The sequence below is a fragment of the Mesorhizobium humile genome (genome assembly GCF_033977215.1).
GTDB lineage: Bacteria > Pseudomonadota > Alphaproteobacteria > Rhizobiales > Rhizobiaceae > Mesorhizobium > Mesorhizobium humile.
This window is the reverse complement of sequence record NZ_JAVIIV010000002.1, coordinates 455,693-511,346: the sequence shown is the minus strand read 5'-3', so window position 1 is coordinate 511,346 and position 55,654 is coordinate 455,693. Positions and strand designations below refer to the sequence as shown.

General features: G+C 63.2%; 54 protein-coding genes, 3 tRNA genes and 1 pseudogene (2 of these 58 cut by a window edge). 20 read left to right on the top strand and 38 right to left on the bottom strand.

Going from position 1 to position 55,654, the window contains the following annotated elements:
- The 5 genes from ctaD to RFM52_RS05315 all read left to right on the top strand — a co-directional run.
- A protein-coding gene (gene ctaD, locus RFM52_RS05335) for a cytochrome c oxidase subunit I (RefSeq protein WP_320295469.1) crosses the window boundary here: on the top strand, positions 1–163 show its end. 1,607 nt of this gene lie to the left of the window's left edge; the window shows 163 of its 1,770 coding nt (coding positions 1,608–1,770); its start codon lies off the left edge, out of view; it ends in the stop codon at positions 161–163.
- Positions 160–864 carry a cytochrome c oxidase subunit 3 gene (locus tag RFM52_RS05330; protein WP_320295468.1) on the top strand — a complete coding sequence of 235 codons (705 nt, stop codon included), beginning with the start codon at positions 160–162 and terminating at the stop codon, positions 862–864. Before ctaD ends, RFM52_RS05330 begins: the two co-directional genes overlap by 4 nt.
- Positions 865–874: 10 nt before the next feature.
- Complete coding sequence (locus tag RFM52_RS05325) at positions 875–1,594, top strand: heme-copper oxidase subunit III family protein (RefSeq protein ID WP_320295467.1); 720 nt, start codon at positions 875–877, stop codon at positions 1,592–1,594.
- 9 nt (positions 1,595–1,603) lie between these two features.
- Entirely contained in the window at positions 1,604–2,005 is a 402-nt protein-coding gene (locus tag RFM52_RS05320; RefSeq protein ID WP_320295466.1) for a cytochrome C oxidase subunit IV family protein, read from the top strand.
- 166 nt (positions 2,006–2,171) lie between these two features.
- The gene (locus tag RFM52_RS05315) at positions 2,172–2,645 is read left to right on the top strand and encodes an aminoacyl-tRNA deacylase (protein ID WP_320295465.1); all 474 of its coding nucleotides are present in this window, start codon (positions 2,172–2,174) and stop codon (positions 2,643–2,645) included.
- Positions 2,646–2,688: 43 nt separating this feature from the next.
- On the opposite strand, the gene RFM52_RS05310 is transcribed toward RFM52_RS05315, so the two are convergent.
- From RFM52_RS05310 to tig, 5 genes are all read right to left on the bottom strand, one after another.
- Positions 2,689–3,507 carry a DUF2189 domain-containing protein gene (locus RFM52_RS05310; RefSeq protein ID WP_320295464.1) on the bottom strand — a complete coding sequence of 273 codons (819 nt, stop codon included), beginning with the start codon at positions 3,505–3,507 and terminating at the stop codon, positions 2,689–2,691.
- Between the two features lie 391 nt (positions 3,508–3,898).
- On the bottom strand, positions 3,899–4,828 hold the full coding sequence (locus tag RFM52_RS05305) for a heme o synthase (RefSeq protein WP_320295463.1): 930 nt from the start codon (positions 4,826–4,828) through the stop codon (positions 3,899–3,901).
- Positions 4,829–4,863: 35 nt separating this feature from the next.
- Positions 4,864–5,244: a c-type cytochrome gene (locus RFM52_RS05300; RefSeq protein ID WP_320295568.1), complete on the bottom strand. Its 381-nt coding sequence runs from the start codon at positions 5,242–5,244 to the stop codon at positions 4,864–4,866.
- A 175-nt stretch (positions 5,245–5,419) separates the two neighbouring features.
- The gene (locus tag RFM52_RS05295) at positions 5,420–5,947 is read right to left on the bottom strand and encodes a hypothetical protein (RefSeq protein ID WP_320295462.1); all 528 of its coding nucleotides are present in this window, start codon (positions 5,945–5,947) and stop codon (positions 5,420–5,422) included.
- Positions 5,948–6,124: 177 nt separating this feature from the next.
- Positions 6,125–7,624: a trigger factor gene (gene tig / locus RFM52_RS05290; RefSeq protein WP_320295461.1), complete on the bottom strand. Its 1,500-nt coding sequence runs from the start codon at positions 7,622–7,624 to the stop codon at positions 6,125–6,127.
- A 446-nt stretch (positions 7,625–8,070) separates the two neighbouring features.
- Between tig and RFM52_RS05285 the strand changes: the two genes are divergently transcribed.
- A tRNA-Leu gene (locus tag RFM52_RS05285) sits at positions 8,071–8,155 on the top strand.
- A gap of 67 nt (positions 8,156–8,222) precedes the next feature.
- Here the strand turns inward: RFM52_RS05285 and RFM52_RS05280 are convergent.
- Positions 8,223–8,804, bottom strand: coding sequence for a GDYXXLXY domain-containing protein (locus tag RFM52_RS05280; RefSeq protein WP_320295460.1), 582 nt, complete (start codon positions 8,802–8,804; stop codon positions 8,223–8,225).
- A complete protein-coding gene (locus RFM52_RS05275; protein ID WP_320295567.1) occupies positions 8,801–9,919 on the bottom strand; it encodes a DUF2157 domain-containing protein in 1,119 nt (372 codons plus the stop codon). Before RFM52_RS05275 ends, RFM52_RS05280 begins: the two co-directional genes overlap by 4 nt.
- Before the next feature lie 235 nt (positions 9,920–10,154).
- On the opposite strand from RFM52_RS05275, the gene RFM52_RS05270 reads away from it, so the two are divergent.
- From RFM52_RS05270 to RFM52_RS05250, 5 genes and pseudogenes are all read left to right on the top strand, one after another.
- Positions 10,155–10,295: a DUF1127 domain-containing protein gene (locus RFM52_RS05270; RefSeq protein WP_006335194.1), complete on the top strand. Its 141-nt coding sequence runs from the start codon at positions 10,155–10,157 to the stop codon at positions 10,293–10,295.
- A 51-nt stretch (positions 10,296–10,346) separates the two neighbouring features.
- The gene (locus RFM52_RS05265) at positions 10,347–10,487 is read left to right on the top strand and encodes a DUF1127 domain-containing protein (protein WP_084508100.1); all 141 of its coding nucleotides are present in this window, start codon (positions 10,347–10,349) and stop codon (positions 10,485–10,487) included.
- A 460-nt stretch (positions 10,488–10,947) separates the two neighbouring features.
- Positions 10,948–12,357 (top strand): methylenetetrahydrofolate--tRNA-(uracil(54)-C(5))-methyltransferase (FADH(2)-oxidizing) TrmFO, encoded by a 1,410-nt coding sequence (gene trmFO, locus RFM52_RS05260; protein ID WP_320295459.1) that lies wholly within the window; start codon positions 10,948–10,950, stop codon positions 12,355–12,357.
- A gap of 73 nt (positions 12,358–12,430) precedes the next feature.
- Positions 12,431–12,721, top strand: coding sequence for a type II toxin-antitoxin system ParD family antitoxin (locus tag RFM52_RS05255; RefSeq protein WP_320295458.1), 291 nt, complete (start codon positions 12,431–12,433; stop codon positions 12,719–12,721).
- Positions 12,705–13,038, top strand: a pseudogene (locus RFM52_RS05250) (type II toxin-antitoxin system RelE/ParE family toxin). The gene RFM52_RS05255 and the pseudogene RFM52_RS05250 overlap by 17 nt, the downstream one beginning before the upstream one ends.
- 7 nt (positions 13,039–13,045) lie before the next feature.
- On the opposite strand, the gene RFM52_RS05245 reads toward RFM52_RS05250, so the two are convergent.
- From RFM52_RS05245 to yajC, 6 genes are all read right to left on the bottom strand, one after another.
- Positions 13,046–13,996 carry a sterol desaturase family protein gene (locus tag RFM52_RS05245; RefSeq protein WP_320295457.1) on the bottom strand — a complete coding sequence of 317 codons (951 nt, stop codon included), beginning with the start codon at positions 13,994–13,996 and terminating at the stop codon, positions 13,046–13,048.
- Positions 13,996–14,421: a hypothetical protein gene (locus tag RFM52_RS05240; protein WP_320295456.1), complete on the bottom strand. Its 426-nt coding sequence runs from the start codon at positions 14,419–14,421 to the stop codon at positions 13,996–13,998. The genes RFM52_RS05245 and RFM52_RS05240 overlap by 1 nt, the downstream gene beginning before the upstream one ends.
- Before the next feature lie 82 nt (positions 14,422–14,503).
- Positions 14,504–15,370, bottom strand: coding sequence for a phytoene/squalene synthase family protein (locus RFM52_RS05235; RefSeq protein ID WP_320295455.1), 867 nt, complete (start codon positions 15,368–15,370; stop codon positions 14,504–14,506).
- Positions 15,371–15,760 carry an Mth938-like domain-containing protein gene (locus tag RFM52_RS05230; protein WP_140646714.1) on the bottom strand — a complete coding sequence of 130 codons (390 nt, stop codon included), beginning with the start codon at positions 15,758–15,760 and terminating at the stop codon, positions 15,371–15,373.
- 85 nt (positions 15,761–15,845) lie between these two features.
- Positions 15,846–18,395, bottom strand: coding sequence for a protein translocase subunit SecDF (secDF, locus tag RFM52_RS05225; RefSeq protein WP_320295454.1), 2,550 nt, complete (start codon positions 18,393–18,395; stop codon positions 15,846–15,848).
- A 54-nt stretch (positions 18,396–18,449) separates the two neighbouring features.
- Positions 18,450–18,788 (bottom strand): preprotein translocase subunit YajC, encoded by a 339-nt coding sequence (gene yajC, locus RFM52_RS05220; RefSeq protein WP_041004168.1) that lies wholly within the window; start codon positions 18,786–18,788, stop codon positions 18,450–18,452.
- Positions 18,789–19,054: 266 nt separating this feature from the next.
- Between yajC and RFM52_RS05215 the strand changes: the two genes are divergently transcribed.
- Complete coding sequence (locus RFM52_RS05215) at positions 19,055–19,927, top strand: ATP-binding protein (RefSeq protein ID WP_320295453.1); 873 nt, start codon at positions 19,055–19,057, stop codon at positions 19,925–19,927.
- On the opposite strand, the gene RFM52_RS05210 is transcribed toward RFM52_RS05215, so the two are convergent.
- On the bottom strand, positions 19,924–20,763 hold the full coding sequence (locus RFM52_RS05210; protein WP_320295452.1) for an AraC family transcriptional regulator: 840 nt from the start codon (positions 20,761–20,763) through the stop codon (positions 19,924–19,926). The genes RFM52_RS05215 and RFM52_RS05210 overlap by 4 nt on opposite strands.
- Positions 20,764–20,875: 112 nt before the next feature.
- Here RFM52_RS05210 and RFM52_RS05205 point away from each other — a divergent pair, with 112 nt between their 5' ends.
- On the top strand, positions 20,876–21,766 hold the full coding sequence (locus tag RFM52_RS05205) for an NAD-dependent epimerase/dehydratase family protein (RefSeq protein ID WP_320295566.1): 891 nt from the start codon (positions 20,876–20,878) through the stop codon (positions 21,764–21,766).
- Positions 21,767–21,873: 107 nt separating this feature from the next.
- Here RFM52_RS05205 and RFM52_RS05200 read toward each other — a convergent pair whose 3' ends face one another.
- From RFM52_RS05200 to RFM52_RS05140, 13 genes are all read right to left on the bottom strand, one after another.
- Positions 21,874–23,397 (bottom strand): peptidoglycan DD-metalloendopeptidase family protein, encoded by a 1,524-nt coding sequence (locus tag RFM52_RS05200; protein WP_320295451.1) that lies wholly within the window; start codon positions 23,395–23,397, stop codon positions 21,874–21,876.
- Positions 23,398–23,754: 357 nt separating this feature from the next.
- On the bottom strand, positions 23,755–24,408 hold the full coding sequence (locus RFM52_RS05195; protein ID WP_320295450.1) for a protein-L-isoaspartate(D-aspartate) O-methyltransferase: 654 nt from the start codon (positions 24,406–24,408) through the stop codon (positions 23,755–23,757).
- A 47-nt stretch (positions 24,409–24,455) separates the two neighbouring features.
- Positions 24,456–25,214, bottom strand: coding sequence for a 5'/3'-nucleotidase SurE (gene surE, locus RFM52_RS05190; protein WP_320295449.1), 759 nt, complete (start codon positions 25,212–25,214; stop codon positions 24,456–24,458).
- 4 nt (positions 25,215–25,218) lie between these two features.
- A complete protein-coding gene (gene serS, locus RFM52_RS05185; RefSeq protein WP_320295448.1) occupies positions 25,219–26,523 on the bottom strand; it encodes a serine--tRNA ligase in 1,305 nt (434 codons plus the stop codon).
- Between the two features lie 209 nt (positions 26,524–26,732).
- Positions 26,733–27,596 (bottom strand): twin-arginine translocase subunit TatC, encoded by an 864-nt coding sequence (gene tatC, locus RFM52_RS05180; protein WP_320295447.1) that lies wholly within the window; start codon positions 27,594–27,596, stop codon positions 26,733–26,735.
- Positions 27,593–28,297, bottom strand: a complete 705-nt coding sequence (tatB, locus tag RFM52_RS05175) for a Sec-independent protein translocase protein TatB (protein ID WP_320295446.1) — start codon at positions 28,295–28,297, stop codon at positions 27,593–27,595. The genes tatC and tatB overlap by 4 nt, the downstream gene beginning before the upstream one ends.
- A gap of 83 nt (positions 28,298–28,380) precedes the next feature.
- On the bottom strand, positions 28,381–28,602 hold the full coding sequence (locus tag RFM52_RS05170) for a twin-arginine translocase TatA/TatE family subunit (RefSeq protein ID WP_320295445.1): 222 nt from the start codon (positions 28,600–28,602) through the stop codon (positions 28,381–28,383).
- Positions 28,603–28,781: 179 nt separating this feature from the next.
- Positions 28,782–29,537, bottom strand: coding sequence for an SMC-Scp complex subunit ScpB (gene scpB / locus RFM52_RS05165; protein ID WP_320295444.1), 756 nt, complete (start codon positions 29,535–29,537; stop codon positions 28,782–28,784).
- Positions 29,534–30,334: a segregation and condensation protein A gene (locus RFM52_RS05160; RefSeq protein ID WP_320295565.1), complete on the bottom strand. Its 801-nt coding sequence runs from the start codon at positions 30,332–30,334 to the stop codon at positions 29,534–29,536. Before RFM52_RS05160 ends, scpB begins: the two co-directional genes overlap by 4 nt.
- 62 nt (positions 30,335–30,396) lie before the next feature.
- On the bottom strand, positions 30,397–31,416 hold the full coding sequence (gene nagZ, locus RFM52_RS05155) for a beta-N-acetylhexosaminidase (RefSeq protein WP_320295443.1): 1,020 nt from the start codon (positions 31,414–31,416) through the stop codon (positions 30,397–30,399).
- Positions 31,417–31,547: 131 nt separating this feature from the next.
- The gene (locus tag RFM52_RS05150; protein WP_320295442.1) at positions 31,548–34,991 is read right to left on the bottom strand and encodes an SPOR domain-containing protein; all 3,444 of its coding nucleotides are present in this window, start codon (positions 34,989–34,991) and stop codon (positions 31,548–31,550) included.
- Positions 34,992–35,094: 103 nt separating this feature from the next.
- Positions 35,095–36,852, bottom strand: a complete 1,758-nt coding sequence (gene argS, locus RFM52_RS05145) for an arginine--tRNA ligase (protein ID WP_320295441.1) — start codon at positions 36,850–36,852, stop codon at positions 35,095–35,097.
- A gap of 61 nt (positions 36,853–36,913) precedes the next feature.
- A complete protein-coding gene (locus tag RFM52_RS05140) occupies positions 36,914–38,143 on the bottom strand; it encodes a deoxyguanosinetriphosphate triphosphohydrolase (protein WP_320295440.1) in 1,230 nt (409 codons plus the stop codon).
- Positions 38,144–38,213: 70 nt separating this feature from the next.
- Here RFM52_RS05140 and erpA point away from each other — a divergent pair, with 70 nt between their 5' ends.
- The 3 genes from erpA to RFM52_RS05125 all read left to right on the top strand — a co-directional run bounded on the left by erpA (position 38,214) and on the right by RFM52_RS05125 (position 39,881).
- Entirely contained in the window at positions 38,214–38,561 is a 348-nt protein-coding gene (gene erpA / locus RFM52_RS05135) for an iron-sulfur cluster insertion protein ErpA (protein ID WP_320295439.1), read from the top strand.
- Positions 38,562–38,723: 162 nt separating this feature from the next.
- Complete coding sequence (gene xth / locus RFM52_RS05130) at positions 38,724–39,518, top strand: exodeoxyribonuclease III (RefSeq protein WP_320295438.1); 795 nt, start codon at positions 38,724–38,726, stop codon at positions 39,516–39,518.
- Between the two features lie 69 nt (positions 39,519–39,587).
- Entirely contained in the window at positions 39,588–39,881 is a 294-nt protein-coding gene (locus RFM52_RS05125; protein WP_320295437.1) for a hypothetical protein, read from the top strand.
- Between the two features lie 324 nt (positions 39,882–40,205).
- On the opposite strand, the gene RFM52_RS05120 is transcribed toward RFM52_RS05125, so the two are convergent.
- From RFM52_RS05120 to RFM52_RS05080, 9 genes are all read right to left on the bottom strand, one after another.
- Complete coding sequence (locus RFM52_RS05120; RefSeq protein ID WP_320295436.1) at positions 40,206–41,033, bottom strand: tetratricopeptide repeat protein; 828 nt, start codon at positions 41,031–41,033, stop codon at positions 40,206–40,208.
- Positions 41,020–42,744, bottom strand: a complete 1,725-nt coding sequence (gene ilvD, locus RFM52_RS05115) for a dihydroxy-acid dehydratase (RefSeq protein WP_320295564.1) — start codon at positions 42,742–42,744, stop codon at positions 41,020–41,022. The genes RFM52_RS05120 and ilvD overlap by 14 nt, the downstream gene beginning before the upstream one ends.
- A gap of 290 nt (positions 42,745–43,034) precedes the next feature.
- Complete coding sequence (locus RFM52_RS05110) at positions 43,035–44,258, bottom strand: OmpP1/FadL family transporter (RefSeq protein WP_320295435.1); 1,224 nt, start codon at positions 44,256–44,258, stop codon at positions 43,035–43,037.
- 363 nt (positions 44,259–44,621) lie between these two features.
- On the bottom strand, positions 44,622–47,405 hold the full coding sequence (locus RFM52_RS05105; RefSeq protein ID WP_320295434.1) for a valine--tRNA ligase: 2,784 nt from the start codon (positions 47,403–47,405) through the stop codon (positions 44,622–44,624).
- Between the two features lie 236 nt (positions 47,406–47,641).
- Positions 47,642–48,439: a PopZ family protein gene (locus RFM52_RS05100; protein ID WP_320295433.1), complete on the bottom strand. Its 798-nt coding sequence runs from the start codon at positions 48,437–48,439 to the stop codon at positions 47,642–47,644.
- A 282-nt stretch (positions 48,440–48,721) separates the two neighbouring features.
- Positions 48,722–50,104 carry a TolC family outer membrane protein gene (locus RFM52_RS05095; RefSeq protein WP_320295432.1) on the bottom strand — a complete coding sequence of 461 codons (1,383 nt, stop codon included), beginning with the start codon at positions 50,102–50,104 and terminating at the stop codon, positions 48,722–48,724.
- A 184-nt stretch (positions 50,105–50,288) separates the two neighbouring features.
- Positions 50,289–50,963 carry a protein-L-isoaspartate O-methyltransferase family protein gene (locus RFM52_RS05090; protein WP_320295431.1) on the bottom strand — a complete coding sequence of 225 codons (675 nt, stop codon included), beginning with the start codon at positions 50,961–50,963 and terminating at the stop codon, positions 50,289–50,291.
- Positions 50,964–51,050: 87 nt separating this feature from the next.
- Positions 51,051–51,124, bottom strand: a tRNA-Cys gene (locus RFM52_RS05085).
- A gap of 164 nt (positions 51,125–51,288) precedes the next feature.
- The gene (locus RFM52_RS05080) at positions 51,289–51,549 is read right to left on the bottom strand and encodes a hypothetical protein (RefSeq protein WP_320295430.1); all 261 of its coding nucleotides are present in this window, start codon (positions 51,547–51,549) and stop codon (positions 51,289–51,291) included.
- Positions 51,550–51,755: 206 nt separating this feature from the next.
- Here RFM52_RS05080 and RFM52_RS05075 point away from each other — a divergent pair.
- Positions 51,756–51,830, top strand: a tRNA-Asn gene (locus RFM52_RS05075).
- Positions 51,831–51,955: 125 nt separating this feature from the next.
- Here RFM52_RS05075 and RFM52_RS05070 read toward each other — a convergent pair.
- Positions 51,956–52,219, bottom strand: a complete 264-nt coding sequence (locus RFM52_RS05070) for a hypothetical protein (RefSeq protein ID WP_430699245.1) — start codon at positions 52,217–52,219, stop codon at positions 51,956–51,958.
- 680 nt (positions 52,220–52,899) lie between these two features.
- Here RFM52_RS05070 and RFM52_RS05065 point away from each other — a divergent pair.
- From RFM52_RS05065 to RFM52_RS05055, 3 genes are all read left to right on the top strand, one after another.
- Positions 52,900–53,190, top strand: coding sequence for a helix-turn-helix domain-containing protein (locus tag RFM52_RS05065; RefSeq protein WP_320295563.1), 291 nt, complete (start codon positions 52,900–52,902; stop codon positions 53,188–53,190).
- 182 nt (positions 53,191–53,372) lie between these two features.
- Positions 53,373–54,449 carry a pyridoxal phosphate-dependent aminotransferase gene (locus RFM52_RS05060; RefSeq protein ID WP_320295429.1) on the top strand — a complete coding sequence of 359 codons (1,077 nt, stop codon included), beginning with the start codon at positions 53,373–53,375 and terminating at the stop codon, positions 54,447–54,449.
- 22 nt (positions 54,450–54,471) lie between these two features.
- Positions 54,472–55,389: an allantoinase PuuE gene (locus tag RFM52_RS05055; RefSeq protein ID WP_320295428.1), complete on the top strand. Its 918-nt coding sequence runs from the start codon at positions 54,472–54,474 to the stop codon at positions 55,387–55,389.
- A gap of 26 nt (positions 55,390–55,415) precedes the next feature.
- Here the strand turns inward: RFM52_RS05055 and RFM52_RS05050 are convergent, their stop codons facing one another.
- Positions 55,416–55,654 carry the 3' end of an SMP-30/gluconolactonase/LRE family protein gene (locus RFM52_RS05050; RefSeq protein WP_320295427.1) on the bottom strand. Its footprint extends 664 nt past the window's final position, so 239 of the gene's 903 nt are visible here — the last part of the coding sequence; its start codon lies beyond the right edge, outside the window; its stop codon occupies positions 55,416–55,418.

Sequence of the window (55,654 nt, the reverse complement as noted above, 5' to 3'; positions counted from 1 at the left end):
GGAATGGCAGACGCCTGAAACGCCGCCGGCTCACGGCAATTTCGGCAAGGAACTGCCGATCGTCTATCGCTGGGCCTACGACTACAGCGTGCCGGGCGCCAAGGAGGACTTTATTCCGCAGAACGTGCCGGGCTCCTTTGCCCCCTCGAGGGAGCCGATATGAGCGTCATCCTGGTCTTCCTGGCTGTGATCGCCGGCTTTGCGGGATGGTGGCTTTCGCATCAGCGGCTAACGTCCAAGCCGTGGCTGGAACAGGGCCTGGCGGGGGATTTCGTCGGTCTCGACCGGTCGGCGCTGCCCACCGCCAAGATCGGCCTCGGCGTCTTCCTCGCCGTCGTCGGCTGCCTGTTTTCGCTATTCACCAGCGCCTACTTCATGCGCATGGGGCTGTCGGACTGGCGGCCGCTGCCACTGCCGCGCCTGCTCTGGCTGAACACCGGCGTGCTGGTGCTGAGCAGCATCGCGCTGCAGTGCGCCGTAGTCGCCGCGCGCAGAGGCCAGACGGACATGGTCAGGCTCGGTCTTGCAACGGCCGGGCTCACCGCTCTCGCCTTCCTCGCCGGCCAGTTGCTAGCCTGGCGCCAACTGACCGAAGACGGCTATCTCCTGGCTTCCAATCCGGCCAACAGCTTCTTCTATTTGATCACCGCAATGCATGGCCTGCACATACTGGGCGGGCTGGTCGGCCTTGGCAGGGCAAGCGCCAGCGTTTGGAACGGCGCCCGGGCGGAGCGCCTGCGCCTCAGCGTCGAACTCTGCGCCATGTATTGGCACTTCCTGCTTTTCGTCTGGCTCGGCATCTTTGCCCTGTTGGCCGGTTGGGCGGGGACCTTCATCGACATTTGCCAACGGCTGCTGACCTAGGAGACTGGCGATGGCTGAGACGACACTGACGCATTCCAGCCAGTTGGATCGCCCCCAGGGTTGGCGCGGTATCGCCGCTGACTGGGCCTCGGATCAGCGCGCGTTCAAGAACGTGTCCTGGGGCAAGGCCATGATGTGGATCTTCCTGCTCAGCGACACCTTCATCTTCGGCTGCTTCCTGCTTTCCTATATGACGGCGCGAATCTCCACGCGCGTGCCCTGGCCGAACCCGAGCGAGGTCTTCGCCTTGCGCATCGGCGGTTCGGAAATTCCGCTGATCCTGATCGCCATCATGACCTTCGTGCTGATCTCGAGCAGCGGAACCATGGCCATGGCTGTCAATTTCGGCTACCGCCGCGACCGCCGCAAGACAGCGATCCTGATGCTCTTGACCGCCGCGCTCGGCGCGACATTTGTCGGCATGCAGGCTTTCGAATGGACCAAGCTGATCACTGAAGGGGTACGGCCCTGGGGCAACCCTTGGGGCGCGGCACAGTTCGGCTCCTGCTTTTTCATGATCACCGGCTTCCATGGCACCCACGTCACGATCGGCGTGATCTTCCTGATCATCGTGGCGCGAAAAGTCTGGCGCGGCGACTTCGACACCGGGCGGCCCGGCTTCTTCACCAGCCGCAGGGGCCGCTACGAGAATGTTGAGATCATGGGCCTCTACTGGCACTTCGTCGATCTGGTCTGGGTGTTCATTTTCGCCTTCTTCTATCTTTGGTGAGAGGCAGACATGGCTGAAGCAACCGCAAACGGTCTCGGGCAGCACGCATTGCACCCTACCCATGCACATGAAGCCTCGGCGACAGTGGTCGTCGCCGAGGCTCATCAGCAACATCCGATCAAGCTCTATCTGGTGGTCTGGGCCTGGCTGTTCATCCTCAGCACCTGCTCCTATCTGGTCGACTATTTCGGCATCCACGGTTACCTCAGATGGTCGCTGATCCTGATTTTCATGGTGCTTAAGGCAGGGCTGATCGTTGCCGTCTTCATGCACATGGCCTGGGAGCGGCTGGCGATGTTGTATGCAATCGTCCTGCCGCCGATACTGGTGCTGGTTTTCGTGACCATGATGGTCTTCGAAGCCGACTACACGCTGCTGACCCGCATAGCGTTTTTCGGCGCCGGTCCCTGATCGCGGCTCGAATCCAACCCGCGACTGATCCAGCCGGGGGCCGCGGATGCCGGCACCTTGAAACAACAGGCTGCCGGTCCATTTTTCCCGGCCCGACGACAAGGGCGCGAGAATGATTGCGCTCGTGTGCACGCGCATCACAAACTCAAGCAAAGGACGCCCAAAAATGACAATGGCAAACAGACTTAGGGATTTTATCGACGGCAAGGGAGTCTCGTACGACACCGTCGCGCATCATCGTACAGCCACCAGCAGGCAGGCAGCCATGGCCGCGCATGTGCCCGGCAGCATAATGGCGAAGTCAGTGGTCGTTCACCACGAACTTGGTTATGCACTGGCCGTGGTCCCCAGCACCCACAGGATCGAACTCGGTAAGTTGCAAGACGTCATGGACAAACGCCTCGGGCTCGCCTCGGAGGACGAGGTGGTATCGCTCTTCGATGACTGCGACATCGGCGCTGTTCCGCCGATCGGCGCGGCCTACGATGTGCCGGTAGTACTTGACGAAAGCCTCGTCGACGCCGCCGATGTCTACTTCGAAGGCGGCGACCACAGGACGCTGGTGCATGTCAGCGGCAAGGATTTCCGCAACCTGACCACGGGCGCGCGCCAGGCTCGGTTCAGCCACCTGGCCTACTGAAAACGCGCCAGCGCTGTTGCCGGTGCGTCATTGCAGGATTTGCTCATCTCGCCGGTCCGGCCACAGCCGGCGGTTCGACGACTTTGCGATAAACATGCCAGGTGGCGTGACCGAGGATCGGCAGTACGATCGCCAGCCCCGCGAACACCGGCACCGACCCGATGATCAGGGCCACGGCGACAATCAGTCCCCACACAGCCATCACAATCGGGTTCGCCAGGACCACGCGCACCGAGGTGTGGATAGCTTCGTAGGCGCCCACGTCACGGTCGAGAAGCAGAGGGAAAGCGACGACCGTCGTGCACAACACCACTACAGCGAATACGAAGCCGATGACATGTCCCATGATGATAAGGGTCCAACCGCGTCCGGTGGCGAATATTTCGTTGATGAAGCTCGATATCGATTCCGGCGGCTCCGGGCCGAAGAGATGCTGGTAGAACAGCTGTGCGGTCAAAAGCCAGGTGATGAAGATTGCAAGCAGCATGATCCCGACGGCGGCGATGGCAGGCAGCGCCGGAGAATTCCTGACTTCGAATGCGTGACGCCAGGAGGTATCCAGGCCCGCTTCCCGCCGCCGGCTAATTTCATAGAGGCCAATCGCCGCGAATGGACCGATCAGCGCGAAACCGGAAACGAGCGGAAACAGCAGGGGAAGTGCGTTGGCCCCCGAGGTCCAGGCGGCAAGCACCACGCCGACAAGCGGATAGATCATGCAAAGAAAAACGATATGCGAGGGTTTGACCATGAAGTCGTCGACGCCGCGCCTAAGAGCATCGACGAGGTCGGCAACGCCGATTTTTCGAATTTTTGTGTGTTCCAGCGCCTCAGTGGCGCCAGCTATCACGTGAAAACTTGCCATGACCATTCCTCCAGACCGGGTCTGGCAAGGTCGCGGGCCTCGTGGTGCTGCCGTTCTGGCTGGCCACGCGTACCGCGACCTGCACTAGTGTCAATATACGCGCTTGCAAGGAGGTTGTCGCGCTTTGTCGAGGCGGCCTGCCGTTCGGAGCCAGAACCTGGCAAGGCGCGCTCTCGGATCGAGCGCTGGCTCTAGAGGGGTTTTTTCGATATTCTTGACGGACGGAGAAGGTCATGGATGCAAGGACGCTTCTCATACTCGGTCTTGGCGTCATCGCCCTGCTGATCCTGGGATTTTGCGCGCTTCCTACATGAAAGCCAGGGTTCAAGCGTCAGGACGCTAACTGTCGATCACCGTTCCGGCGACCGATCCACAAGCATTGCGCATGTGGTCAATTTGCAGCTGTCGCGCGCATCACAACGGTGTCGGTAAGCAGCATTGCGAAGATCGCGAAAAGATAGAAGATCGAATAGGCAAACAGCGTCCTTGCCGGTCTCATCTCTTGGTCTGGGGCAGCGAGAACCTTCCACGCATGCCAGATGAAGCCGCCGCCCAATGCGGTCGAGGCAGCCGCGTAGAATCCGCTGGCGAATCCCAGGGGCCAGGGCAGTACGCCGATCGGTGCCAGCAACAGAGCGTAAATGAGAATCTGTCTTTTCGTCGAAGCCTGGCCGGCCACGTTCGGCATCATGGGGATGCCGGCCGCTTCGTAGTCGCCGATCTTGAACAAGGCCAACGCCCAGAAATGTGGCGGCGTCCACAGGAAGATGACCAGGAACAGGACTAGGCTTTCAATACCGATTTGGCCGGTGGCGGCCGCCCATCCGATTACAGGTGGAAGCGCGCCCGCAGCACCACCTATAACGATATTCTGCGGCGTCGAGCGTTTCAGCCACATCGTATAGATCACAACGTAGAAGAAGATGGTGAAGGCCAGCAGCGATGCGGCAAGCCACCCGACCAGCACCCCAAGCGTCATCACCGACAGCGCGGAAAGCACAAGGCCAAAGCTGAGCGCCTCACCGGCAGTGACACGGCCAGACGGCACCGGTCGCTTTGACGTGCGTGACATCAACGCGTCTATATCCGCGTCGTACCACATATTTAGGGCACCGGCCGCTCCGGCTCCAACGGCAATCGCGCCGATCGCTATCACCGCGATGATCGGATTCAAACCACTGGGCGCCACCACGAGACCGACGAAAGCTGTGAAAACGGCAAGCGCCATCACGCGAGGTTTCAACAGCGCGAAGAAATCGGCGGTCGTCGCTTCCGAAAGGCCGATGCCGGAATCCTTGAGGCTACTATCCTTGACCGACATTGGCACTTCCAACGGTGGGAGCGGGAACAGCCGGATTAGTTGGAGAATTGCTTCAGATAGGCAATGACGTTGGCCACGTCCTCGTCTGTCTTGAGGCCGGGAAATGTCATCTTCGTCCCTTTGACCATGGCCTTGGGGTCGTGAAGATATTTGGTGAGTGTCGGTTCGTCCCATTTGACGCCGGATTTCCCGGCTGCAACCATGGCTTCAGAATATTTGAAATCCGGATGCGTGCCGGCGGTCCGGCCAATCACACCGTGCAACGACGGGCCGACCTTGTTCTTGTCCTCTTCCGCCACATGGCAGACTTTGCACTTGACGAAGACTTTCTCGCCGGCCGCGGCATCCTGTGCCTGCGATGGGTGCACAACGAAGACAACAGCTGCCACGACAGCTGAGAACACGATTGAACGCATGGCATTTCCTCCCTGATCGCCATTATGCACGCGTGCCGGTCGCGGCGGCATGCTGCCCTCATGGCAGAGCGGAATATCCGCACCCTCCCAGTGGAATTGCGTTACCTACATACCACGGAATCCATCGGTCAGGTAGGAAAACCTAACATTTGCGAAGGTTTACAGCCAGCAGCGCTCAAGGCGGATCGGTTTTGCAGCTTGCCGCGATCTGGCCGATCGCCTCGGAAAGGCCCGCGAGTTCGAAATCGGCCTCGCCGCGTCCCGACAGCAGGCCGAAGCGCCACGACAGCGTCAGCCGGTTCGCTGAAGCCAGACGCTTGATGCCGTCGTCCCCATCCCTGACCAGCGTCCTGCCGCGCGTGCCGACCGACCAGCTTTCATCGGTTTTGCCGCCGCCGTCGACCACGACGGAGATGGTGATCTTGCGGCTGGCAGAGACGGCATCGTTGAGCTGGAGCCATTCGCTCCAGCGCGGTTCGCCATCGGGCCGGCAGGCCAAGGTCAGCACCGGACTGTAGCCCAACGCTCCGCCGCCGGTGATCAGCTTGTTGCTGGCGTGCAGCGATGCCGTGATCTGGCCGTCATTGCCAGCGCCAACGCTCCAATTGCCGAGATCCTGCTCAGCCCGGGCAGCGCCGGCGGCTGCGGCAAACAAGAGCGCCGCGGCGACGACCACGTCCCTCATCATGAACCCCAGTCTCACCAATGCCTCCAAGCGCCCGCGAATGCGATGAAGCGCAGATAATGTTCAACGGTTGGTATCGCCAGCGGCGGGCCATCAAGACAAGTTGTCTGTGTTGCCGCGCCGCCACAATGAAGTGCCTCACAACGAAAAAGGCCGCCCGGAGGCGGCCTTTCGAAATCGATGGATTGGAACCTGTTACTCGGCTTCCTTGGCGGCCTTCTTCTTCGGCGCGGCCTTCTTCTTCGGCTCTTCCGCCTCGTCGGCGGCTTCGCCCGCCTTTGCCTCGCTTGCCTTGGCTTCGGCCTTCTTCGAGGAAGACTTCTTGGCCGGCTTCGCCTTGGTCGCGGTCTCGGCCTCCTCGTCGTCGGCCATCAGCTCGTCCTTGCCGACCTTGACGTCGTTGACCGAGATCTGGCCGAGCAGATAGTCGACGACCTTCTCCTCGAACATCGGCGCGCGCAGCGCGTTGATGGCTTCCGGATTGCTGCGATAGTACTCGAAGGCTTCCTGCTGCTGGTTGGCCGGGAAGCGGCGCACCTGCTCGAACAGGCCGCGCTGCAGTTCCTCGTCCGACACGGTGACGCCGGCCTTCTCGCCGATTTCGGCCAGAACGAGACCGAGGCGCACGCGGCGCTCGGCAAGGCGCATATATTCGGCGCGCGCCTCTTCTTCCGTCGTCTCTTCGTCGGTGAAAGTGCGGCCTGCGGCTTCAAGGTCGCGGTTGACCTGAGCCCAGATGTTGTTGAACTCGGCCTCGACGAGCTTGGACGGCGCCTCGAAAGAATAGGCGGCGTCGAGCTGGTCGAGCAGCTGGCGCTTCACCTTCTGGCGGGTCATCGAGCCGAACTGGTTCTCGATCTGGCCGCGCACGATCTCGCGCAGGCGCTCGAGCGATTCCAGGCCGAGATTCTTGGCCGTCTCGTCGTTGACCTCAAGCGCGCCGGGCGCCGACACTTCCTTGACGGTGACGTCGAAGGTGGCTTCCTTGCCGGCCAGATGCGCCGCCTGGTAGTTTTCGGGGAAAGTGACGGTGACCTGCTTCTCGTCGCCGGCCTTCGCGCCGATTAGCTGGTCCTCGAAGCCCGGGATGAACTCCTTGGAGCCCAGCACCAGCGGCTGATCGGTGCCGGCGCCGCCGGCGAAAGCCTCGCCGTCGATCTTGCCGACATAGTCGATGCTCACGCGGTCGCCCTCGGCGGCCTTGCCGGTCTTCGGCTCGTAGCTGCGCGCCGATTCGGCGACGCGCTTGACCTGATCCTCGACTTCCGTGTCCGGCACGTCATAGACTTGACGGGTCACCTTGATGTCGGAGAAATCCTTGATCTCGATCGCCGGGATGACTTCGTAGTTGAGGCTGAATTCGAAATCGGTGCCGCCGGCCAGGATCTTCTCGGCCTCCTTCTCGTCCTCGGTCATGATCACCTCGGGCTGCATGGCGGCCTTTTCGCCGCGCCCCGAAATGATCGAACGGGTCGAGTCGTTGAGGATCTCGTTGACGACCTCGGCCATGAACGACTTGCCATACATCTTGCGCAGGTGCTGCACCGGCACCTTGCCCGGGCGGAAGCCGTTGATGCGCACCTTGTCGCGGGCGTCGGTCAGCCGCGCCATCAGCTTGGCTTCCATGTCACCGGCCGGCACGGTGATCTTGATCTCGCGCTTGAGACCGGAGTTGAGCGTTTCGGTGACCTGCATCCTAGAACCTTTGTTTTCAACAACGAGACTGCCAAACGGTCGTAGCCGTTTACAGCCTGCCGGTATGATCTTGCCGGAAATGGCTTTTGGGACGGAACCTGGCGATTTGACCGCTAGCGCGGTTCAAACTCTCCTGAACTACGCTTTGCCGGATGCGAATAAGTTTTTGTTTTTCCTACAACTTTTCACATCTTGCAGAAGCGGAAACTCACGTTCCGTCACATTCGACACGCCTTTTGTCACAGGCTAGGCTAATTTTCAACTATCTTCGCTCCAATGCATGTCGCCCAAAAGCGCGCAGCGGTTTTGGGAAAACGGCATGCATCACAACAAAGACTTAAGGCGCGTCGCCTGAACCCGTTTCGACGCAACGCGCTTTAGCCGGATAAGCATGGCTTGAGCCGCGACATTGACAGAATGATGGCTACATGGGATTGCCGGGGAAAGCGGATGTGGCGGAATTGGTAGACGCCCTGGATTTAGGTTCCAGTGCCGAAAGGCGTGGGGGTTCGAGTCCCTTCATCCGCACCAACCTTCGCTCTTCGAGCTTCGGGTTGCTAGCCAGCCAGCCCTGTCTCCTAGCCTTGGCGGCTGAGGACTAATAAAGCGGCTCCTCGAACAGCGTCTTGTCGCCGTCCATCAGCGCCTTGATCTGCGCCGTGCCGTCGGACGCTAGCGCGAGCTTGATGCCGAACGGCCGCACGCGCATGTCGTCCTGGATCGCCATGCCCTCGCCTTCGGGCACATAGAATCGATCGATCCCGTAGTCCGGTGCGATCGTCGCGTCGGGGCTGCGCAGGTCCCAGCCCGCGGCGACATGTCCGGCGATATCCGCCTCGTCCGCTCCGGCCGGGGCCGGCGCTTTGCCGAACCAGGCCGCCGTCGGCTGCCAGTAACCGTCAGCGCCCTTCTTCAATCGCACCGTGATCGAGCCGTCGTCGCTGGAAAACGCGCCTTGCGGAATGTTGGCGATCAGCTTCACCGGGACGCGCGAAATGGTGTTGTTCAACGAGACGTAGTCGCCGCGCAGGAGATCGCGCGGATCGATGGGCTCGACTTTCAGAAGCACTTCCTTGCCGTTGCGCAGGATCGCGGCCCGTCCAGCGATGATCCAGCTGAGAAAGCCGATCTGGACAAGCGCCAGCACCAGCGCCGAGACGATCAGTTTCTTGCCGGTCATGCCGTTGCTCCCTTCTCCGTGGGCGCCCTCATGCGTTTCTCGACGCGGATGATGATCAGCGCCAGGATGCCGAGCAGCACAGCCGCGGCCAGGAAGAAGCCGGCCGTATCGAACATCGACCGCAAGGTGACGCCGTAGATGATGGCGAGTTCGAAGGCGAAGCCGGCATAGGCCAGCCAGCGCAGCCCCCTGCTCTCGCGGCCAGCCTGGATGATCGCCGCCACGATGCCGGCAAGCGCCACAATCGAGGCGACGGCGAAACCGCTGTTGTAGGTGCTTTCATCCGCCAGCTCGAACTGGATGATCGCCATGCCGGTGAGGAAACCGAACAAGGCGTGCAAGGGCAGTCGGCCGTCCAGTTGAAGGATCCTATCGATCGGATCGCCCGCAAAGACGGCGGCGGCAAAGAGCAGCGACGACACGATGGCCAGCGACGTCGCTACCGGCAGCGTGTCATGATCCGTCGCCAGCAAAACCAGATAGAGAACGACCGACAGGATGATGAGGTGGCGCGCCGCCCGGCTGCGCGTCCAGAACGAAATGGCGAACAGGACGATCGCCATGACGATGAAGAGGTGCGGAATTTCCGCTCGCCAGTAGAAGCCGAACCCCTTGAGAACCAGCCAGGCATCGGCAATGCCGACCGCCGCCACCGTCAGCGGATTGGAACGCAGCGCCACCGCCGCCAGCGCCGTGCCGGCGCACCATGTCAACAGCGCCGAGGCCTCGTCGCCCGACAGGTGATACATCTGGCCGATCAGCGCAATCGAGCCACCGAATGCGGCGGCGGCGACGATCCACAGCGCCTCGCCGATCGCGGTATGGCTGCGCGTCTTCAGCACCGCGCCGCCGACATAGCCACCGAGGATGAGGGCAAACAGCGCCGCCACGCGAACGAGACGCGGGATGACCTCCCAGTTGGCAGCGACGAAAATCAGGATCGCCGCGCCGAACAAAAGCGCCGCCATCATCGCCAGGATGGAACCGAAACTCAGCGACGCTCGCTCATTGGCGGCGATGTCGCTCGTCAATGCTTCCGCCGTGGCGGGATCGATCAGCCCTCTCTCCCGCCAGCGGGCGATATCCGCCCTCACTCGTGCCGCATAGCCCGCCATGCCTTCCCCCAAAAACCCGGTCATTCCCTTAGCCGGAACAGCCAAGCCGTTGACGCTGCGGCATTTTCCGATTCGGTCTTCTTCGTGACGCAGGCGTGAATGACCGTTAATGTTGCATTGCACAATTTGCATTGCTGCCATGCGCCAACGGCACTTTTAAATCGATATGACCCCACCTATTTTCTATTCGTACACAAACGGAATGATCCGAACCAAAGACGAAACGAGAACTACCATGAACCTGATCCGCAACTACCGCAACTGGCGCCGCTACCGGGACACCGTCTCCGAGCTGAGCCGCCTGTCGAACCGTGAACTGACCGACCTGGGCATCAGCCGCAGCGACATCCACTACGTCGCCCGCAAGGCGGTCTAATCCGCTTCGGACCGCAAATGGTCCGAGCCAGTTTTGAAGAGAGTTAACACAATGAACCTGATCCGCAGCTATCGTAACTGGCGCGTTTACCGCGACACCGTTACCGAGCTGGGTCGGCTTTCGAACCGCCAGCTCCACGATCTCGGCATCGTTCGCGACGAGATCAAGATGGTCGCCCGCAAGGCGATCTAAGCAAGGAATTTCGCCAGGGTCGACCTCCTCCCCGACCCTGACGGATACGGCCAACCCTCACCTCCTCCCGAGGGTTGACCACCGAAACGGCGCCCGCCGGACCTCCTCCCCCGGCGGGCGTTGTTCCAGAAGCGAACGAAGTTCGTCTTCGAAGGTTTCGCCCCTTCTCAAAGGCGAAAGGAATTTTCGCCCTCAAAGGCGACAAGGAATTTCGTCAAAGCCGACCTCCTCCCCGGCAATGACGAATAAGGTCGATCTTCACCTCCTCCCGAGGATCGACCCCCAAAACGACACCCGCCGGACCTCCTCCCCCGGCGGGTGTTGTTGTTTTCAGAGCATGATCCCGAAAAGTGGGAACCGGTTTTCGGAAAAAGATCATGCTTCAGGGATATCGAGGGCAGGCGGCGCCGTTGCCGGCCGGCAATTGCAATCGTGCCGCCAAGCGACTATTCCGGCGCTCATGAGCAAAAATCCCGTACACGTCATCGGCGGCGGCCTCGCCGGCTCCGAGGCCGCATGGCAGATCGCCGAGGCCGGCGTTCCCGTCGTTCTGCATGAGATGCGCCCCGTGCGCGGCACCGACGCCCACAAGACCGACGGTCTGGCCGAGCTCGTCTGCTCCAATTCCTTCCGCTCCGACGACGCCCAAAACAACGCGGTCGGCCTGCTGCATGCCGAAATGCGGCTCGCCGGCTCGCTGATCATGAGCGCCGGCGACGCGCATCAGGTTCCGGCCGGCGGCGCGTTGGCGGTCGACCGTGACGGCTTTTCCGATGCGGTCACCGCGGGGATCGAGGCGCATCCGCTGATCACCATCCAACGCGAGGAAGTGCCGGGACTGCCGCCCGAGGATTGGGACCAGGCTATCGTCGCCACCGGCCCGCTGACGGCGCCTTCGCTGGCGCAGTCGATCGCCGAGGCGACCGGCGCCGATGCGCTTGCCTTCTTCGACGCCATCGCGCCGATCGTGCATTTCGACACGATCGACATGAACACGGCCTGGTTCCAGTCGCGCTACGACAAGGTCGGCCCCGGCGGCACTGGCAAGGACTACATCAACTGCCCGATGGACAAGGACCAGTATCTCACCTTCGTGGCGGCGCTTCTGGAAGGCCAGAAGACCGAGTTCAAAGAGTGGGAAGGCACGCCCTATTTCGACGGCTGCCTCCCGATCGAGGTGATGGCCGAACGCGGTGTCGAGACCCTTCGCTACGGGCCGATGAAGCCGATGGGGCTGACCAACGCCCATAATCCCACGGTCAAGGCCTATGCGGTGGTGCAGCTTCGCCAGGACAATGCGCTGGGCACGCTCTACAACATGGTCGGTTTCCAGACCAAGCTGAAGCATGCCGAGCAGGTGCGCATCTTCCGCACTATTCCGGGGCTTGAAAACGCCGACTTCGCGCGGCTCGGCGGCCTGCATCGCAACACCTACATCAACTCGCCGACGCTGCTCGATCCCTCCCTGCAGCTCAAATCGCGGCCGGGCCTGCGCTTTGCCGGCCAGATCACCGGTTGTGAAGGCTATGTCGAAAGCGCCGCGATCGGCCTGCTCGCCGGGCGCTTCGCCGCCGCCGAACGGCTTGGACAGGCGCCGTCGCTGCCGCCTTCGACCACCGCATTCGGCGCATTGCTGAACCACATCACCGGCGGTCATATCGTCTCCGACGACGAGCCCGGCAAGCGCTCCTTCCAGCCGATGAACGTCAATTTCGGCCTGTTCCCTCCGGCGGAAGCGCCGAAGGTCGAGGGCAAGCGCCTGCGCGGCAAGGACAAGACCGTCGCCAAAAGGCACGCCATCACTTCGCGCGCGCTGGCCGATTGCAGGGAGTGGCTGGGACTGCCGGCGCAGGCGGAGGCTGCGGAGTAGGCAGCTTTCGCATTAGACACCATGGTGCAAAGTAGGATATTATCCTACTTACTCTTCGATAGGAGCTGTGCCAATGGAAGCCGCCGAGAAACTGTCCGTCACCGTCACGCCAGCCATGGCGCGAATGATTCGCGAAAAGGTCGAGGACGGGTCTTTTGGGTCGGCGAGCGAGGTTATCCGTGCAGCGCTACGCGCCTTCCAGCGCGAGGAGGAAGAGCATGCCGAGCGCATGGCATCGATCCGGGCGCGGGTGAAGGCTTCGATCGAGGACAAGCGGCCGAACCTTTCAGGAGAACAAGTGCGCGCTCATCTTCAAGGGCTGTTTGCCGAGCATTCGAGCCCTGTCGATGATTCAGCGGCTTGAAGTCGAATACCGCCAAAGCGCGAGAGACGATCTCGCTAACATTTTCAGGCACATAGCCGAGGCCAGCGGAAATCCTCTTGTAGCGCTGAAATTCGTTCTGCGCATAGAAGACCGCTGCCAAAGCATCGGTGACGCACCCCGCGGCGGGCGCTCTCGTGACGATATAGCATCAGGTCTGCGAACCGTCCCTTTTTGAGCATTCAGCCGTCATAGCTTATGTTGTCGAAAACGATGTTGTTCGCATACTCAACATCTTCTATGGCGGCCGTGACTATGAAGCACTGATGCGCGACGGTGGGTTGAGCGCTCCATCCTGAAGGGGTCTTACTCCGCAGGCTTGGCGTTCGCAGTCGGCAACCCCGGCCTGCCCGCCTCTCCCGGATTCCTCCGCACATAAGCCGCCTTCAGCGTCTCCGAGGTATCGCGCGAGCCGTCATGGCTCCAGCCCGGCGGCTGGATGAGATAGTTCAATCGCTGGCCGAGCGTCAGGCCCGGCGCCAGCGCATCCTTGAACATGCCGATCCATTCGTGGAAGGCCACCTTCAGCGGGTTGAAGGTGCCGATGTTCTTGACGATGCCGTAGCGCGGCCGATCCTCCTTCAGCTCCGCGACGAAGGTGCCGAACATGCGGTCCCAGATGATCAGCGTGCCGGCATAGTTGGCGTCGAGATAGCGCGGATTGGTAGCGTGGTGGACGCGGTGGTGCGAGGGCGTGTTGAAGATGAATTCGAACCAGCCCCACATCTTGCCGATCGTCTCGGTGTGGATCCAGAACTGCCAGACGAGGTTGAAGCCGAAGACGAAGGCGATCACCGCCGGATGGAAGCCGGCGAGCACCAGCGGCGCCTGCAGGATGAAGGTGAAGGTGAACAGCCCGGTCCAGCTCTGCCTCAGCGCCGTCGAGAGATTGTAGTGCTGGCTGGAATGGTGGTTGACGTGCTCGGCCCACACCCAGCGCACCCGGTGCGCGATGCGGTGATAGACGTAGTAGCGCAAATCATCGAGCAGGAAGGCGGCGACGAACACCCAGATCGACAGGCCGAGATTGAAGAAGCGGAACTGCCACAGCCACAGCAGCGCCCAGTAGGACACGACGCCGAGCAGCAGGCCGGCAACGACATTGCCGGTCCCCATCATCAGGCTGGCCAACGTGTCGCGCGTCTCGAACGATCCCCTGGCGCGGCCGGTGCGCACCAGCCAGAGCTCGATCAGGATCGCGGCGACGAAGAACGGGATCGCAAGCTGGGTCACCTGTGGGAAATTGTACTCGTCCATCACGCCGCCTTTCGGATCCCATCATGGCCCTGCAATGCCGCCGCCACCGCGAGCGCGCCGGCTTCGTCGGCAAAGACGAAATTGCCGCCTTTCCAGGTGAAATCATTGAGCCGCAGCGAGACCGCGTTCCTTTCCCTTGCCAGGGCCAGAATGTCATGCGGCGTGACGATGCGCGTCAGAAAACAGTCGCCAATGCTCTGGACGATGCCGCAGCGCTGCGGGCCGAGATCGAGAAACGCAGCATGGACGTCGGCTGTCAGCCGCACAGCGCCTGGCCTTTCATCGGGAAAATCCTCGGCAAAGCGTGCGAGCGCGTGGTCGGCGCCGGCAAGCGTCGCGGTCGTCGTGCCACCGGTGAAGTGCACGGCCGCGACGGACAAGGCGATGCCGAACACGACAAGGACGACCAGGACTGGCAGGCTCATGGAAAGGCGACTCCTCCAGCGGCCCGCATTTCTTTGACGCGAGTCCGCCTAGATGGAATCCCTAGCATGATTGACGTTTACGTCAAAGGGGCGTCCAGCCCCGCATAGCATGACGCAAGAGCAGCCAGTGGCGGCGCAAGGTGGAGAGCGTCGCCGTTGTACTGAGCGGCGACCTGCCCGCCTTCTCCATCTTGTCGAGATAGGCACGGGTCAGCGCCAGCGGCAGGAAGGCCGGCCGCAGCGCAACGGGAAGCGCCGGCGCGCCTTTCTCGAAGGCGTTGAGATGGTCGCGCGCCAGCGCGATCATCGCAGCGATCGCGCGCTCCGCGGCGGCCCCGCCCTCTCCCTTGACGAACCCTTCCGGCGTCGTGCCGGCTGCCGAAAGGATGTCCGCGGGCACGAAACATTGTCTACGCCGACGGTGCAGCGGCAGCAGAAGCAGCAGGCCGGTGATCGCCTGCGCGCAACCGGCTCGGCCCGCCAGTTCGGCAAAGCCTGGCGCCGCGACCGGGTCGAGCACCATCGCCGCAAGCTGGATCAGCGCCGCGGCCGTTTCGCCGCAATAGCCCTCGAGGTCGGTCCGCGACGGCATCGGATCGTCATAGAGATCGAAGATGCGCGCCTCGAGCATGTTGTCGAAGGCGGATCTCGGCAGATGATTGCCGACGATCGCGGCCTTCAGGGCGTCGGCGATCGGATGGCCGGTCTCCTCCGTGCCGTCGGCATCGATGACGTCGCGCCACCATTGCAGCCTGACCTCGCCCGGCAGCGGCTCATGGATGCGGTCGCGCACGCCGGCGATCTCGGCGTTGAAGGCGTAGAGGGCAAGCAGCGCGTCGCGCTTGTCGACCGGCGCATAGAGCGCCGACAGATAACGGTCATGGTCGGCGGCCCGGGCCGCACCCATGACGATGTCGCCATTCTTGACGATGTCGGGAGTGCCGGCCATTCAGTCGACGGCGATCAGCGCTGCGGCCACGGCGCGGTCTTCGGCGAGCAGCACGTTATAGGTCCGCACCGCTGCTCCGGTCGACATCGGGTCGGCCGAGATACCGGCCTCCTTGAGCGCGGCGCGCAGTGCCGCCGGCAGCGGCCGCAATTCCTTGCCCATGCCGACCAGCAGGATCTCCACCCTGCCGGCCTCGGCGAACAGCCTGTCGAAGTCCGAGGCCTTCAGCGCCAGCGGATCGGCCGGCTCCCAGCCGTGGATGCCTGACGGCAGGACGAGCAGCGATCCGCGATGCGACATGTCGGCAAAACGGAAGCCGCCATTGCCATAGGCCTCGATCGGCGCCTTGCCGGGGAAATGCGCCTCGCGGATGATGATGCCTTTGGCCATGGGTCTAGAGCATGATGCCGAAAAGTGTGAAGCGGTTTTCGGACGACATCATGCTCTATTTCTTTACCATCCGGCCTTGGCGACGTCAGGTCGCCACGGCCTTGCCGTTGACCGGCTTCTTCTCGTCTTCGGTGGCGGCCTGCGGCCGCAACCGGAACAGGATCAGCAGCGGCGCGGCGATGAAGATCGACGAATAGGTGCCGAACACCACGCCGAACAGCATCGCCATCGTGAAGGACCGGATCACCTCGCCGCCGAACAGCACCAGCGCCAGCAGCGCCAGGATGGTGGTGACCGAGGTCAGCGTGGTTCGAGACAGCGTCTCGTTGATGGCGTTGTTCAGGAGCTGCGGCAGCGGCATCTTCTTGTATTTTCGCAGATCCTCGCGGACGCGGTCATAGACCACGATCGTGTCGTTCAGCGAATAGCCGATGATGGTCAGGATCGCCGCCAGCGACGACTGGTTGAACTCCAGCCCTGTCAGGACGAAGAAGCCGATCGTCATCACCACATCGTGCACCGTGGCGACGATGGCGCCGACCGCGAACTGCCACTCGAAGCGGAACCAGACATAGAGCAGGATGCCGACCAGCGCGATCAGCATGGCGATCGTGCCCTGCTTGGCGAGTTCGCCGGAGACCGTCGGTCCCACCACTTCGACACGGCGGAAGTCGTACTGGTCCTGCAACTCGCCCCGCACCTTGTCGATGACGGTCTGCTCGGCGTTCTCGCCGCCGTCCTGCGTACCGACGCGGATCAGGACGTCGTTCGGCGCGCCAAACTGCTGCACCTGGATCTCGCCGATGTTGAGTTCGGACAGCCGGTTGCGGATGTCGCCGAGATTGGCGTCGCCCTGCTTGGACTGCACCTCGATCATCGAGCCGCCCTTGAAGTCGATGCCGTAATTGATGTCGATGGTCAGGAACCCGACGACCGACAGGATCGACAACAGGCTGGACAAAGCGAACGTCCAGCGGCGGATGCCCATGAACGGGATTTTTGTGCCCGGCGGAATGAAGGTGACCGGCGCGCGTGGAAGTTCCTTCGGCCGGGCGCGGCGCAGCCACATTGACACCAGCATGCGGGTGAAGGTGAAAGCGGTGAAGACCGTCGTCAAAATGCCGATCGCATAGGTGATGGCAAAACCCTTGACCGGGCCGGTGCCCAGCCAGAACAGCACCACGGTGGCGATCAGCGAGGTGACGTTGGAATCGACGATCGTCGCCAGCGCCTTGGAGAAACCGGTATCGATCGACTGGATCACCGAGCGGCCGTTTCGTCGCTCCTCGCGGATGCGCTCATAGATCAGAACGTTGGAGTCCACCGCCATGCCGATTGTGAGCACGATACCGGCGATGCCGGGTAAGGTAAGCGTTGCGCCCAAAAGCGACAGCACCGCCACGATCATCGCCACGTGGACAGCGAGCGCGATGTTGGCGAGGAAGCCGAGGAAGCCATAGGCGACGAACATGAAGGCGACGACGAGAATCGAGCCGATGATGCCCGCAACCTTGCCCGCATGGATCGAGTCCTGGCCAAGGCCCGGACCGACGGTACGTTCTTCGATCACCGTCAACTTCGCCGGCAACGCGCCGGCGCGCAGGAGAACCGCAAGATCGTTCGCGCTTTCGGCGGTGAAGTTGCCCGAAATCTGGCCAGAACCGCCGAGAATTGGTTCGCGAATTTGCGGCGCGGAAATGACCTGATTGTCAAGGATGATCGCGAAGCGCTTACCGACATTCGCAGCTGTCGCCTGGCCGAACCGGGTCGCTCCTCTCGAGTTGAAGGTGAATGAAACGACCGGTTCGTTGTTCCGGGAATCATAGGTTGCCGACGCCTTGGCAAGGTCCTCCCCTGAAACGAGAACGCGGTTTTCGATCAGATAGGGAACCGGCGGATCGTCCTGGGAATAGAGCACCGACGAACCGGCCGGCGGACGATTCTTCACCGCATCCTGCGCCGGCATCGACTCGTCGACCATCTGGAAGGTCAGCTTGGCGGTCTGGCCGATGATCTCCTTCAGCCTCTGCGGGTCCTGCAGGCCCGGCACCTGAACCAGGATGCGGTCGTCTCCCTGCCGCTGAACGATCGGCTCTGTGGTGCCCAATTCGTTGACGCGACGTTCCACGACTTCGATCGATTGCGCCAGAGCGGACGAGGTACGAAATTTTATGCCGGCGTCGGTAACAGTGAATTTAAGCAACCCAGCTTCGGAATCATCCAGCGCCATTTCCTGGACAGAGCCGCCAGAGAACAAGCCGGCAGCGACGGGAGCGGTCAGCGACTTCAACGCGGTCTTTGCTGCATCGATCTGGGTCGGATCCGTGATGCGAACCTGCACGGTTCGGCCCGTTCCACCAAGTGCTGTATACTGAATCTTGGCCTCGCGCAGCAGCGTCCGGATTTCGTCACGCGCCGTCTCCAATTGCGCCTTGATCAGGTCGTTCTGATCCATCTGGAGCAGGATGTGCGAACCGCCCTGAAGGTCGAGGCCGAGCGTCATCTGCCGCTTCGGCACCCAGCTGGGCAATTGCGCCAGCATGCTTGCCGGGAAAAGATTGGGCGCGGCGAGGATCACTGTGATGGCCACGGCGAGCCAGATCAGGATCATCTTCAGGCGCGAGAAATAGAGCATTCGTTCTTATCCGTTCAGGCGTACAAGCGGCAGCGTTCCGCCATGAGGGTTAGGTTACTTCTTGGCGTTCTGGTTCGCCACCGGTTCGCCCTTGACGCGCACGTCCGAGATCGTCGAGCGCAGCGCAGTCACCTTGGTTCCGCCGCCAAGGTCGATCTCCAGCTCATTGTCGTCGATCACCTTGGTCACCTTGCCGACGAAGCCGCCACCGGTCACCACCGTATCGCCGCGGCGCACCGCCGACAGCATTTCCTGGCGCTTCTTCAGCTGTGCGCGCTGCGGCCGGATGATCAGAAAATACATGATCACGAAAATCAGGACAAACGGCAAAATCGAGATGAACATGTCTGGCGAGGCGCCGACGCCCTGGGCATATGCCGGTGTAACGAACATCAAGAAACTCCTGGGTGGTGAAATACCGCCGCGGCCGCCCCGCGAAAATTTGGCCGGAATATAGTCGCTAAACTTGCCAATGCAACTGCGCTGCGAGCCCAATCCGTTGCTTTTCCAGCCGTTTGCGACGTGCTAGAGCGTCGCAGCGGAAGCCGCTTCGAGGCCACCGAAAAGATCATGCTCCACAAAAGCTTGGGCCTGGTTCCAGCAGCGACGCCACGGAAGCTGCTCCCACATCCCGACACACCACAACACAAAGACCTGACATGACCGACAGCCTGGACGCCTTGAACAAGAAGCTCGACCGCCTGATCGAGGCGGTTTCCCGCCTCGCTCCGCCGCCCGTGCCGGAGACCGACCTCGGCGTGGCGGACTGCTTCGTCTGGCAGGCGGACCCCGGCTTTCTGGAACCGGTGCGCAAGGTCAACCGCGTCGACATCGGCCTGATCCGCGGCGTCGACCGCGTGCGCGACATCCTGCTCGACAACACCGAGCGCTTCGCGTCCGGCTACGCGGCGAACAACGTGCTCTTGTGGGGCGCGCGCGGCATGGGCAAATCCTCCTTGGTCAAGGCCGTGCATGCCACCGTCAACGCCTCCGACAAGCTCGACCGGCCGCTGAAGTTGATCGAGATCCATCGCGAGGACATCGACACGCTCCCCAAGTTGATGGGCCTCCTGAAGGCGGCTCCCTATCGCTTCATCCTGTTTTGCGACGACCTTTCGTTCGACCATGACGACACGTCGTACAAGTCGCTGAAGGCGGCGCTCGAAGGCGGCGTCGAGGGTCGGCCCACCAACGTCATCTTCTATGCCACGTCCAACCGGCGGCATCTGCTGCCGCGCGACATGATCGACAATGAGCGTTCGACCGCCATCAACCCTTCGGAAGCGGTTGAGGAAAAGGTTTCTCTTTCCGACCGTTTCGGCCTGTGGCTCGGCTTCCACAAATGCTCGCAGGACGAGTATCTCGACATGATCGACGGCTATGTCCGCCATCACGGCCTGGCGATCGACCCCGAGCAGCTGCGCGCCGAGGCGCTGGAATGGGCAACCACGCGCGGCAGCCGCTCCGGCCGCGTCGCCTGGCAGTTCACCCAGGACCTCGCCGGCCGCCTCGGCAAGCCGCTGAAGGACTAAGCGCGGACGTCACCTGGACGGCCGCGCCCCCGCAGGTCACGCGGCGTCTGGCCGATCTCGCGGCGCATCCAATGCGCCAGATGCGACTGGTGCGCGAAGCCGGTCAACGCAGCAACCTCGCTCGTGCTGAGATCGCCTCGCTGCAGCAGAACGCGCGCGCGTTCCACGCGACGCCGCAACACATAGCGATGCAAGGTGACGCCCATCGCCGCCTTGAACCATGTCCGCAAATGCGAGCTGCTCGCGCCGGCAACCCTACTTAGGCGATCGATCGAAAGCGGCTCATGGAGCGCGGCCTCGATATGCTCCAGGACGCGCTTGAGCTGGGCGTCCGACAACCGATTCACTCTCGAACCAACTATGTCTGGCCCATCGAGGCCAAGCAGCCTCACGGCAAGCGCGGCGCCAATGCTGTCGGCAAACAAAGGGCTGCTCGGCGTGCCTGCGTCGAGATCGCTCTGCAGCGCCCGGGCCAGATGTTCGATGCGCTGGTCACGCAGCAGATGGCGCGTCTCGAACCGCGACACTCGCGCCCTGCCGCCGAGTTCCGCCGCGACCCTTTCCATCAAGGCCGGCTGCAAGACGATCTCAACCGTGTCGAACGGGGTTTCCGCCTCGAAGCCGCCCTCCTCGCCGGCTGGCACAAGATCGATATCGCCGGCGCGCCTGACGAAATATCGCCCGACCTGATTGCAGTAGGAGCGCGTCGCGGCACTTGCATGCACCATGATCCGATGGTGCAGCGCCCGGGGCAGCCGATGGATGCCGGCTTCGACATGCCGGGAAACCATTGCTACGTCGGACGCGGATCGGGCCGGAGCGGATTGCGGGCGCATGCTCTCTCGATTCATGGCAAAACCTGTTCAAGATTTGGCGGTTCCCGCGCGATTTTCAATGCCGCGAACCTGTACTCACCCCTCTCCCATCAAGCTTGGAAGAGAGGTTGCCATGAGTTTGTATGTCGTTGTCGGCGCAGGCCCGGTCGGACGCGAGACCGCTCGCCTTCTTGGCGAAGAGGGACATGACGTCATTCTGACGAGCCGGAGCGTCGGCTCGAATGCGTTGCGGAACGTGCGGACCGTACAGGCCGACGCCACGGATGCCTCGGAATTGTCGCGTGTCTGCCGAGGCGCCGATGCCATCTTCATGTGCGCCATGGCCACATATCATCGCTGGCCAACCGACTTTTTCCCCATAATCGACGGCACCGTGCGCGCCGCGGAGACGGTCGGCGCCAAGCTCATCGTGCTCGGAAACCTGTATGGCTATGGGAAAAATACCAATGGCCCGCTTCGCTCCGACATGCCGCTGGACCCGACTTCGAGGAAGGGAACCGCAAGGACGATCATGTGGCAACGGGCGGCCCGTGCCGGTGTGCCGGCGATCGAAATACGCTCCAGCGACTATCTCGGGCATGGCGCGATCAGCTACTTCTCGCTGGTCGCGCTGCCCTCCATCATCGAGGGCAAGCCAACCGCCTTCATTGGAGACCTCGACGCGACCCACGCCTGGAGCTTCACCAGGGACGTCGCCAGGACACTTGCCGCGGCCTCCTTCTACACAGGCGAATGGGGACGGGCGTTCCATGTCCCCTCCCAACCCGCCTCGCCCCGGGAGCTCATCCGCAAGACCACGGCGATGCTCGGAAAAGAGGTTCCGGAGATGCGTTCCTATTCCGTCCCCGAGATGGAAGCGCTGGGCATGCATGAGCTCATCGAGATGAGCTACCTCTTCGAAAGCCCCTTGCTGGTCGACTCATCCGACTCCGAGGCACTTCTGGGTGTGAAGGCCAGCAGCCTCGAGGAGATGATCGCCGACACGCTCCGCGATCACCTTTGAGCCTTGCGGGCGGGCATTTCATACAACTGAAAAAGCCCGCTCCTTGCGAAGCGGGCTGAAGACGGCGGGCCGGACTGGAGGTCAGGCGGCCCGCAAAGGTTCTTGTTCTATTCGAGGTAGCCGGTCGGATCGACCGGGGCCGAGTTCTTGCGCACTTCGAAGTGCAGCTTGGGCGAGTCGGTGGTGCCGCTCATGCCGGACAGCGCGATCTCCTGGCCGCGCTTGACCTTCTGGCCGCGCTGCACCTCGATCGAGCTTGCATGGCCATAGACGGTGACCAGGCCGTTCTCGTGCCGCACCAGGACGGTGTTGCCGAATTCCTTGAGGCCGTCGCCGGCATAGATGACGACGCCGTTCTCGGCCGCCTTGATCGGCGTTCCTTCCGGCACCGCGATGTCGACGCCGTCCTTGCCGGAACCGAAGCCGGAGATGACACGGCCGCGCACCGGCCAGCGCATCTTGCCGATGCCGGTTGCGTCGGGCGCCTCCGCATTGTCGTCCTCGGCCTGCTGAATGACCTTGGCGTCCTTCTTCGGCGGCGTATAGGAGGCGAGCGTCTCGGTGGTCTTGGCCGCCGGCGGCGTCGTTGCCGTCGTCACTGGGTCGACGGCCGGCTTGGCCGCCGCCGCGGGCTTGGCGGACGCGACCTGAACGGTGCCGCCGGCCGGAACCTTGAGTGTCTGGCCGATCTTGAGCAGGCCGTCCTTCATGCCGTTGGCCTGCTTCAGCGCCGTTGTGCCGACGCCGGTCTTCCTGGCGATCGACGACAGCGTGTCGCCCTGCTGCACCGTGTAGGTGCCGCCGGCGCCGGCTGGCTTGGCCTCGGCCATCTGCTGCGCGGGCTTCGGGTTCTTGGAACCCGCGGCCGCGGCCGATGCATCGACCTGGGCGGCTGCCTTGCCGTCCTTGACCTTGGGCTGCTGCGGCAGCACGGCGACCTTCTCCGGAGCGGGCTGCTTCGGCGTGTTCGTCGGCTTGCCTTGCGCGACCTTCGCCTCCGCCTTGCTGGAATAGGCATAGGCGGGGATAACGATCTTCTGGCCGCTGCGGATGCCCTTCTTCGGATCGATCCCGTTGACCTTGGCGATGGCATCGGCCGGCACATGATAGTGCGCCGCCAGGCCAGAAAGCGTCTCGCCGTCGCGCACCACGATTTCGGTCGCGTGCGGCGCGGCGCTCGCATTGCGCACGGCGTCGGGCTCGGCGGTCTTGAACGGCTTGGCCGCGGCAACCGTGCCGGTGGCCGTCCTGTCGAGATGCGGCGCTGGCGCAAGCGCCGGAGCGGGCGTAAGAGCAGGAGCCGAAGCGGTACGCATCGGCTTTGCCGGAGCCGGCGCCGACGGAGGCGGCAATTGCTGGGCGGTGACCGGCTCGAGGCTCGAGCGGCTCACCGACTGGGTATGGGCGCCGTCGACCGGCGCCGGCGCGACCGTGTCGCCCGGATAGGGCTGGTCGACATTCTGCTTGTTGATGATGGCGCGCTGATTGTTGGTGGATGATGTGAAGACATCATCGACACCGTTGAAGCGCATCGACTGGGAACTGCACCCGGCCGCCGCGCCGGCAATCATCAGGACAGCGCAACCGCGCGCCAGATTACGTCTGTTTGCCTTCAAGTGATTGAATTGCATCGCACTAACCCGCACAGACCCGGTACAAACTGGCCCTGATTAAAGCGCGTTAATGTTACTGGGCGGTTAACCCGTTAGAATCCGACGAAAATTTTCTTAAAACATTGGCGGAAATTTTGGCGAGGCCGAAATCCGGGTGACGGCAACGCGGATATCCCGGCTTTCCGGCGCATCGCTACGATGAGCTGAAGGCTCCTGAACCTCGTCATTCCAGAGCGGAGCAAGGAGCGTAGCGACGTCGCTTCGCTCCTGCTCCGCCCGTGGATGACGACCGCGATAGGCGTCTCGGCCAATCGCCAGGGCATCGGATCTGCCAACGCACACTAACCAACCGGTTAGAACTTTTGTGTTGAAAAACTAGATCACCGCGGCAACACTGCGCAGGATCGGCTGCAGCCTGACCATGCCGATGTCCTCGCGCTCGAAGCGGCTGCCGACCTTGGTGAGCTTGGCCAGCACCTGCTCGCCCTCCTCCGGACCGATCGGCGCGATCACGACGCCGCCACTCGACAACTGGTCGAGCAGGAAGCGCGGCAGGCTGTCGAAGGCCGCCCAGGCGACGATGCGGTCGAACGGCCCCTCATTGGGCAGGCCGTTGGAACCGTCGGCCTGGCGGGCGATGACGTTGCTGATGGCCAGCGCCTCGAAGCGCTGCTTGGCCTGTTCGGTCAGCGTCTTGTAGCGGTCGATGGTGATGACGCGCGCCGCGAGCCTCGACATCACAGCTGCCGTGTAGCCCGAGCCGGTGCCGATCTCGAGCACGCGGTTGCCCGGCTCGATGTGGAGCGCGGCGATCACCGCCGCCTGCAGATCGGCGCCCTCGATCGCCTCGCCGCATTCGATCGGCAGCATGCCGTCCGACCAAGCGATCGCATGGAACTGGGCCGACAGGAAACCACGCCGCGGCGTCGCCTCGAAGGCGGCAACCAGCGCCTTCGGCGCCGTGCCCCTGCCCCGCAGCCTGAGCAGGAAAGCGGCGAAACCTTCGCGGTCGTCGATTCCCGTATTCATGCCAAAACCGTATTCATGCCAAAACCGTGTTCATGCCAATGCCTTGTTCATGACAACGCCTTGGTCAGCTGGTCGCGGAGTTCATGGGCGGTAAGGTCGAGCTGCAGCGGCGTCACCGACACCAGCCGGTTGTGCATCGCATATAGGTCCGTGCCCTTCTTGCCCTCGACCGGCTCGCGGCCGAAGCGCAGCCAGTAGTAAGGCAGGCCGCGCCCGTCGCGCCGCTCGTCGACCCACAGGCTATGCACCAGCTTGCCCTGCGAGGTGACGACTGTGCCTTCCACTTCGTCGGGGGTGCAGTTCGGGAAATTGACATTGAGCAGCACGCCTTCCGGCAGCGCCGTTTCCACCAGCCGCTTGAGCAGCGCCGGCGCCAGCGCTTCGGTCGTCTCGTACGGAACGACGCGGTCCTCGCCGACATAGGAATAGGCCTGGCTGACCGCGATTGAGCGCACGCCGAGCAGCGCGCCTTCCATGGCGCCCGCCACGGTGCCGGAATAGGTGACGTCGTCGGCGATGTTGGCGCCGGAATTGACGCCGGACAGGATCAGGTCCGGCGGTCCGGGCAGGATCTTTTTCGTGCCCATGATGACGCAGTCGGTCGGGGTGCCGCGCACGGCGTAATGCTTCTCGCCGATCTTGCGCAGCCTTAGCGGCTCCGAGATCGACAGCGAATGCGCATAGCCGGACTGGTCCTGCTCCGGCGCCACCACCCAGACATCGTCCGATAGCGTGCGCGCGATGCGTTCGAGCGACGCCAGCCCTTCGGCGTGGATGCCGTCGTCGTTGGTCAGGAGAATGCGCATCAAGTCACTTCGCTTCGATCTTGGCCAGACCACCCATGTAAGGCCGCAGCACTTCAGGAATGGTTACGCTGCCATCCTCATTCTGGTAGTTTTCGATGACAGCAATCAGAGCGCGGCCGACAGCGGTGCCCGAACCATTCAACGTATGGACGAAGCGGTTGCCCTTGCCGTCCTTGTCCTTGTAGCGGGCATCCATGCGCCGGGCCTGGAAATCGCCGCAAACCGAGCAGGACGAGATTTCGCGATAGGCGTTCTGCCCCGGCAGCCAGACCTCGATGTCATAGGTCTTGCGCGCGCCAAAACCCATGTCGCCGGTGCAGAGCGTCACGGTGCGGAACGGCAGGCCGAGCCGCTTCAGCACCTCCTCGGCGCATTGCGTCATGCGCTCATGCTCGGCGATCGAGCTTTCCTGGTCGGTGATCGAAACGAGTTCGACCTTGTAGAACTGGTGCTGGCGCAGCATGCCGCGCGTGTCACGGCCGGCCGAACCCGCTTCCGAGCGGAAGCATGGCGTCAAGGCGGTGTAGCGCAACGGCAGCTTTTCATGCGCGGTGATCTCTTCGCGCACGAGGTTTGTCAGCGGCACCTCAGCCGTCGGGATCAGGCCGAGGCGACCGTCGCCATGCGGCGTGAAGAACAGGTCCTCCTCGAATTTCGGCAGCTGGTTGGTGCCGAAAAGCACCTCGTCGCGCACCATCAGCGGCGGGATGATCTCTTCATAACCGTGCTCGGTGGTGTGCAGATCGAGCATGAACTGGCCAAGCGCGCGTTCCATGCGCGCCAGCTGGCTCTTCAGCACGGTGAAGCGGGCGCCGGACAGTTTCGCCGCGCGCTCGAAATCCATCATGCCGAGCGCTTCGCCGATCTCGAAATGCTCCTTCACCCAGTTCGGGCGCGTCGGCACCTCGCCGACGATCCGCTTGACGACATTGTCGTGCTCGTCCTTGCCGACCGGCACGTCCTCCAGCGGCACGTTGGGCAGCACCGCAAGCGCGTCGTTCAGCGCCTTGTCGAGCTCACGCTCGCGCGCCTCGCCGTCCTGGATGAACGCCTTGATGTCGCTGACTTCGCCCTTGAGCTTCTCGGCAAGCGCTGAATCGCCCGAACGCATGGCGTTGCCGATCTCCTTGGAGGCGGCGTTGCGGCGTTCCTGCTTGACCTGCAGCTCGCTGAGATGCGAACGCCGCGCTTCGTCCTTCGCGACCAGATCGTCGACCGTGGACTGCGCCTCGCCCGCCGACCACGAGCGCTTCACCAGCGCCTCGACAAGGGCCTTCGGGTTTTCACGAATCCATTTGATATCAAGCATGGTCGATCCTCAAAGTCATGCATGTCGCCCGGAAGTGTGCCGCGGTTCTGGAACAACAACATGCATCAAAGCTAAAACTTAAAGCGCGTCGCTTGAATTCGTTTCAGCGCGATGCGTTTTAAGGATCGAGGGCGTAAACCGCATCCGCTATCGATGCAAGACGGTGGCTATGCCGAGCGCCTCGATTTTCCCTGCTTGAACTGCCTTGCCTACGCCGACGGCGCGTCCGGCGTGTCGCTCGCGACCGAGCTCTCCGCCTCTGCCTGCTCGCGCGCCAGCCGGTCGCGCGCCTGGCTGCGCTCGATCATGCGCGACGACCAGATGGCGACCTCGTAGAGGATGATGGTCGGGACCGCGAGGCCGATCTGGCTCATCGGATCTGGCGGGGTCAGCACTGCGGCAACGACAAAGGAAAGGACGATCGCCCATTTGCGCTTCTCGGCCAGCGCCTGCGACGACAATATGCCGACGCGCGTCAACAGGCTGGTCACCACCGGCAGCTGGAACACCAGGCCGAAGGAGAAGATCAGCGTCATGATCAGGCTGAGATATTCCGAAACCTTCGGCAGCAGCGAAATCTGCACCTGATCGTTGGTGCCGGTCTGCTGCATGGCCAGGAAGAACCACATCACCATCGGGGTGAAGAAGAAATAGACCAGCGAGGCACCCATCAGGAACAGGATGGGCGACGCGATCAGGAAGGGCAGGAAGGCGCTGCGCTCGTTCTTGTAGAGGCCCGGCGCGATGAACTTGTAGATCTGCGTGGCGATCAGCGGGAAGGCGATCACCATGCCGCCGAACATGGCGAGCTTCACCTGGGTGAAGAAGAACTCCTGCGGCGCGGTATAGATCAGCTCGACCTTGTGCGGATCGAGCCCTGCCCATTGCGTCGCCCATTTGAAGGGGACGACCAGAAGGTTGAACAGGCGCTTGGCGAAGAAGAAGCAGACGAGAAAGGCGACGAAGAAGCCGCCCAGCGACCAGATCAGGCGACGGCGCAGCTCGATGAGATGCTCGATCAGCGGCGCCGACGATTTCTCGATTTCTTCCCGCTCCTTGTCCGATACGCTCACTTGGCGGCTCCCGCCGTCTTCTTGGTGTCAGATGTCTTCTTTGCGGCCGGCTTCTTCGCCACCGCAGGCTTCGCCTTGGGCGCGGCTTTTCCGGCAGTCGCTGCGGCTTTGGCCGCAGCCGGCGGGGATTTGGCCGGCGCTTTTGCGGTCGGTGCCTTAGTTGCCGCAACCGGCTTGGCAGCGGCGCCAGCCGCAGCCTTTTTCGCGGGCTTGGCCGCCAGAGGGACCGCCGAAACCGATGCCGTGACGGAGGCGTCGGTCATGGCGGGGAAGGTCGGGGAGGTCGAAGCAGCCTCGGCTCCGCCGGCGCCGGGCATGTCCGTCGCGCCGTTCTTGAGCGGCTCGGCGGCCTGCGGCGTCTCCGCTGCCGGCGCCGCCGGATCGGCGGCCGGCTTGGGCTTCATCATCGTATCGACGCCGGACCGCACATCGGCCGCGGCCTGCTCGAAGGGATTGAGCTGCTTGCGCACCTCGTTCATCGGATTGAGACCGCGCAAGCTATCGATCGAACTCTTCACGTCGTCGAGTTCGGCTTCCTTCAGCGCTTCGTTGAACTGCTTCTGGAAGTCGCCGGCCATGGCACGCAATTTCGCCGCGGTGCGGCCGAAGGTGCGCAACATGTTGGGCAAATCCTTGGGCCCGACGACCACGATCATGACGACCGCGATCACCAGCAGTTCGCTCCAACCGACTTCGAACATGGCAATCTATTCCGACGGGTGCCTGCCGCCCAAAAATGCGAAGCGGTTTTGGGACAACAGCATGCTCAAACCAACAAACGGGATCAGCTCTTGCTGACCTTTTCCTTGCCCGGCGAAACAGTTTCGTCAGCGCGGTGCTCGACGGTACGCTTGTCGTCCGCAACGTCGTCGTCAGCCATGCCCTTCTTGAAGCTCTTGATGCCCTTGGCCATGTCGCCCATCAGTTCCGGGATCTTGCCGCGGCCGAACACCAGAAGCACGATGACCAGCACGATCATCCAGTGCCAAATCGAAAATGAACCCATTGCCAATCTCTCTCGAATGTTTTCCCTGGCGATGATCTATGCGTTTTCGCTCGGGGATTCAAACACAACCGCAATGAAGTTGATAAAATGGCTAGCGGATGTCACGCACTTTCGGCGTGAGCGCCTTGCTACGAATCCGCGCAGGCCTTGCTAATAAACCATCCGCGCCGGCTTCGCGCTCACTCTTCCGTGACGCGCGGCGTCAGCAACCCGAGTTCCTCGAGATCGATATCGGTCAGCTCATCCTCGTCCTCGGTCAGCGCATCCGGGTCGGCCGGCGGCACCGGCATCGAGAAGTTGGCCGGCATGCGCGTCGAGAGCAATCCGGCGCCCTTCAGTTCTTCCATGCCAGGCAGATCGCGGATCTCCTCCAGCGCGAAATGATCCAGGAAAGCGTCGGTGGTGCCATAGGTCACCGGCCGTCCAGGCGTGCGGCGACGACCGCGCATCCTGACCCATTCCGTTTCGAGCAGCGTGTCGAGCGTGCCCTTGGACGTTTCCACGCCCCTGATGTCCTCGATCTCGGCGCGCGTCACCGGCTGGTGATAGGCGATGATCGCCAGCACTTCGAGCGCCGCGCGGGAGAGCTTTCTCTGCTGGACGGAGTCCCGGCTCATCAGGAAAGCCAGGTCGCCAGCGGTGCGGAAGGCCCAGGCATCGCCGACCCGCACGAGGTTGACGCCGCGCTTGGCATAGATTTCCTGCAAATCCGCCATTGCGGCGGCAATGTTCACGCCTTCGGGCAGGCGCGCTGCAAGCTGCTTTTCGCTGACTGGCTCGGCGCTGGCGAAAATGATCGCCTCGGCCATGCGCACGGCTTCCGACAATTGCAGCCGCTCGGCGGGGTTTTCGATGGAGCCCTGCTCGGCCATCTCGTCTTCCGGTTCGTCCTCGACCTTGAACGGGATGACCGAAGCGTTGGCGCGTTCGCTCATGATACCACCTCGACTGCCCTTACCCCTTGCGCGCGGCCGCGCAGGTAGATCGGCGCGAACACCTGATCCTGCCGCACTTCCAGTTTGCCCTCGCGCACCATTTCGAGCGTCGCCGCGAAGGAACTGGCCATCGCCGTGCGCCTTTCCTCCGGCGCCGCCAGATATTCGATCAGGAAGCTGTCGAGCGCCGTCCAGTCGCCAACCGAGCCGATCAGCCGCGCCAGCACCTCGCGCGCATCCTTGAGCGACCACACGGCGCGCCGGGCGATCGTCACATTGTTGATGGCCTGCTTCTGGCGCTGCTGCGCGTAGGCGGTGAGCAGATCGTAGAGCGAAGCCGAAAAGCTGTTGCGCTTCTCGACAATGACCATTTCCGGCATGCCGCGCGCAAAGACGTCACGGCCAAGGCGGTTGCGATTGACCAGCCGCGCCGAGGCGTCGCGCATGGCTTCCAGCCGCTTCAGCCGGAATTGCAGCACCGCCGCCAGCTCCTCGCCGCTCTCGCCCTCTTCGCCCGGCTGTTTCGGGATCAAGAGCTTCGACTTCAGGAAGGCGAGCCACGCCGCCATCACCAGATAGTCGGCGGCAAGCTCGAGCCTCAGCGCCCGCACCTTCTCGATGAAGGCCAGATATTGCTCGGCAAGCGCCAGGATAGAAATGCGCGCCAGATCGACCTTCTGGTTGCGGGCAAGATGCAAGAGAAGATCGAGCGGACCTTCGAAACCCGCCACGTCGACGACCAGCGACGGGTCGCCGGTCAGGCGTGAATCGTCGTTCTCGGCCCATAGACGGTCCATCGGTGCGGCCTTCGCGGCCTTGGCTTCCAATGTCTCCGCCACTTGCCTTTTGTCCCTTCGGTTCAGGCCACCGCTTCGAAATAGGTGGCGAATTCCGCGCGTATCGCCGTTTCGTCGGCGACGTCGCGATCCTTTATATAGGTCAGCGCCCGCTCCGCGCGCTGCAAGGACTTGCCCGACAGCGCCGTCGTGCGCGAGGCGATCCCCGACATCTCCTCGAAAACGCCGTTGCAGTGAAGGACGAGATCGCAGCCGGCCGCAAGGATCGAGGCCGCCTTTGTCGGGAAATCCCCAGAAAGTGCCTTCATCGAGGTGTCGTCGCTCATCAGCAGCCCGTCGAAGCCGATCTCGCCGCGGATCACCTGATCGACCACCTTGGCGGACGTCGTCGCCGGATTGTCGGGGTCGACGGCGCTGTAGACGACATGCGCCGTCATCGCCATCGGCAGCTCTCTGAGCGCCTTGAAAGGGGCGAAATCATGCCGGCTGAGCTCCTCCAGCGGCGTATCGACGGTCGGCAGCGCGAAATGGGTATCGGCAAAAGCCCGGCCGTGGCCGGGAATATGCTTCATCACCGGCAGCACGCCGCCGGACATCAGCCCCTCGGCCGAAGCCCGGCCAAGCTCGATCACCGCATTGGGCTCCTTGCCATAGGCGCGCGCGCCGATGACGTCGCTGGCGCCTTCGACCGGCACATCGAGCACCGGCAGGCAGTCAGCCGTTATACCCAGGCGGGAGAGATCGAAGGCATGCAACCGCGCCATCAGCCAGGCGGCGCGGCGGCCGGCTTCCTTGTCCTCGCGCCACAGCGCGCCGAGCGCGCCGCCGGCGGGATAGTTCGGCGCCAGCGGCGGACGCAGGCGCTGCACCCGGCCGCCTTCCTGGTCGATGAAGACCGGAGCGTCCGGTCGGCCGACGCTGTCGCGCATCGCGGCGACAAGGTCGCGGATCTGCCCGGCTTCACCGATGTTGCGCGCAAACAGGATGAAGCCCCAGGGACGTTCATCGCGATAGAAGCGGATTTCGTCTTCGGTGAGGGATTTCCCGGCGCAGCCGAGGATCATGGATTTTGATTCGCTCATAGACGGAAGCTTAAGGCTTTGAGCGAGCAAAGGGAATCACCCCTGCCCTTGGACACGCCAAAGGCCACAACCGTCCACAACGAAAAGCCGGCGCGGCTTTGCGGCGGCGCCGGCTTGAAAGGCTGGACAGGTCAGCGCGATACGAAGCAGTTGCCGCCGGCCGCCTTGTAGCTGGTGCAAAGGTTGATCGCATCGTTGCGTGACTGGGCCGGGACGCGGACGCGGTAGAAGGTGCCCTTGCCAGCGACCTCGGCCTTGACGATGTTGGCGGTGCGGCCGGAGAGCACGCTGCCATAGCGGCGCTGCAGGTCCTGATAGGTCGACTGCGCGCTTTCGACCGTCGGCTGCGAGGCGATCTGCATCGACCACGAGCCGCCGCCCGCTGCCGCCGCCGGATCGATCGAAGCGACCTGGTCCGGCTTGACCTCGCCGACGATATCGACCGGCTGGTCGGACGGACGCGCCGGCGCCACCGGCACCACCGCCGGCGTGTTGGTCGACTGCGCCTTGGCTTCAGCCTTCTTCGCGGGCTTCGCCGGCTTGACGGCAGGCGCATCGGCCTGGTCCGTATCGGAAGCCACGGTTCCCGTCTGCTGGCCGTCGGAGGCCGGCGCGACATGCTGCGGCGCGGGATCGCTCGGCTCGGCCGCCGCGACCTTCGGCGCGGCCGGAGCCGGGTCCTCGCGCGGCACCAGCGAGCCGTCAGGCTTCACCATCATGGTCTTCACCTTGCGCGGTGCGACCGCGACGACGTCGTTGCTGGCGCCGTTGTCGGCATCCTGCTGCAGCACCTGGGCGATGCGGTCTTCCGACTTCGGCGTCGGTGCTGCCGGCTGGGCGCTCGCCGGCGCAGCAGGTTGCGCGCTTTTGGGCGCAGCCGCTTGCGCGACGCCGGGCAAGGCTGTGTCCGAATTGTCGGCGGCGCCAGTTCCGGCCGCAGCGTCGTTGTCGTTGGGCGAGAGATCGACGACCCGGCTCGGCGGCGGTTCCTTCGACGCCAGGTCCACGGGCTGCTCGGTGGTGTTCACCAGCTTCTGCTGCACCGACTCGGCGGGCTTCGTCGCGCCGCCGCCCTTGGCCACCGCGTCATAAACCTTGTTGTCCTGGTTCGGCACCACCGCGCCGCCCGGGTTTTCGGGCTTCACCTTGATCGGCGAATTGTCGGCCTTGACGATCACCGGAGCCTCGCCACCACCCTTGCCGCCGAAGGAGAAGGCCAGCGCGCCAAGGCCGCCGAGAACCACCACGGCGCCGACCAGCGCCGCGATCATCACGCCGCGCCGGCGCGGCTGCGCCGCCGCGCGCTCGGCAAGCCCGGGGATCGCCATCGCTTCCTCGAGCTCGGGATCGTAGTCGAGCTCGTCGGCGGCGAAATCCTCCGCCTGCGAAACCGGCCGGCTGCCCGGCAGGTCGTCGGCGTCATAATCGTTCGCGACGGCAAACGAAGCCGGGGCCACCGGAGCCGCCGGAGCCTCGGCGCGCAAATCGCGACGGTCGTAGCCATTGAAGCCGGCGCTGTAGGATTCGTCGTCATAGCCCCGGTTCTGCGTCGGCGCCGACGCGATCTCCGTCGCGTTCATGTCGGTGAGCAGGCTGGCGAATTCCGCATCGAGATCGTCGTAAGCGGGGGCCGCCGGCTGATCTTCCTCGAAGCTGAGCTCCGGAATGTCGAGGTCGTCCGCGAGCGCCACCACGCGCTCCGGCACATCGACCGTCTCGACATCCGGCACGTCGTCATGCTGGCCGGGCCGCGGCGGAGACGCCGGCGACTGCGCCGGCTTGGCATAGGCGGCATAATCCGTTGCCGGTTCGCTGCGATAGGTCGGCTCGGCCATCTGCACTGGCGCCGAAGGCGCCGCCATCTGTACCGGCGCCGGGGGCGCGGCCATCTGCGCCGGAGCCGAGGGCGACGGCTGCGCGGCAAACGAAGCCTGCGCCGGCGGAGCGGAGGTCGGGGTAGAACGGCTCCACGACCTGGCTGATTCCGCAGGCGTCGAATGCAGCCAATCGGAGGAATTTACCGGAGACCTCGCCGTGGCGGCTGCCGCCCGCTCAGCCTCGATACTCCGAGCGAAAGCGGCACCGAAATCGTCATCGAAATCAACATCGGCCTCGGCCGAGCTTGAGAAATCCTGGCGATCGAGCTCGCCGGCAAGCAGGTCGTCCATGTCGCTCTCTGCCGGCTGAGCGCCATGCCCGTTCTGCGCCGGCTGGTGCTCGTCGATATCCCAGTCGAGATCGTCGGCTGCCGCCTTCCCGCCAGCATAGCTCGCGGATTCCGCAACCAGGCGCGGCGCGGGAGCAGGCTCCTTGACCACCGGCATCGGCCGCGCGGTCATGGCGCCGAGCAGCGCATTGAGCTCGTCTTCCAGGCTGCGCTCGCTGGCTGCCGGCTTGGCCGGCTCGACGGCGGCGACAGGCGGAACCGGAGCGGCGACGGTGGGAGCCGGCTCAACCGCGACCGGCTGCGACCGGGCAGCGGGCTCGACGACCGGAGCTTGCGGCTCCTCATTCAGCGCATCGCGGAAACTCAGTTCGAAATCGTCATCGAGGGTCAGCGCGGCGGCAGGTTCGGGCGCCGGGAACTCCGGTTCGGCGGCAAAATGGGCCGGCTCGGTCGGCGCCTCGACCATCGGCGCAGGCTCGTCGTCAAGCTCCGGCTCTTGAACATCCTGAGCCTGACCGAGATTGACATCGGCATCGCTCATCGCCTGGTCGAAATGACCGGCAAAATCATCCTCGGAAATCAGTGGCGCAGCCGCTTGAGTTTCGACTGGCTCGACGGCCTGGGCGTGCTGCTCCGGCTCGTGGCTCTCAAACGACAACTCGTCTTCGAGCGACATCTGGACCGCATTGTCGAAATCGGCGTCGAACGCCTCCTCGCTCGCGGCCTGCACGGCTTCGACGGCGTCCTGACGGGCGTCGGCCGGCTCGCGATAGTCGAGATTCGCGGGTTCGTGATGGTCGAGCTGGAAATCCTGATCCAGCGAAGCAGCCATTTCCTGATCGATCGGAAGCTCGTCCTCGAGCGGCGAGACATCCAGCGAACTGGCGACGGCCTTGTCGAAATCATCGTCGAAAGCGACTTCCGGCTCGGGAGCTTCTTGTGACTCGGGCGCGAAATGCGGCTCGGATGCGAAATGCGCCTCCGGCGCAACCTCCTGCTCCGGCGCGAAATCCGGCTCCGGCGCACGGGCCACGGCGAAATCGGCATGATCCGCCGCGTCGTCGAACACGAAATCCTGCTCGAAGGAAGCAGTTAGCTCATCGTCATTGGCGGCGCTGGCAGCCTCGAAGGCCGGCTGATTGCCGATCTGGTGTATGGCAGCCTGCTGAGCGACCGGAGCGCTTTCCTCGGCGGAATCGAACTCGCCCATCAACTCCTTCTCGAGGTCGATGTCGAAATCGCCCTCCTCCACGGTCTGATGGGCCGGCATGGCTTTCTCGGCCGCGGGGGCCGGCTGCCTCGCCGGCTGGCGCGGATCGAAACCCATGATCCGGGTCAGCTCCGCGAACGGATCATCGTCGGCGATATCGTTGTGGTCGGCTACTTTCAGCGGGGTTCTGTCTGCCATTATTGTTCCCGAACTCGCACACAGTCGGACGCCATGGACGTCGCGCAGGGTTGGCCCTTACCAGCGCAATGTGGGCAAAAGGTGACAGGTTTTTTAGTTAAACCTAACGCATTTCAGTGGGCGCGTCTGCCCCGATCAGCGTCAGGCCGGAGGTCAAAACATCCGAAACAGCCTGCACCAGCCCTAGTCTGGCATAGGTTGATTCTCGGTCGTTAACCTTAACAAAACGTAAGTCCTGGTTGTCATGGCCGCGATTCCACTGTGCATGGAAGCCGGAAGCGAGATCGTAGAGGTAGAATGCGAGCCGGTGCGGCTCCAGCGAAAGCGCCGCGGACTCGATCAGCCGGGGATATTCAGCCAGCTTCCGGATCAGCGCGATCTCACCCTCGTCCGTCAGCGCAGCCACGGAAGCCGCGAGCCGGTTGCGGTCGAAATTTGCCTCGCCAAGCTGCTCGCTCGCCTGCCTGAAGACGGAATGGCAACGCGCCGACGCATACTGCACGTAGAACACCGGATTGTCCTTCGACTGCTCCGTGACCTTGGCGAAGTCGAAATCCAGCGGCGCGTCGTTCTTGCGGTAAAGCATCATGAAGCGGATCGGGTCGCGGCCGACCTCGTCCACCACCTCTCGCAAGGTGACGAAATCGCCGGACCGCTTCGACATCCTGACGGGCTCGCCGTCACGGAACAGTTTTACGAGCTGGCAAAGCAGCACGGTGAGCTTGACCGTATCGCCGGCAACCGCCCGCGCCAGCGCCTCGAGCCGCTTCACATAGCCGCCATGGTCGGCGCCAAGCACATAGATCAGGTCGACGAAGCCGCGCTCGACCTTGTCCTTCAGATAGGCGACGTCGGCCGCAAAATAGGTGAACGAACTATCCGACTTGACGAGCGCCCGGTCCATATCGTCGCCGACCGCGGTCGAGCGGAACAGCGTCTGCTCGCGGTCTTCCCAATCGTCCGGCTTCTCGCCCTTGGGCGGCGGCAGCGTGCCCTTGTAGATATGCCCTTTGAGGGTCAGGTCGGCGATCGCCGCCCGGATCTTCCTGGCATTGTCGGCATGCAGCGTGCGCTCCGAGAAGAACACGTCGTGGTGCACGTTGAGCAGCGCCAGATCCTCGCGGATCATCGCCATCATCGCATCGACGGTGCGGTCTTTGACGATCGCCAGCGCTTCATCTTCCGGCATCTGCAGCAGGCCACGGCCGAATTCCTTGGCCAGCGCCTGGCCGACGGGGACCAGATAATCGCCCGGATAGAGACCGGACGGGATCTCGCCGATATTGTCGCCGAGCGCCTCGCGATAGCGCAGGAACGCCGAGCGTCCCAGCACGTCGATCTGCGAACCCGCGTCGTTGATGACGTATTCCTTGGTCACGTCGTAGCCGGCGAAGGCCATCAGATTGGCCAAGGCGTCGCCGACCACGGCGCCGCGGCAATGGCCGACATGCATGGGCCCGGTCGGGTTGGCCGAGACATATTCGACATTGGCCTTGCGGCCGCCGCCGATGGTCGAGCGGCCATAGTTGCGCCCCTCGCCAAGCAGCGCTGTCAGATGCGTGTGCCAGAACGCGTCCTTGAGCCTGAGATTGACGAAGCCCGGCCCGGCGACATCGGCTGAGGCAACGTCCGCGTCGGCGCGAAGCGCTTCGGCCAGTCTTTCGGCAAGCGCGCGCGGGTTCTGTCCAGTGGGCTTGGCCAGCACCATCGCCGCGTTGGTTGCGAGATCGCCGTGGCTAGCGTCGCGCGGCGGCTCGACCGCGATACGCGACAGGTCGAGCGCGGCCCCGTCCTTGTCTTTCAGGTCAAGGGCTTCGACGGCCTTTACGATCCGCGCGTTGAAATCGGCGAAGATATTCATTGGATATGCTCTGGGCTTTAAGAGGCGACCGGCTCGATGGCCGGCAAAATCGAGGCTCGCCCTAGCTCAAATCGGGCGTATGGTCAAACAGACGCCGATGCTCCTTGAGCGCATAGGTGTCGGTCATGCCGGCCAGGAAGTCGGCAACGCTGCGCGCCTTGATGCGATCCTCGGCCCGGTCGAGCCCTTCGCGCCAGCCATCGGGCATGACGCGCGGATCGGCGAAATAGACGTCGAACAGCTCGCGCACGATGCGCTCGGCGTCGGCCCGCACCCGCATCACTTCCGGATGCCGGTAGAGGTGCTTGTAGAGGAAAGCCTTCAGTTCTTTCTCCGCCGCGGCCATGCCTGTCGAAAAGGTCACCAAGGTCTCGCCCGCCGCGCGCACCGCATCGGCGCTGTCCGGTTTCAGGCGCTCGATATTGGCGGTGGTCGACCCGATGACATCCTCCACCATCAGCGTGATCTGCCGGCGCATCAGCTCGTGGCCGGTGCGGACGTCGTCAAGCTGGGGATATCGCTCACGAACGCCTCTCAGGATCGAGCCGGGCAAGCCGACCTCCCCCAGCATGTCCAGCGTCAGCAGGCCGGCGCGCAGGCCGTCGTCTATGTCATGGTTGTTGTAGGCAATGTCGTCGGCGATCGCGGCGCACTGCGCCTCGATGCCGGCGAAACGGTCGAGCTCGAGGTCGTGCAGCTCGGAATAGTCGCGGATCGCTTGCGGCACCGGACCCTTGAGCCCCTTCCCGCTCGCATCGGTCAGCGGGCCGTTGTGCTTGACCAGCCCTTCCAGCGTTTCCCAGGTGAGGTTCAGCCCGTCGAATTCGGCATAGCGGCGCTCGAGCCTTGTGACCACGCGCAGCGACTGGGCGTTGTGATCGAAACCGCCCCAGGCGGCCATCTTCTCGTTGAGCGCGTCCTCGCCGGTATGACCGAAGGGCGTGTGGCCGAAATCATGCACCAGGGCGACTGCTTCGGCGAGATCCTCGTCGCCGCGCAGCGCCCGTGCCAAGGCACGCGCGATCTGCGCCACCTCGATCGAATGCGTCAGCCGCGTGCGGTAGTGGTCGCCCTCATGCGCGACGAAGACCTGCGTCTTGTGCTTCAGCCGGCGGAAAGCGGTGGAATGGATGATGCGGTCGCGGTCGCGCTGGAACGGCGTGCGGGTCGGGCTTTCGGGCTCCTCGAACAGGCGCCCGCGCGAGCGCGCCGGGTCGCTCGCATAGACGGCGCGCGGCCGATCGCCGAACCCGATGTCGCCGAGAGCATCCTTGCCCTGCCGCTCGTTCATTGACCCACCAGTTGACTCAGGCCTGCCTGCTTCATACCTATCATGTGAAACCGAAAGCAAGGTGACGCCGATGGGCGCGGATGCCAAGACTGCCATGAAGGTCGAAATGACCGATGCTGCGGCCAAGCGGATCGCCAGGATTGTCTCCAGCGAACCAGGCAAGACGGCTCTGCGGGTCTCCGTCGAAGGCGGCGGCTGCTCGGGCTTTTCCTACAAGTTCGATCTCGTCGCAGGTGCGAACGATGACGACGTCGCCATCGAGAAGGATGGCGCGACGGTCCTGATTGATGACCTGTCGCTGGTCTATATGGGCGGCTCGGTGATCGATTTCGTCGACGACCTGATGGGCCAGTCCTTCCAGATCAGGAATCCGAACGCGGTTGCTTCCTGCGGCTGCGGCACCAGCTTCTCAATCTGATCGACCGAGACTTCGCAGGCCTATGACCGGTGCGAACCGGGTAGCCCATGGCTGTCGCCGGGTATTGGCAGGAATGCGAATGGACGGCCTTTCTAAAGGCCGGCGCAGGCAATACGATCGGCTTCGTCGAACGCCTTCCGTCCGAACAGCATCGAGGCCTGCATGAAGATCGTCACCTGGAACATCAACGGCGTTCGCGCCCGCATCGGCAACCTCACCCACTGGCTGACCGAAAGCGCGCCGGACATCGTGTGCCTGCAGGAGATCAAGACGGTCGATGAGCAGTTCCCGCGCGCCGAGATCGAGGCGCTGGGCTACAATGTCGAGACCAATGGCCAGAAGAGCTTCAACGGCGTCGCGATCCTGTCGAAGCTTCCTTTCGACGAGGTCAACCGCGGCTTGCCGGGCGACGACGCGGATGACCATGCACGCTTCATCGAAGGCGTCTTTTCGACCGACCAGGGCGCCCTGCGCGTCGTCTCGCTCTATCTGCCGAACGGCAATCCGATCGACGATGAGCGGAAGTTTCCCTACAAGCTGGCCTGGATGGCGCGGCTGGAGCGCTGGGCGCAAGAGCGACTGCGCCTGGAAGAGGCGCTGGTGCTGGCCGGCGACTACAATGTCATCCCGGAACCGGCCGATGCCCGTTTTCCCGAAAACTGGCTGGGCGACGCGCTGTTCCAGCCGCAGACGAGGCAAGCCTTCCGGCGGCTGAAGAATCTCGGCTTCACCGAGGCGGTGCGCAGTGTGACCGACTCGCCCGGCGTCTACACCTTCTGGGATTATCAGGCAGGCGCCTGGCAGAAGAACAACGGCATCCGCATCGACCACCTGCTGTTGTCACCGGAAGCCGCCAACCGTTTTGCGTCGGCCTCGGTGGAAAAGCACGTCCGCGCCTGGGAAAAGCCGTCCGACCACGTGCCGGTCGCGATCGAGCTCAGCCTGCAGCCGGCCTGAGACGTCCTGCCGTCAGGACCTGATCTCGCCACAAATCCCGTCTTTGATATGGATTGCTGTGGGGGTTGAATGGCGATCCGATTTCCTTTTCGGCCGGTCGGCCTTGCTTTGGCGCTTGCCGCGCCGACGCCATCGCTGGCGGCGCCGACCTGTCTTGCCAATGGCAAATCCTTCGATGTCGGCCAGACGGCGTGCCTGACTATTGCCGGCGAAAGTCACCTCGCGCGTTGCGACATGGTCCTCAACAACACGTCCTGGACCAGGATCAAGGACGAATGTCCGGGGGAAGCGCCCAAACCGCACCCGACATCGCTCTCGACTCCGACGCCTGGTCCGGCGCCGACAGAGCCGACCGAGAACTGAAGCGCCGCCGATCTCCCCACCATCCAGGTTACGCTACGCACACATCTTCCGTGACTGGCGTGCCTGATCAGGCCGAGGCTTGATTGCCACGTGGTTCCCCCAATCCGTCGCTGCTTCGCAGCGCCACCTTTCCCCCCTCCGGGGGGAAAGGAAGGGAGGGTTGCTGGACGGAGCGTTGACGACAAAAAGCTTGGCGCCTTTCCTCTACCCCGTCGATCGGGGGAGAGGTGGCTCGGCGAAGCCGAGACGGAGTGGGGGTCGACCAGCGCTGCACTAGAGAATGCATGCGCCAAGCTACCACGCACGCTATCGCCAAACCTGCGCTTACTGGTCGCCGTTATTTCCCTTGGTCAGGATATCGTCCGCGAGCGAGATCGCGGTCCGGCGATCGGCCTCGCCGGCCGCGGCGAAAGCCTCTTCCTGCATGTTGCGGATCCAGGGCTGATCGGCCGCCGGAGCCCGCTGCAGCGCCGCCGTCATCATTGCCAGGCCGCGCACGACCTTGCCGCTCTGGAACAGGAGGTTGCCGAGCGTCGCCTGCGCGCCGGCATGGCCCTTCTCGGCCGCCAGTTGCAACCAGCGGCCTGCCTGCTTGACGCTGGCCTTCACGCCGCCCTCGCCCTTGAGGAACATCTGGCCGATCTCGAACTGGGCATTAGGATTGCGGTAGTTGGCGGCGGCGCGCATGTAATATTCCTGTGCGGCGACGTCGTTCTCCTCGACCGGGGTGCCGGGAATGCCCTTGCGCAGATAGTCGCCGAGCGCCACCAGCGCGTCAGAGACGTAGCTCTCTTCCGGCGAGCCGGGCTCGACATCCTGGTCGACGATTTCCGAGAAGAACTTGAAGGCGGCATAGTCGTCGCGCGTCACGCCATCGCCTTCGGCGTACATGCGCGCAAGCTTCCAGGTGGCGCCGATCTGGCCGTTCTCGGCGGCGTATTTATAAGCTTCGACAGCCTGTTCCTTATGGCCGCTCTTGTAGGCGGAGAAGCCGAACTGGAACACTGCCCATGGGCTCGATTGCGGCTTCACGCCGGTCTTGTCGTCAAACACCTTGTCGTCGAAGGCCACGGCCTGCCCGACGGCGCCCAAGGTCGCGACTGCGACCAGTGCCGGTAGGACAAACGACCTCAACACCTCAGATGTCCGCATAGCAGTGTGTTTCTTTCGCACCGCCGGGATGGGTCACCGCGCCGTCGCGGGCCGACCCTACGGTCTGCGCATATTTCCAGATCGCGCCGGACTGATAGTCGGTCTTGCGCGCCTTCCAATTCTTTGCCCGGGCCGCCAGCTCGGCGTCCGACAAGGCAACTTCGATCGTGCCCTTCACGGCGTCGATCGAGATCACGTCGCCATCCTTGATCAGCCCGATCGGACCGCCGACCGCCGCCTCCGGCCCGACATGGCCGATGCAGAAGCCGCGCGTGGCGCCGGAGAAGCGCCCGTCGGTGATCAGCGCCACCTTGCCGCCCATGCCCTGGCCGTAGAGTGCGGCCGTCGTCGACAGCATCTCGCGCATGCCCGGACCGCCGCGCGGCCCCTCGTAGCGGATGACGAGAACCTCGCCTTCCCGGTAGTCGCGCTGCGTGACCGCTTCGAAGCACTCCTCTTCCGAATCGAAGCAACGCGCCGGACCCGAAAATTTCAGTTCCGACATGCCCGCGACCTTCACGATCGCACCTTCGGGGGCAAGGTTGCCCTTCAAGCCCACAACGCCGCCTGTCTTGGTGATTGGCCGATTGGCGGGACGCACAACATCCTGGCTCTCATTCCAGGCAACGTGCTCCATATTTTCGGCCAAAGTGCGGCCGGTGACCGTCATGCAGTCGCCATGCAGATAGCCATGGTCGAGCAGCGTCTTCATCAGGAGCGGAATGCCGCCGGCCTCGAACATGTCCTTGGCGACATATTTGCCGCCCGGCTTGAGGTCGGCGATATAGGGTGTCTTCTCGAAGATCGCCGCCACGTCGAACAGGTCGAACTTGATGCCGGCCTCATGCGCGATCGCCGGCAGATGCAGCGCCGCGTTGGTCGAGCCGCCGGTGGCGGAAACGACGGTCGCAGCATTCTCCAGCGCCTTGCGCGTGACGATGTCGCGCGGCCGGATGTTCCTGGCGATCAACTCCATGACCTTTTCGCCCGAGGCGAAATTGAAGCGGTCGCGCATTTCGTAGGGCGCCGGCGCGCCGCAGGAATAGGGCAGCGCGAGGCCAATTGCTTCAGCAACGGTCGCCATGGTGTTGGCGGTGAATTGGGCGCCGCAGGAGCCGGCCGAGGGACAGGCCGCCTGCTCGATCTCCAGCAGATCGGCATCGCTGATCGTGCCGACCGAATGTTGGCCGACCGCCTCGAACACGTCCTGCACGGTGATCTGCCGGCCGCGATAGCTGCCGGGCAGGATCGAGCCGCCATAAATGAAGATCGACGGCACGTTGAGGCGCACCATCGCCATCATCATGCCGGGCAGCGACTTGTCGCAGCCGGCGAGCCCGACAAGGGCATCGTAGCAATGGCCGCGCATGGTGAGCTCGACCGAATCGGCGATCACTTCGCGCGACACCAGCGACGACTTCATGCCCTGGTGACCCATGGCGATGCCGTCGGTGACGGTGATGGTGCAGAACTCGCGCGGCGTGCCGTTGGCGGCCGCAACGCCCTTCTTCACCACTTGCGCCTGGCGCATCAGCGAGATGTTGCAGGGCGCCGCTTCGTTCCAGCAGCTGGCGACGCCGACCAGAGGCTGCGCGATCTCGGCCGCCGAAAGGCCCATGGCATAGAGGTAGGAACGATGCGGCGCCCGCGCCGGACCAACGGTCACGTAGCGGCTGGGAAGCTTGGCCTTGGAGATTGCCTTGGCGTCCATCATCGTCCTTGCCGCACACCCCGCGGCCGGTCCCATCGCCGCGCCAACCTGGCACGCATCCCGGGACATATCTCGGGTGCTCCGGGTTTATGGCGGGAAATGGGCAGTTCCCTTTGTCTGACTTCTACAGCAGGGGTTGTTCAGAAAGTGTTGCCGAAACGTCACAATCGCATCGGGCGCCGGTTGCGCGGCGAATCTGCAACAGCGGGCGGAAGGGCGAGGCCGAAGCAACAGTCACGAACAAAAAAGGCCGGGCGATGCCCGGCCTTTTTTGTTGAATTTTCAGAAACTTAGAACTTGATCTTGATTCCGCCCGAGATCGCCGTGACAAGATCGTTGCCGAAGTCATAGCTGGCGTCCGCACCAACAATCTTACCGTTCTCGCCAATCAATATGCCGGAGTGGCCGCTGGTCATCACGCCGACCGCGCCGGCTAGGCGAACCTCAATGTTAGGCTGCGGCGTATAGGCGACGCCGCCACCGAGCGTCCAGGTGTCAGTCTGGGCGCCGTAGCCATGCGACGTGCCACGATCCCAGGTGAGCTGACCAGCTGCGCTCCACTGATCGTTGAACTTATGGCCGATACCGCCCGAAACGGTCCAACCGTCTCGATACATCAGGTCAAGCGAAGTTACCTCTCCAGGACCATTCGTAAAACATACCGACGATGGGGCTTGGGGAGTCGGGCAGATAGGAACGCTTTGCAGCACACTCCAGTTGACCCACTTGATCGAGCCGAAGGCAAGCCAGCCAGGCGCGATGCCCGATTGAAGCTTCAACTCCAGAGTGTCAGGCATATACTGCGTCGAGCCATAGATCGCCTGCGACCCGCGTGGCGTCGTAAGCGTGCCGGAGATGTTATCGAGCTTGACCTGGGAATTGTAGACCAGGCTGGCCCGAAGCGCGATCTCAGGGATTTCGTATGCAATGCCGGCGCGCCAGCCCCAACCGTTGGCCTCTAGGTCGACGCGGCCAATCGGTGACGGTCCAACTGGATTGAAGCCCACCAGGCTTTCCTTGAACCCCGAAATGTCCTGATAGAACACGCCGCCGATAAAACGGAGCTGGCCCTTACCCGCATCAAACTTATATGAGCAGGTACCAGCATAGTTATTGCTCTTGATATCCGTTTCGACGTTGGAAAAAGCGCCATTCCACGACGCGCCGGGTGCGGTGTGGGCACCCCACGGCTGTGAATAGTCGACCATGCAGTCGACGCCTTGCACAACTTGGGCTTTGACCCCAATGCGCGGCACCCAATAGGGCTCGGCGCCATCCGCAGTAGAACTGAGGAAATTGAAGCCGAGCGGACCGCGCGCATTCTTGTACTTGCGGTCTGGCATCACATACGTCGCTTCAGCCTCCGTCGCGACCGGCGCCGGATCGAACAACAGGTCGATGTCGTAGCCGCCACGCTCCAGGCCGCCGGCATGCGCGGGATGCATCGCGGCGCCGATCAAAGCGATCGAAAAGCAGCCTGCCCCCGCCAGAGCTTTGAGCCGCAAAATATTCATGGAAATCCCTCCCCGAAATACAAGTGGCTCAAGCTAGAACCAATTCGGGTTAACGGCGCAACAACGTTTTCAAGAGCTGTACATGTACACCTTGACAGCACGTATTTTTGCCATGGTCAGGGGCGCCGCAATTGGCGCCCAAATCGCGCCAACCAGCGTCAAATGATCGAAAAAATCGGAAGAAACTACCCCGAAACAGGGCAAAAACAGCCATTTTAAGGGCTTGCAGGCCCCATTGTTACATTATGGCAACAATGGGGCGCAAACTTTCCGTTTACGTCAAAATTAACGTAGCGGCACGCCCATTTTCGAGGCAGCTAACGTACCGGAAAGCGCCTCCTGAGCGAGGGCGATTCTTGCCGCTCAGCCGGCGTCGCGGACCCTGGTCAAAGCCACCGAAAGCTTCTCCTGCGCCTCGCGATATTCGGCGAGTTTCTCGCGCTCGGCTTCGACCACTTCTTCCGGCGCGTTGGCGACGAACTTTTCGTTCGACAGCTTCTTGTGCAGGCGCGCGATCTCCTCGGTGACCTTGGCCAGTTCCTTCTGCAGCCGCGCGGCCTCCGCCTGGAGGTCGATCAGGCTGCCGAGCGGCAGGCTCACTGTCGCCTCGTTGAGCACGATCTGGGCCGAGCCCTTCGGCGGCGCATCGGTGAGTGCGATATCGCCGACGCGCGCCAGCCGCTTGATCGCCTGGGCGTGACGCTCCAGCCGCTCCTGCGTCAGCGTGTTGGCGCCGATCACCATCAGCGGCGCGATCGCCGCCGGCGGCACATTCATTTCCGAGCGCACCGAGCGGATGCCCGAGACGAGGTCGACCAGCCAGTTGATGTCGGCGGCGGCCTCGCCGTCCTCGAAGTCGGGCGACGGCCAGGCGGCATGGCAAAGCAGCGAGGAGCGCTCCTTGCCCTCGCCCGCGGTCTGCGCCCACAACTCCTCGGTCATGAACGGCATCATCGGATGCAACAGCTTGTAGATCTCGTCCAGCACGAAGGCGACGCAGGCCCGGCTCTCGGCCTTGGCGGCCTCGTCCGTGCCCATGAACACCGGCTTCAGAAGTTCCAGGTACCAGTCGCAGAACAGGTTCCAGACGAAGCGATAGGCCGCGCCCGCCGCCTCGTTGAAACGATAACTGATGATGCCTTCGGTGACCGCGCGCGCCGCCCGAGTCAGCTCGGTCAGGATCCAGCGATTGACCTGCAGCTTCGCGTCGTTCAGCCAGAACTCGTCGTTGCGCGCGACCTCGTTCATCTCGGCGAAGCGCGTCGCGTTCCACAGCTTGGTGCCGAAATTGCGGTAGCCGGCGATGCGCGCCGGATCGAGCTTCACGTCGCGCCCTTGCGCCGCCATGACGGTCAGCGTGAAGCGCAGCGCATCGGCGCCATATTCGTCGATCAGGTCGAGCGGATCGATGACGTTGCCTTTCGACTTCGACATCTTCTGCCCGTTCTTGTCGCGCACCAGCGCATGCACATAGACGGTGTGGAACGGCTCCTCGTCCATGAAGTGCAGGCCCATCATCATCATGCGGGCGACCCAGAAGAAGATGATGTCGAACCCGGTCACCAGCACGTCGGTCTGATAATAGGTCTTGAGCTCCGGCGTCTGGTCGGGCCAGCCGAGCGTCGAGAACGGCCACAGCGCCGACGAGAACCAGGTGTCGAGCACGTCCTCGTCACGGGTCAGGATCTCGCCCGGCTGGAAATTCTCCAGCTTGTCCTCCACCCAGGCCTTCCACGGCCCTTCCAGCGCAAGGTAATATTCGACCGCCGAGGCCAAGGCTTCTTCCTCGGTCTTTTCGACGAAGACGTGCCCGTCCGGCCCGTACCAGGCCGGTATCTGGTGGCCCCACCAGAGCTGGCGCGAGATGCACCAGGGCTGGATGTTCTCCATCCAGTCGAAATAGGTCTTTTCCCAGTTCTTCGGCACGAAGTTGGTACGACCCTCGCGCACCGAGGCGATCGCCGGCTTTGCGAGCTCGGCGGCGTTGACGTACCACTGGTCGGTCAGGAACGGCTCGATCGGCACGCCGCCGCGGTCGCCATGCGGCACGGCATGCCGGTGCGGCTCGATCTTGTCGAGGAACCCGCCGGTCTCCATCAGCTCGACGATCTTCCTGCGGGCAGTGAAACGGTCGAGCCCGTCCAGCTCGTCCCATACGGCCTGGCGCTCCGGCGTGACCTCGAGACCGGCGAGGAAATCCTCATTGTCCTTCAGCTTGATAGCGGCTTCGACCGTCAGGATGTTGATCGCAGGCAGCTTGTGGCGCTTGCCGACCTCGAAGTCGTTGAAGTCATGAGCCGGCGTGATCTTGACCGCGCCGGACCCTTTCTCCGGATCGGAATACTCGTCCGCGATGATCGGAATCTTGCGGCCGACGATCGGCAGCACGACGTTGCGGCCGACCAGATCGGTGAAGCGCTCGTCGTCCGGATGCACGGCCACGGCCGTGTCGCCGAGCATCGTCTCGGGGCGCGTCGTCGCGACCGTGATGAAGGTCTTCGGGTTCTCAGGGTCGAACGCCTCGCCTTCGATCGGATAGCGGAAGTGCCAGAGATTGCCGTTGACCTCGTGCTGCTCGACCTCGAGGTCGGAAATGGCGGTGAGCAGCTTCGGGTCCCAGTTCACAAGGCGCTTGTCCTTGTAGATGAGGCCTTCCTTGTAGAGCGTGACGAAGACTTCCAGCACCGCCTTGGACAGGCCTTCGTCCATGGTGAAGCGTTCGCGCGACCAGTCGGCCGAGGCGCCGAGCCGCTTCAGCTGGTTGAAGATCGCGCCGCCGGATTCGGCTTTCCACTCCCAGACCTTCTCGATGAACTCTTCACGCGTCAGATCGCGGCGGTGGATCTGCTTTTCCATGAGCTGGCGCTCGACCACCATCTGCGTGGCAATGCCGGCGTGATCCATGCCGGGCTGCCAAAGCACGTTCTTGCCGCGCATGCGCTCGAAGCGCACGAGAATGTCCTGCAGCGTGTTGTTGAGCGCATGGCCCATATGCAGCGAGCCGGTGACGTTCGGCGGCGGGATGACGATGGTGAAGGCTTCGGCCCCTTCTTCCGCGCCGGCGCCTGCCCGGAAGGCATCCGCGTCTTCCCAGATTTTGGCGATCTTCGGCTCGACGGTTTTGGCGTCGTATGTCTTTTCAAGCATGGAGGAGGTCCGAACTGTCGGGAACAAGCGTCCGGTGTAAATCGGAAGGTCTTGGCCAAGTCAACCGCGAGACCTGCGATCACTCTCACAGATAGGCGTGACGCGCACGGCGGCAATCCCGGCCGGTGCCGCAATGGCGGCTCGCCTGACGCATGTCGCTCGCAAGGGCGCGGCGGGTCCTAAAGCAAAAGCGCCGCCCCGAAAGGCGGCGCTTTCAGCATTCGTATTCCGGCAGCTTACTGCGCCCCGCGCGCCACCCGCTCGATCTCCTCGCGCACCAGCCTTTCGACCAGCGTCGGCAGATTGTTGTCGAGCCAATCCTGCAGCATCGGCCGCAGCATCTCCTCGGCCATCTCGTCGAAACTCTTCTTGCCGCGGCTGGCGAAAGCATCGGAAAGCTCGCCGAAGGCCGCGGCAACCTGCCGGCCCGTATGCTCGGAAAGGATCGCAGGCCGGGCCGGCTGCGCCTCCGGTTCGGATGCTCGGGGAGCGCCGGCATGCGCGGCAGCTTCAAGCGCCGGCTCTTCCCTCTCGATCTCGACCCTCGGCGCGGCTTCCGGAGCCCGGACGGCTGGTTTCGCAGTGACCGTGCTGCCGCCGACCGCGGCTATTTCGCGCCGCCAATCGGCGACGATGGTCTCGGCCGTCTGCGGCGCGTTTGCCGCGGCCGGCCTGCTCGTGGCGGTTTGCGCGCTCGGCTCGGCGCCCTCGGGATCGACCGCAGCCGGAGCCGCCCTGACCGGCTCGGGACGAGCCTCGACGCGCGCGATCGCCGGATCGGCCGCAGCAAGCTGAGCCTGGACCTCCGCCAGCGTCGCCGGCTTGCGGGGGCCGGTGTCGGCATGCAATTCGGAACGAAAGGCGTCGACCTCGACAGTGGGAGCGGCAACCGCGGCCGGTTCCAGATCCTGGCGCAGCTCCCCCGCCTCGGCCGGCTGCTTGCGCCCGGTGTCGCTGTCTTCGATGATCCTTCGGATGGAAGCCAGTATCTCTTCCATGGAAGGTTCGCGCTGCGCGCTGCTTGCCGTCGCCATCGTCACATCCGCCGCCCTAGTGACCTGTTAAGGACCAGACCTGTTCAAGAACCTGATCATTCCAAGAATTCCGGCCTGCCCCGACCGAAATTCGAATCAATGCAAACAGCGTAACCGACCGATCGTCATCCGAGAATCCCCAATCTGGGGACTCTTTGGATTTCAACAGATTAGGGGATTTCAACGGATTAGGCGAAGCGCTGCCCGATCAGCCAATCGGAAAAAACAAACGCCGCGCATCCATCGGACACGCGGCGTTTTGCCGAAACATGCTGTCGGGAATCAGCGCCCGTCGGGCGTGCTCGTTCCGATCCACTTGTCCTTGACGGCGTTGTAATGCTCTTCCGGCTTGTACTTGGTGACCGGCAGGCCCAGTCGATCGACCGACAGCCGGCCCATCGCCGACAGGATGGCGTAGCTCGCCACGACCACGTCGCGCTCAGAACTCGCCTGGTTGATCTTGGCGGTGATGACCGCGTTCTGTGCGTTCAAGACGTCCAGCGTCGTGCGCTGGCCGACATTGCGTTCCTCGATGACGCCGTTGAGCGCCAGTTGCGCGGCGTCGATCACCTGCCTGTTGGCATCCACGCTTTCGCGCGCGGCGACATATTGCGTCCAGGCCGAGACCACGGCCTGGCGCACCTGGTCGCGGCTGACGTCGACCTGAATGCGCGCCTCGCTGAGCGATTCCTTGTTCTGCCGCACAACTGCCGAGGTCCGCCCGCCCGAATAGATCGGAATGGTCAGCGTCGCGCCGATATTGGCCGATGTCGAGCTGCCGTTCGGATTGCTGGGGGAACCGGGAACGGTGTGGCTGTAGTTGTCCGAAATACCGGCGGAAGCTGAAAGCTGAGGCAGCAGCGCGCCTTCCGAGGATTTCACCGAGAATGCCGCCGCATCCACAAGGTGCTGCGTGGCAAGGATAGCCGGATGTTCTGCCGAGGCGACAGCCAGCGCGGAATCGACGCTACCCGGCAGAAGCTTGCCCAGCGGCGAAGCCGCCTTCAGCTTGCCCGGCTCGTCGCCGACGATCTGGTGGTAGGTCGCGGCGCTCGCCAGCGCCGTCGCGCGGGCGGCGCTCAACTGCGCCACGGCCGTCGCGCGCGAGGCATCGGCCTGGGCGACGTCGGTGCGGGTGCCCTCGCCGACCTCGAAGCGCGAGCGGGCGGCGCGCGCCTGCTCGGTCAGGAATTGCAGGTTCTGCGCGGTCAGCGCCGCGACCTGCCGGTCGCGAATCACGTCCATATAGGCGCTTGCCGCGTTGAACAGGATGTTCTCTTCGGTGTTGCGCAGGCTTTCGACCGAGGCCTTCACCTGCGATTCGGCGGCGGCGACATTGTTCTTGGTCTGAAATCCATCGAACAGCGTCTGGTTGATCTGCACGCCGAAGCTGCCCGTCGTCAGTCTCCTGCTGACGCCAAAACCATGCGTGTTGGTGTAGTCGATGTTGGCCGAGCCGGTGACGGTCGGGCGCCAGCCCGACTTGGCGATGGCCACGCCTTCGTCGGTGACGCGCACGCCGGCGCGCGCTGCGTTGAGCTGCGAATTGTACTGATAGGCTTTGGCGAGAGCGCCCGTAATGGTTTCGGCGGAGGCGGCCAGCGGCGAAAGCGCCGTGGCGGAAACAAGGATAGCTACTAAAACACTCTTGCGTAGAGGCGGCACGTTATTTCCCTCATTCGTTTTGCATGGGAACCACGCCACGTCAGCCCACCCTTACGGATCGGCCGGCGCCGCGTTGTTTATCGTTCCCCCGCTGACTGGCCTCCCGGATGCCCGGTTAACCAATCAGCAACGATTGTCAGGCGCAAGCGATCATGACAGCGCCTTTGCTGCAAGGCAAAATCACTCAGAATTCGAAAGCGTGGACGCGTTCGAAGCCCGGTAGTGGCTTAATTGCCGCATTAAAGGCCCTTCTTCCGGTTACAACCCCCCCTGCCTTGAAAAACAGCCTGGCCACGCCAGAGTTGCCTCGCCCTTCGACCACAACCAGGCGACCTTCTTCCGCAAGCTGGTCGAGCAATGCCGGCGGCACTTCCTCGACGCTGCCGCCGATGAAGATGGCGTTGTAGGGCCCCTTGGCGGCGTGCCCTTGCGGCAGCGGCCCGGTGACCACCGTGACGTTTTGGCAGCCAAGGCTGGAAAGCGTGGATTTGGCGGCCTCCGCCAGCGCGGGATCGCTTTCCAGCGCGACGACGGAGCGCGCGAGCCGGGACAGCAATGCGGCGGAATAGCCGGTGCCGCAGCCGACATCGAGCACCGAATCGCCCGCGTCGATTTCAGCAAGCTGCAAGAGCTTGGCGAGCGGCGACGGCTCCATCAGATAGCGTGCGCCGCTGCCGTTGGCGCCCTCGGAAATGCGGATGTCTTCGTCGATATAGGCCAGATCCTGCTGTCCGGCGCCGACGAAGGCCTCGCGCGGAACGGCCAGCATCGCTTCGATGAGGGGCGCGCTGGTCACATCGGTGGTGCGGACCTGGCCATCGACCATCTTCACGCGGCGTTCGGAGAAATCAGCGCTCATGTCCCAACAATCCGCTCTCCGCGCCAGCGCGGCTAAAACTTCGACTGGAACCCCGCTCCGGCGCGGTTGCGCTGGAGCCCAAGCATCTGGAGGCCTCGCCCGGAATCGAACCGGGGTGCAAGGATTTGCAGTCCTCTGCGTAACCACTCCGCCACGAGGCCTCGCAATGCTCCCGGCGTTCCGAGCGAACTCATTATGTTGGCGCTCAAAGGTCGTCAAGCGCCCGTGCGTCATTCCCGGCGCTTTCGCATGGGCGGCGAAAGTGGTGATTACCAATCGGTTGTCGTTTGGTTCAGGCATCGCCGCGGCGGAGCCGCCGCGCTTTTCAGTCGGGCCGGCGCCGGCGTCCCCACCAGACGATGAAACGCCGCCGGTGGCGCCGGATCATGGCGAATTCATAGGATAGAACCAGCAGACCGAGCGGAATCATCCAGAAGCCGAGTATCGGCAGAAAGCCTAGAAGCCCGCCAAGGGTAAGCAGCATGCCGATCGCGATTCGCCAGCCGCGCGAGCGCGGCATGGTGAATTCGCGGCCGAAGATCGAAATCTTCCGCGCCGGGGCGCTGTCATCGTCCGCTGCGGTCATTCAAACCAATCCCATCTACTGCCTAAGTCATGTCAAGGCGATGACCGGCCGCTTTGTTCCGTGCCGTGTGAAGCCCTTCATATGTGGGCGCGCCGAACGATGGCACAAATAGCCGCATCAAAAACTGGAGAAAAATTGCGAATTGCTGCTTTGCAAAGCGGAAAGGTGTTTGCTATAGGCTGCGCCACTCACGTCAGAGCCTCCGTTCCCCGGTAGCTCAGTGGTAGAGCAACCGGCTGTTAACCGGTTGGTCGCTGGTTCGAATCCGGCCCGGGGAGCCAACAATTCCAAGGTTTGTTCTGGACACATAGGTCACGGTTTATACCGGAGACATGGGTAACACTTTTGGCCCGAAGGGGTTTGGAGTGGTTCGAGCCTGCATGTCTCGTCGTCGAAATAACCCAAATCATAGTCCATGAAGCTTGGTCAGCCAGATATGGTCCTCGACCTGTTTGACGCCAACGGTGTGACCGGCGAAGACGAGGCTGAGGTTGATCTTCCTGCGATTGTAGCAGATGCGGCCGCAGGTGGTGACGGTGACGGCCTTGTCGTGGAATGGATCGTTGAGGTCCGGCAGGCCGGCATAGGGAAACCACTGTGACAGTGCAGTGTGCCAACGTCCGAAGTCGCAATAAATCAGGGACGATGTGCCCTGATTGTTATTCTGCATCCTGGGGATCATTCTTGGAGCAAGGCTGCGCTGTGAGCGGAACTCTTCGCGAGCCCCTCGGCCCGGCTGCTATACCGTTCACCCGGTCGTGGCAGCCGGGCCTGCGCATTTAGCCGGCTGCCTGTTCGCGACCTTCGCTGCGAGGAGATGGTCCGCTGCATCCTTCTCAGCGCTCGCTAGTGTTCCGGGCCAAATCTGTCCTCTGAGCGAGCCGCCTCCCTCAGGCCGAAGCCGACAACTTTGGTGTACGATTTTGCAGGGCAGCAATATCGGTCGATCGCCTCGGCGTAGCCCCATGCCCTAATGAAGGGCATCTCCAGCCACTGATCCTTGATGCCTCCGGTAAGGCCCTCAAGTGTCCAGTCCTCGGTAGTGCGCTGAATTGTTTCGGTGGCCGTCGCCGTTCCTGCGAACCAGGTAACGATCAAAAGGCAGAAAGCGATGCCCCTTCTCATGCCTATAACGCCCAAAAAAACGAGCTTAGCTCTGCAACCTCAGCCTGTACACATTTTGCGCTCGCTCAAGGGCACGGCGTCCAACCCTTGCGCTGCTCCGGCGTCATCGCATGGTTCGTGAACTGCAAGTTCCGGTCGTCACGGCCGGCGCCGCGGCACTCGTGGCAGTAGACGATCTTGAGCAGGCAGCCGGAACATTTTAGGGACATTGAATGTTCCACCATTATGGAGAGCCGAGACCAACTTTCAGGAGAACAGTTGAGAGCTGCACGAGCTCTCTTAAACTGGTCCAGAGTCCGGCTCGCGGCCAAGGCAAACCTCAGCGAAATGACCATCAGCGAGTTTGAAAACGGCATTCGGGTTCCGAAGCCAGTCAATGTCGCCGCCGTGCGACGGGCTCTGGAGGGCGCGGGAGTTGTTTTTGCCGAAGAGAGCGTATTTCTCGCGTCCGAAAGGCCGAAAAATAGCAGTCACGCCAGCAACAGAAATTCGCGTCGCCGGCTATCAAATACGTAGCCCGGCTCGCTGATCGAGGTGACACAGGATTGCGAGCCGGGCTAGCCGCGCGGCCCACCCCCCGCATGGGCCAAATTCCCATAGTCATTGTGCCGGCGAATTTTGCTTTGCGGCTTGATCGCCCTGCCTTAGCCTCCGCTCGAAACAATTTGCCGACAAGCCGATAGCCGGACCTTTTCGCCGTGCCCCTGAAAGCCACCGCCCATATCGAGGCCATGTCCGCTTTCGCGCTGGCGAATTTCGGCGGCTTCGACCGGCCGACGCTGGCCCAGAACGAGAGCGCCTTCCCGCCCAGCCCCAAGGCGATCGAGGCCGGCCGGGACGCCGTGGCGCGCAGCCATCTTTATCCGGACCCGGACTGGACCTTGCTGCGCGATGCGATCGCCAAAACCTATGGGGTCGAGCGCGATCTTGTCCTGTGCGGCGCGGGCTCGATGGAGCTGATCGCCTGCACCATCGCGGCCTTTGCAGGCCCGGGCACGCAAGTGCTGGGCACGGACTATGCCTATAATTTCGCCGCCTCGGCGGCCGCGCGTGCCGGGGCGACCTATGTCAAGGCCGCGGAGCGCGGCTATGAGGTCTCGATCGACGCCATTCTGGCGGCGGTGACGCCGGCGACGCGCATCGTCTTCGTCTGCAATCCGGGCAACCCGACCGGCACCTGCATCAAGAACGCGGAGCTGCTGCGCTTGCGCGCGGCACTTCCCGGCGACGTCCTCCTGGTGATCGACCAGGCCTATGGCGAATTCGACGACCAGGATCCGCAGGCCGTCTTTGCGCTTGCCGGGCGCGGCGACACCGTCGTCCTGCGCACCTTGTCCAAGGCTTATGGGCTGGCCGGAGCGCGCATCGGCTGGGGGCTGTTCGCGCCCCAGATCACCGCTGAGGTGCGCAAGATGCAGAATTCCAACCAGGTCTCGACGGTCAGCCTCGCCATGGCGGTCGCGGCGGTCGAGGACCAGGCCTATATGCGCGCGACCGTGACGCGCACCGCCGACATTCGCGACCGCTTCGCACGAGGTCTGCGGGCCGCTGGATACGAGGTCCCCGACAGCCGGACGAATTTCGTGCTGATACGCTTTGCCAATGCGGAGAAGGCGGCCGCCGCCGACAGCGCTTTGCGCGGCGCCGACATCATCGCGCGCGGCCTCTCCGGTTACGGCCTCACCGACTGCCTGAGGATAACCGTCGGGCCGCAGGACGTCATGGACCGCACGCTGCGCGCGCTGACCGCCATGCGTGGCCGGCAATGCTGGTAAGGGCTTCATCCGAGGGGATTTCATGACGTCACACACGCCCTATTTGCCCGCTCGCGATTTCATCGGCTATGGCGAGCGGCCTCCGCAGGCTGAGTGGCCCGGCGGCGCGAAACTCGCGCTCAACATCGTCGTCAACTACGAGGAAGGCGCCGAATACTCGATCGGCGAAGGCGACGGCGTTTCCGAAGCGATCCTGTCCGACCTCGCCGTGTCGCCGGCCGTGCCCGGCCTGCGCAACCGCAACATGGAATCGCTCTACGAATACGGTTCGCGCGTCGGCGTCTGGCGACTCATCTCGCTGTTCCGGGACAAGGGCGTGACCCCGACCTTCTACGTCGTCGGGCGCGCGCTCGAGCTCAATCCGGCCGCGGGCAAGGCGATCGCAGCACTCGGCAGCGACATCGTCTGCCATGGCTGGCGCTGGATCGACTACGCGCCGCTCAGCGAAGAGGAAGAGCGCCAGCATATCGCCATGACGGTGGACACGGTGCGCAAGGTGACCGGCATCGAGCCACTCGGCTGGTACACCGGCCGGCCAAGCCTCAACACGAGGAGGCTGGTGGCCGAGCATGGCGGCTTCCTGTTCGACTGCGACGATTACAATGACGACCTGCCCTATTTCGTCGATGTCGGCGCCAAGCGGCACCTTGTCGTGCCGCACTCTTTCGACAACAACGACAGCCGTTTTTCGCGCGGTTCCGGTCTCGAGACCGGCAGCCAGTTCTTCGAATATGTCAGCGACGGCGTCGACTGGCTTTTGAAGGAAGGCCAGAAGACACCGCGCATGATGACGGTGTCGCTGCATTGCCGGCTGGCGGCGCGTCCCGGCCGCATGATCGGGCTGGAGCGCTTCCTCGACAAGGTCACGGCCAATCCCGAGATCTGGGTCTGCCGGCGCTCCGACCTCGCCCGCCACTGGCTGGACCGGTTCGGCGGCTAACCCGCCGGACGGTCGCCGGCGAACCCTTACTTGTTCGGGACCTCATAGACCTTGCCGTGCCAAGGTGCTGCATCGATCTGGTCGAGCGCCATGACGTAGAGCACCTTTTCGTCGGGTCCGAAGGCAAAATTCGGCATGGACGGCGACGGCACCGAAAGCGTGCGCAAGAGCTTGGCGTCCTTGTCGACGACGATGATCTTGCCTGGCGCGTCGAGCGAGCGCGGGCTCTGGCCGATATACATTTCACCGGCCTTGTCCATCTTGA

Bases quoted from the DNA above. Each gene is read 5' to 3' on its own strand.
- RFM52_RS05330 (WP_320295468.1), top strand. From the start codon at position 160: ATGAGCGTCATCCTGGTCTTCCTGGCTGTGATCGCCGGCTTTGCGGGA.
- RFM52_RS05325 (WP_320295467.1), top strand. From the start codon at position 875: ATGGCTGAGACGACACTGACGCATTCCAGCCAGTTGGATCGCCCCCAG.
- RFM52_RS05320 (WP_320295466.1), top strand. From the start codon at position 1,604: ATGGCTGAAGCAACCGCAAACGGTCTCGGGCAGCACGCATTGCACCCT.
- RFM52_RS05315 (WP_320295465.1), top strand. From the start codon at position 2,172: ATGACAATGGCAAACAGACTTAGGGATTTTATCGACGGCAAGGGAGTC.
- RFM52_RS05310 (WP_320295464.1), bottom strand. From the start codon at position 3,507: ATGGCAAGTTTTCACGTGATAGCTGGCGCCACTGAGGCGCTGGAACAC.
- RFM52_RS05305 (WP_320295463.1), bottom strand. From the start codon at position 4,828: ATGTCGGTCAAGGATAGTAGCCTCAAGGATTCCGGCATCGGCCTTTCG.
- RFM52_RS05300 (WP_320295568.1), bottom strand. From the start codon at position 5,244: ATGCGTTCAATCGTGTTCTCAGCTGTCGTGGCAGCTGTTGTCTTCGTT.
- tig (WP_320295461.1), bottom strand. From the start codon at position 7,624: ATGCAGGTCACCGAAACGCTCAACTCCGGTCTCAAGCGCGAGATCAAG.
- RFM52_RS05280 (WP_320295460.1), bottom strand. From the start codon at position 8,804: ATGACCGGCAAGAAACTGATCGTCTCGGCGCTGGTGCTGGCGCTTGTC.
- RFM52_RS05275 (WP_320295567.1), bottom strand. From the start codon at position 9,919: ATGGCGGGCTATGCGGCACGAGTGAGGGCGGATATCGCCCGCTGGCGG.
- RFM52_RS05270 (WP_006335194.1), top strand. From the start codon at position 10,155: ATGAACCTGATCCGCAACTACCGCAACTGGCGCCGCTACCGGGACACC.
- RFM52_RS05265 (WP_084508100.1), top strand. From the start codon at position 10,347: ATGAACCTGATCCGCAGCTATCGTAACTGGCGCGTTTACCGCGACACC.
- trmFO (WP_320295459.1), top strand. From the start codon at position 10,948: ATGAGCAAAAATCCCGTACACGTCATCGGCGGCGGCCTCGCCGGCTCC.
- RFM52_RS05255 (WP_320295458.1), top strand. From the start codon at position 12,431: ATGGAAGCCGCCGAGAAACTGTCCGTCACCGTCACGCCAGCCATGGCG.
- RFM52_RS05245 (WP_320295457.1), bottom strand. From the start codon at position 13,996: ATGGACGAGTACAATTTCCCACAGGTGACCCAGCTTGCGATCCCGTTC.
- RFM52_RS05240 (WP_320295456.1), bottom strand. From the start codon at position 14,421: ATGAGCCTGCCAGTCCTGGTCGTCCTTGTCGTGTTCGGCATCGCCTTG.
- RFM52_RS05235 (WP_320295455.1), bottom strand. From the start codon at position 15,370: ATGGCCGGCACTCCCGACATCGTCAAGAATGGCGACATCGTCATGGGT.
- RFM52_RS05230 (WP_140646714.1), bottom strand. From the start codon at position 15,760: ATGGCCAAAGGCATCATCATCCGCGAGGCGCATTTCCCCGGCAAGGCG.
- secDF (WP_320295454.1), bottom strand. From the start codon at position 18,395: ATGCTCTATTTCTCGCGCCTGAAGATGATCCTGATCTGGCTCGCCGTG.
- yajC (WP_041004168.1), bottom strand. From the start codon at position 18,788: ATGTTCGTTACACCGGCATATGCCCAGGGCGTCGGCGCCTCGCCAGAC.
- RFM52_RS05215 (WP_320295453.1), top strand. From the start codon at position 19,055: ATGACCGACAGCCTGGACGCCTTGAACAAGAAGCTCGACCGCCTGATC.
- RFM52_RS05210 (WP_320295452.1), bottom strand. From the start codon at position 20,763: ATGCGCCCGCAATCCGCTCCGGCCCGATCCGCGTCCGACGTAGCAATG.
- RFM52_RS05205 (WP_320295566.1), top strand. From the start codon at position 20,876: ATGAGTTTGTATGTCGTTGTCGGCGCAGGCCCGGTCGGACGCGAGACC.
- RFM52_RS05200 (WP_320295451.1), bottom strand. From the start codon at position 23,397: ATGCAATTCAATCACTTGAAGGCAAACAGACGTAATCTGGCGCGCGGT.
- RFM52_RS05195 (WP_320295450.1), bottom strand. From the start codon at position 24,408: ATGAATACGGGAATCGACGACCGCGAAGGTTTCGCCGCTTTCCTGCTC.
- surE (WP_320295449.1), bottom strand. From the start codon at position 25,214: ATGCGCATTCTCCTGACCAACGACGACGGCATCCACGCCGAAGGGCTG.
- serS (WP_320295448.1), bottom strand. From the start codon at position 26,523: ATGCTTGATATCAAATGGATTCGTGAAAACCCGAAGGCCCTTGTCGAG.
- tatB (WP_320295446.1), bottom strand. From the start codon at position 28,297: ATGTTCGAAGTCGGTTGGAGCGAACTGCTGGTGATCGCGGTCGTCATG.
- RFM52_RS05170 (WP_320295445.1), bottom strand. From the start codon at position 28,602: ATGGGTTCATTTTCGATTTGGCACTGGATGATCGTGCTGGTCATCGTG.
- scpB (WP_320295444.1), bottom strand. From the start codon at position 29,537: ATGAGCGAACGCGCCAACGCTTCGGTCATCCCGTTCAAGGTCGAGGAC.
- RFM52_RS05160 (WP_320295565.1), bottom strand. From the start codon at position 30,334: ATGGACCGTCTATGGGCCGAGAACGACGATTCACGCCTGACCGGCGAC.
- nagZ (WP_320295443.1), bottom strand. From the start codon at position 31,416: ATGAGCGAATCAAAATCCATGATCCTCGGCTGCGCCGGGAAATCCCTC.
- RFM52_RS05150 (WP_320295442.1), bottom strand. From the start codon at position 34,991: ATGGCAGACAGAACCCCGCTGAAAGTAGCCGACCACAACGATATCGCC.
- argS (WP_320295441.1), bottom strand. From the start codon at position 36,852: ATGAATATCTTCGCCGATTTCAACGCGCGGATCGTAAAGGCCGTCGAA.
- RFM52_RS05140 (WP_320295440.1), bottom strand. From the start codon at position 38,143: ATGAACGAGCGGCAGGGCAAGGATGCTCTCGGCGACATCGGGTTCGGC.
- erpA (WP_320295439.1), top strand. From the start codon at position 38,214: ATGGGCGCGGATGCCAAGACTGCCATGAAGGTCGAAATGACCGATGCT.
- xth (WP_320295438.1), top strand. From the start codon at position 38,724: ATGAAGATCGTCACCTGGAACATCAACGGCGTTCGCGCCCGCATCGGC.
- RFM52_RS05125 (WP_320295437.1), top strand. From the start codon at position 39,588: ATGGCGATCCGATTTCCTTTTCGGCCGGTCGGCCTTGCTTTGGCGCTT.
- RFM52_RS05120 (WP_320295436.1), bottom strand. From the start codon at position 41,033: ATGCGGACATCTGAGGTGTTGAGGTCGTTTGTCCTACCGGCACTGGTC.
- ilvD (WP_320295564.1), bottom strand. From the start codon at position 42,744: ATGGACGCCAAGGCAATCTCCAAGGCCAAGCTTCCCAGCCGCTACGTG.
- RFM52_RS05110 (WP_320295435.1), bottom strand. From the start codon at position 44,258: ATGAATATTTTGCGGCTCAAAGCTCTGGCGGGGGCAGGCTGCTTTTCG.
- RFM52_RS05105 (WP_320295434.1), bottom strand. From the start codon at position 47,405: ATGCTTGAAAAGACATACGACGCCAAAACCGTCGAGCCGAAGATCGCC.
- RFM52_RS05100 (WP_320295433.1), bottom strand. From the start codon at position 48,439: ATGGCGACGGCAAGCAGCGCGCAGCGCGAACCTTCCATGGAAGAGATA.
- RFM52_RS05090 (WP_320295431.1), bottom strand. From the start codon at position 50,963: ATGAGCGCTGATTTCTCCGAACGCCGCGTGAAGATGGTCGATGGCCAG.
- RFM52_RS05080 (WP_320295430.1), bottom strand. From the start codon at position 51,549: ATGACCGCAGCGGACGATGACAGCGCCCCGGCGCGGAAGATTTCGATC.
- RFM52_RS05070 (WP_430699245.1), bottom strand. From the start codon at position 52,219: ATGCAGAATAACAATCAGGGCACATCGTCCCTGATTTATTGCGACTTC.
- RFM52_RS05065 (WP_320295563.1), top strand. From the start codon at position 52,900: ATGGAGAGCCGAGACCAACTTTCAGGAGAACAGTTGAGAGCTGCACGA.
- RFM52_RS05055 (WP_320295428.1), top strand. From the start codon at position 54,472: ATGACGTCACACACGCCCTATTTGCCCGCTCGCGATTTCATCGGCTAT.